This window comes from Micromonospora sp. DT228 (genome assembly GCF_049841595.1).
Lineage (GTDB): Bacteria > Actinomycetota > Actinomycetes > Mycobacteriales > Micromonosporaceae > Micromonospora.
In genome coordinates, this window is record NZ_JBNCKO010000016.1 from 116,914 (window position 1) to 174,385 (window position 57,472).

Annotated in this window: 53 protein-coding genes (2 of these 53 running past the window's edge); 40 read left to right on the top strand and 13 right to left on the bottom strand. The window is 72.3% G+C overall.

The window, feature by feature from the left end:
* The 6 genes from ACLQ29_RS27145 to ACLQ29_RS27170 all read left to right on the top strand — a co-directional run.
* Positions 1–1,403, top strand: partial view of a [protein-PII] uridylyltransferase gene (locus ACLQ29_RS27145; RefSeq protein ID WP_425774271.1) — the 3' portion only. Its footprint begins 874 nt before the window's first position; 1,403 of the gene's 2,277 nt are visible here — the last part of the coding sequence; the start codon falls outside the window, past its left edge; it ends in the stop codon at positions 1,401–1,403.
* A 173-nt stretch (positions 1,404–1,576) separates the two neighbouring features.
* Positions 1,577–2,734 carry a sensor histidine kinase gene (locus ACLQ29_RS27150; protein ID WP_425774272.1) on the top strand — a complete coding sequence of 386 codons (1,158 nt, stop codon included), beginning with the start codon at positions 1,577–1,579 and terminating at the stop codon, positions 2,732–2,734.
* A complete protein-coding gene (locus tag ACLQ29_RS27155) occupies positions 2,731–3,387 on the top strand; it encodes a response regulator transcription factor (RefSeq protein ID WP_425774273.1) in 657 nt (218 codons plus the stop codon). Before ACLQ29_RS27150 ends, ACLQ29_RS27155 begins: the two co-directional genes overlap by 4 nt.
* Before the next feature lie 114 nt (positions 3,388–3,501).
* A complete protein-coding gene (gene ffh / locus ACLQ29_RS27160) occupies positions 3,502–5,061 on the top strand; it encodes a signal recognition particle protein (protein WP_425774274.1) in 1,560 nt (519 codons plus the stop codon).
* A 48-nt stretch (positions 5,062–5,109) separates the two neighbouring features.
* Complete coding sequence (locus ACLQ29_RS27165; protein ID WP_425774275.1) at positions 5,110–5,688, top strand: Uma2 family endonuclease; 579 nt, start codon at positions 5,110–5,112, stop codon at positions 5,686–5,688.
* Between the two features lie 18 nt (positions 5,689–5,706).
* Positions 5,707–6,786: an amidohydrolase family protein gene (locus ACLQ29_RS27170; protein ID WP_425774276.1), complete on the top strand. Its 1,080-nt coding sequence runs from the start codon at positions 5,707–5,709 to the stop codon at positions 6,784–6,786.
* Positions 6,787–6,840: 54 nt separating this feature from the next.
* Here ACLQ29_RS27170 and ACLQ29_RS27175 read toward each other — a convergent pair whose 3' ends face one another.
* Positions 6,841–7,437 carry a TetR family transcriptional regulator gene (locus tag ACLQ29_RS27175; protein WP_425774277.1) on the bottom strand — a complete coding sequence of 199 codons (597 nt, stop codon included), beginning with the start codon at positions 7,435–7,437 and terminating at the stop codon, positions 6,841–6,843.
* A 139-nt stretch (positions 7,438–7,576) separates the two neighbouring features.
* On the opposite strand from ACLQ29_RS27175, the gene proS reads away from it, so the two are divergent.
* From proS to ACLQ29_RS27265, 18 genes are all read left to right on the top strand, one after another.
* Positions 7,577–8,983, top strand: a complete 1,407-nt coding sequence (proS, locus tag ACLQ29_RS27180; protein WP_425774278.1) for a proline--tRNA ligase — start codon at positions 7,577–7,579, stop codon at positions 8,981–8,983.
* Position 8,984: 1 nt separating this feature from the next.
* On the top strand, positions 8,985–9,641 hold the full coding sequence (locus ACLQ29_RS27185; protein WP_425774279.1) for a DUF402 domain-containing protein: 657 nt from the start codon (positions 8,985–8,987) through the stop codon (positions 9,639–9,641).
* A 103-nt stretch (positions 9,642–9,744) separates the two neighbouring features.
* Positions 9,745–10,323, top strand: a complete 579-nt coding sequence (locus ACLQ29_RS27190; protein WP_425774280.1) for a hypothetical protein — start codon at positions 9,745–9,747, stop codon at positions 10,321–10,323.
* 113 nt (positions 10,324–10,436) lie between these two features.
* The gene (locus ACLQ29_RS27195) at positions 10,437–14,198 is read left to right on the top strand and encodes a PKD domain-containing protein (RefSeq protein ID WP_425774281.1); all 3,762 of its coding nucleotides are present in this window, start codon (positions 10,437–10,439) and stop codon (positions 14,196–14,198) included.
* On the top strand, positions 14,191–14,427 hold the full coding sequence (locus ACLQ29_RS27200) for a hypothetical protein (protein WP_425774282.1): 237 nt from the start codon (positions 14,191–14,193) through the stop codon (positions 14,425–14,427). The genes ACLQ29_RS27195 and ACLQ29_RS27200 overlap by 8 nt, the downstream gene beginning before the upstream one ends.
* A gap of 33 nt (positions 14,428–14,460) precedes the next feature.
* Positions 14,461–16,050, top strand: coding sequence for a hypothetical protein (locus ACLQ29_RS27205; RefSeq protein WP_425774283.1), 1,590 nt, complete (start codon positions 14,461–14,463; stop codon positions 16,048–16,050).
* A complete protein-coding gene (locus ACLQ29_RS27210; RefSeq protein ID WP_425774284.1) occupies positions 16,047–17,036 on the top strand; it encodes a polyprenyl synthetase family protein in 990 nt (329 codons plus the stop codon). The genes ACLQ29_RS27205 and ACLQ29_RS27210 overlap by 4 nt, the downstream gene beginning before the upstream one ends.
* Position 17,037: 1 nt before the next feature.
* Positions 17,038–19,125, top strand: coding sequence for a geranylgeranyl reductase family protein (locus ACLQ29_RS27215; protein ID WP_425774285.1), 2,088 nt, complete (start codon positions 17,038–17,040; stop codon positions 19,123–19,125).
* 219 nt (positions 19,126–19,344) lie between these two features.
* Entirely contained in the window at positions 19,345–19,860 is a 516-nt protein-coding gene (gene rpsP, locus ACLQ29_RS27220) for a 30S ribosomal protein S16 (protein ID WP_425774286.1), read from the top strand.
* On the top strand, positions 19,835–20,095 hold the full coding sequence (locus ACLQ29_RS27225) for an RNA-binding protein (protein WP_425774327.1): 261 nt from the start codon (positions 19,835–19,837) through the stop codon (positions 20,093–20,095). The genes rpsP and ACLQ29_RS27225 overlap by 26 nt, the downstream gene beginning before the upstream one ends.
* Entirely contained in the window at positions 20,095–20,652 is a 558-nt protein-coding gene (rimM, locus tag ACLQ29_RS27230) for a ribosome maturation factor RimM (RefSeq protein ID WP_425761287.1), read from the top strand. The genes ACLQ29_RS27225 and rimM overlap by 1 nt, the downstream gene beginning before the upstream one ends.
* Positions 20,653–20,661: 9 nt before the next feature.
* Positions 20,662–21,435: a tRNA (guanosine(37)-N1)-methyltransferase TrmD gene (gene trmD / locus ACLQ29_RS27235; protein WP_393372960.1), complete on the top strand. Its 774-nt coding sequence runs from the start codon at positions 20,662–20,664 to the stop codon at positions 21,433–21,435.
* A gap of 144 nt (positions 21,436–21,579) precedes the next feature.
* Positions 21,580–21,936 (top strand): 50S ribosomal protein L19, encoded by a 357-nt coding sequence (gene rplS / locus ACLQ29_RS27240; protein ID WP_425774287.1) that lies wholly within the window; start codon positions 21,580–21,582, stop codon positions 21,934–21,936.
* Positions 21,937–22,119: 183 nt separating this feature from the next.
* On the top strand, positions 22,120–22,989 hold the full coding sequence (lepB, locus tag ACLQ29_RS27245; protein ID WP_425774288.1) for a signal peptidase I: 870 nt from the start codon (positions 22,120–22,122) through the stop codon (positions 22,987–22,989).
* A 10-nt stretch (positions 22,990–22,999) separates the two neighbouring features.
* Positions 23,000–23,635 (top strand): signal peptidase I, encoded by a 636-nt coding sequence (gene lepB / locus ACLQ29_RS27250; RefSeq protein ID WP_425774289.1) that lies wholly within the window; start codon positions 23,000–23,002, stop codon positions 23,633–23,635.
* A 47-nt stretch (positions 23,636–23,682) separates the two neighbouring features.
* On the top strand, positions 23,683–24,168 hold the full coding sequence (locus ACLQ29_RS27255) for an NUDIX hydrolase (protein ID WP_425774290.1): 486 nt from the start codon (positions 23,683–23,685) through the stop codon (positions 24,166–24,168).
* Positions 24,162–24,974, top strand: a complete 813-nt coding sequence (locus ACLQ29_RS27260) for a ribonuclease HII (RefSeq protein ID WP_425774291.1) — start codon at positions 24,162–24,164, stop codon at positions 24,972–24,974. The genes ACLQ29_RS27255 and ACLQ29_RS27260 overlap by 7 nt, the downstream gene beginning before the upstream one ends.
* Positions 24,971–25,294, top strand: a complete 324-nt coding sequence (locus ACLQ29_RS27265) for a DUF2469 domain-containing protein (protein WP_007075222.1) — start codon at positions 24,971–24,973, stop codon at positions 25,292–25,294. The genes ACLQ29_RS27260 and ACLQ29_RS27265 overlap by 4 nt, the downstream gene beginning before the upstream one ends.
* Positions 25,295–25,379: 85 nt before the next feature.
* On the opposite strand, the gene ACLQ29_RS27270 is transcribed toward ACLQ29_RS27265, so the two are convergent.
* Complete coding sequence (locus ACLQ29_RS27270) at positions 25,380–26,522, bottom strand: sulfite oxidase (RefSeq protein WP_425774292.1); 1,143 nt, start codon at positions 26,520–26,522, stop codon at positions 25,380–25,382.
* A 421-nt stretch (positions 26,523–26,943) separates the two neighbouring features.
* Between ACLQ29_RS27270 and ACLQ29_RS27275 the strand changes: the two genes are divergently transcribed.
* Positions 26,944–27,672, top strand: a complete 729-nt coding sequence (locus ACLQ29_RS27275; RefSeq protein WP_425774293.1) for a murein hydrolase activator EnvC family protein — start codon at positions 26,944–26,946, stop codon at positions 27,670–27,672.
* On the opposite strand, the gene ACLQ29_RS27280 is transcribed toward ACLQ29_RS27275, so the two are convergent.
* From ACLQ29_RS27280 to ACLQ29_RS27300, 5 genes are all read right to left on the bottom strand, one after another.
* The gene (locus tag ACLQ29_RS27280; protein WP_425774294.1) at positions 27,593–28,774 is read right to left on the bottom strand and encodes an aminotransferase class V-fold PLP-dependent enzyme; all 1,182 of its coding nucleotides are present in this window, start codon (positions 28,772–28,774) and stop codon (positions 27,593–27,595) included. The genes ACLQ29_RS27275 and ACLQ29_RS27280 overlap by 80 nt on opposite strands.
* 76 nt (positions 28,775–28,850) lie before the next feature.
* Positions 28,851–30,032: a tyrosine-type recombinase/integrase gene (locus ACLQ29_RS27285; RefSeq protein WP_425774295.1), complete on the bottom strand. Its 1,182-nt coding sequence runs from the start codon at positions 30,030–30,032 to the stop codon at positions 28,851–28,853.
* Positions 30,033–30,252: 220 nt separating this feature from the next.
* Positions 30,253–31,428 carry a DNA-processing protein DprA gene (dprA, locus tag ACLQ29_RS27290; protein ID WP_425774328.1) on the bottom strand — a complete coding sequence of 392 codons (1,176 nt, stop codon included), beginning with the start codon at positions 31,426–31,428 and terminating at the stop codon, positions 30,253–30,255.
* Between the two features lie 20 nt (positions 31,429–31,448).
* Positions 31,449–32,969, bottom strand: a complete 1,521-nt coding sequence (locus ACLQ29_RS27295) for a YifB family Mg chelatase-like AAA ATPase (RefSeq protein ID WP_425774296.1) — start codon at positions 32,967–32,969, stop codon at positions 31,449–31,451.
* 32 nt (positions 32,970–33,001) lie between these two features.
* Positions 33,002–33,361, bottom strand: a complete 360-nt coding sequence (locus ACLQ29_RS27300) for a YraN family protein (protein ID WP_393237946.1) — start codon at positions 33,359–33,361, stop codon at positions 33,002–33,004.
* A gap of 359 nt (positions 33,362–33,720) precedes the next feature.
* On the opposite strand from ACLQ29_RS27300, the gene ACLQ29_RS27305 reads away from it, so the two are divergent.
* From ACLQ29_RS27305 to frr, 5 genes are all read left to right on the top strand, one after another.
* Positions 33,721–34,788 carry a hypothetical protein gene (locus ACLQ29_RS27305; RefSeq protein ID WP_425774297.1) on the top strand — a complete coding sequence of 356 codons (1,068 nt, stop codon included), beginning with the start codon at positions 33,721–33,723 and terminating at the stop codon, positions 34,786–34,788.
* Between the two features lie 499 nt (positions 34,789–35,287).
* A complete protein-coding gene (gene rpsB / locus ACLQ29_RS27310; RefSeq protein WP_425774298.1) occupies positions 35,288–36,214 on the top strand; it encodes a 30S ribosomal protein S2 in 927 nt (308 codons plus the stop codon).
* Between the two features lie 135 nt (positions 36,215–36,349).
* A complete protein-coding gene (gene tsf / locus ACLQ29_RS27315; RefSeq protein ID WP_425774299.1) occupies positions 36,350–37,177 on the top strand; it encodes a translation elongation factor Ts in 828 nt (275 codons plus the stop codon).
* Between the two features lie 161 nt (positions 37,178–37,338).
* On the top strand, positions 37,339–38,106 hold the full coding sequence (gene pyrH, locus ACLQ29_RS27320) for a UMP kinase (RefSeq protein ID WP_088946657.1): 768 nt from the start codon (positions 37,339–37,341) through the stop codon (positions 38,104–38,106).
* Between the two features lie 83 nt (positions 38,107–38,189).
* Positions 38,190–38,747: a ribosome recycling factor gene (frr, locus tag ACLQ29_RS27325; RefSeq protein ID WP_425774300.1), complete on the top strand. Its 558-nt coding sequence runs from the start codon at positions 38,190–38,192 to the stop codon at positions 38,745–38,747.
* 52 nt (positions 38,748–38,799) lie between these two features.
* On the opposite strand, the gene ACLQ29_RS27330 is transcribed toward frr, so the two are convergent.
* Entirely contained in the window at positions 38,800–39,243 is a 444-nt protein-coding gene (locus ACLQ29_RS27330) for a hypothetical protein (protein ID WP_425774301.1), read from the bottom strand.
* Positions 39,244–39,612: 369 nt separating this feature from the next.
* Between ACLQ29_RS27330 and ACLQ29_RS27335 the strand changes: the two genes are divergently transcribed.
* The 3 genes from ACLQ29_RS27335 (at position 39,613) to ACLQ29_RS27345 (ending at position 43,605) form a co-directional block, all read left to right on the top strand.
* Positions 39,613–41,028, top strand: a complete 1,416-nt coding sequence (locus ACLQ29_RS27335) for a phosphatidate cytidylyltransferase (protein WP_425774302.1) — start codon at positions 39,613–39,615, stop codon at positions 41,026–41,028.
* 104 nt (positions 41,029–41,132) lie between these two features.
* Positions 41,133–42,290: a 23S rRNA (adenine(2503)-C(2))-methyltransferase RlmN gene (rlmN, locus tag ACLQ29_RS27340; RefSeq protein ID WP_425774303.1), complete on the top strand. Its 1,158-nt coding sequence runs from the start codon at positions 41,133–41,135 to the stop codon at positions 42,288–42,290.
* Between the two features lie 31 nt (positions 42,291–42,321).
* Positions 42,322–43,605: a DivIVA domain-containing protein gene (locus ACLQ29_RS27345; protein ID WP_425774304.1), complete on the top strand. Its 1,284-nt coding sequence runs from the start codon at positions 42,322–42,324 to the stop codon at positions 43,603–43,605.
* Between the two features lie 76 nt (positions 43,606–43,681).
* Here the strand turns inward: ACLQ29_RS27345 and ACLQ29_RS27350 are convergent, their stop codons facing one another.
* Positions 43,682–43,903 (bottom strand): DUF2631 domain-containing protein, encoded by a 222-nt coding sequence (locus tag ACLQ29_RS27350; protein WP_272616168.1) that lies wholly within the window; start codon positions 43,901–43,903, stop codon positions 43,682–43,684.
* A gap of 290 nt (positions 43,904–44,193) precedes the next feature.
* On the opposite strand from ACLQ29_RS27350, the gene ACLQ29_RS27355 reads away from it, so the two are divergent.
* Positions 44,194–45,774, top strand: a complete 1,581-nt coding sequence (locus ACLQ29_RS27355; RefSeq protein WP_425774305.1) for a Rieske 2Fe-2S domain-containing protein — start codon at positions 44,194–44,196, stop codon at positions 45,772–45,774.
* A gap of 159 nt (positions 45,775–45,933) precedes the next feature.
* On the opposite strand, the gene ACLQ29_RS27360 is transcribed toward ACLQ29_RS27355, so the two are convergent.
* Genes ACLQ29_RS27360 through ACLQ29_RS27370 form a run of 3 tightly spaced genes read right to left on the bottom strand, consistent with a single transcriptional unit; the run spans position 45,934 to position 50,100 of the window.
* Positions 45,934–47,529, bottom strand: a complete 1,596-nt coding sequence (locus ACLQ29_RS27360) for a phytoene desaturase family protein (protein ID WP_425774306.1) — start codon at positions 47,527–47,529, stop codon at positions 45,934–45,936.
* 11 nt (positions 47,530–47,540) lie between these two features.
* Complete coding sequence (locus ACLQ29_RS27365) at positions 47,541–49,409, bottom strand: HAMP domain-containing sensor histidine kinase (RefSeq protein WP_425774307.1); 1,869 nt, start codon at positions 49,407–49,409, stop codon at positions 47,541–47,543.
* The gene (locus ACLQ29_RS27370; RefSeq protein WP_425774308.1) at positions 49,399–50,100 is read right to left on the bottom strand and encodes a response regulator transcription factor; all 702 of its coding nucleotides are present in this window, start codon (positions 50,098–50,100) and stop codon (positions 49,399–49,401) included. Before ACLQ29_RS27370 ends, ACLQ29_RS27365 begins: the two co-directional genes overlap by 11 nt.
* Positions 50,101–50,213: 113 nt before the next feature.
* Here ACLQ29_RS27370 and ACLQ29_RS27375 point away from each other — a divergent pair, with 113 nt between their 5' ends.
* The 4 genes from ACLQ29_RS27375 to ACLQ29_RS27390 are packed head-to-tail and all read left to right on the top strand — an operon-like array spanning position 50,214 to position 53,836.
* Positions 50,214–50,825, top strand: coding sequence for a hypothetical protein (locus tag ACLQ29_RS27375; RefSeq protein WP_425774309.1), 612 nt, complete (start codon positions 50,214–50,216; stop codon positions 50,823–50,825).
* Positions 50,812–51,939: an efflux RND transporter periplasmic adaptor subunit gene (locus tag ACLQ29_RS27380; RefSeq protein ID WP_425774310.1), complete on the top strand. Its 1,128-nt coding sequence runs from the start codon at positions 50,812–50,814 to the stop codon at positions 51,937–51,939. Before ACLQ29_RS27375 ends, ACLQ29_RS27380 begins: the two co-directional genes overlap by 14 nt.
* Positions 51,936–52,628 carry an ABC transporter ATP-binding protein gene (locus ACLQ29_RS27385; protein WP_425774311.1) on the top strand — a complete coding sequence of 231 codons (693 nt, stop codon included), beginning with the start codon at positions 51,936–51,938 and terminating at the stop codon, positions 52,626–52,628. Before ACLQ29_RS27380 ends, ACLQ29_RS27385 begins: the two co-directional genes overlap by 4 nt.
* Positions 52,625–53,836, top strand: coding sequence for an ABC transporter permease (locus tag ACLQ29_RS27390; RefSeq protein WP_425774312.1), 1,212 nt, complete (start codon positions 52,625–52,627; stop codon positions 53,834–53,836). Before ACLQ29_RS27385 ends, ACLQ29_RS27390 begins: the two co-directional genes overlap by 4 nt.
* On the opposite strand, the gene ACLQ29_RS27395 is transcribed toward ACLQ29_RS27390, so the two are convergent.
* Positions 53,833–54,663: a YhjD/YihY/BrkB family envelope integrity protein gene (locus tag ACLQ29_RS27395; RefSeq protein WP_425774313.1), complete on the bottom strand. Its 831-nt coding sequence runs from the start codon at positions 54,661–54,663 to the stop codon at positions 53,833–53,835. The two genes, ACLQ29_RS27390 and ACLQ29_RS27395, sit on opposite strands and share 4 nt — an antisense overlap.
* Before the next feature lie 50 nt (positions 54,664–54,713).
* Here ACLQ29_RS27395 and ACLQ29_RS27400 point away from each other — a divergent pair, with 50 nt between their 5' ends.
* Both ACLQ29_RS27400 and ACLQ29_RS27405 read left to right on the top strand, forming a co-directional pair.
* Positions 54,714–55,265 carry a GNAT family N-acetyltransferase gene (locus ACLQ29_RS27400; RefSeq protein WP_425774314.1) on the top strand — a complete coding sequence of 184 codons (552 nt, stop codon included), beginning with the start codon at positions 54,714–54,716 and terminating at the stop codon, positions 55,263–55,265.
* A 423-nt stretch (positions 55,266–55,688) separates the two neighbouring features.
* Positions 55,689–57,472 carry the beginning of a CARDB domain-containing protein gene (locus tag ACLQ29_RS27405; protein WP_425774315.1) on the top strand. 2,182 nt of this gene lie beyond the right edge of the window, so only the first 1,784 of its 3,966 coding nucleotides appear in the window; the start codon lies at positions 55,689–55,691; its stop codon lies off the right edge, out of view.

Consider the following 57,472-nt stretch of genomic DNA (forward strand, 5'->3'; position numbering starts at 1 on the left):
CCCGAGGCGGCAACGGCCGCTCGGCGCGTCGCCCGGTGGCCCGTGACGTGGTCGAGCACGACGGTGAGTTGGTGCTGGCCCGGACGGCGATCGGGGCACGCCCCGACCCGAGCCTCTCGCTGCGGATGGCTGCCGCGGCGGCCACGACCCGCCTGCCGATCGCACGGGCCACCTGTGAGTGGCTGGCGGCCTACTGCCCGCCGCTGCCCGCGCCCTGGCCGGCCGAGGCCCGAGCCGCGCTGACCACACTGCTCGGCGCCGGGCCCGGCCTGGTGCCCGCCTGGGAGACCTGCGACAGGTACGGGCTGGTCGACGGCTGGCTGCCCGAGTGGACCCGACTGCGCAGCCTGCCCCAGCACAACCCGGTGCACCGCTACACCCTCGACCGGCACCTCGTGCAGACCGCGCACGAGGCCAGCCGGCACGCCCGCGAGGTGGAACGCCCCGACCTGCTGCTCCTCGGTGCTCTCCTGCACGACATCGGCAAGGGCCTTCCCGGTGATCACAGCACCGTCGGGGTGCCGGTGGCCCAGGCGGCGGCGGCCCGGATCGGTCTGCCACCCGGCGAGGTCGAGCTGATCGGCACGCTTGTCCGTCTGCACCTGCTGCTGCCGGACGTGGCCACCCGCCGGGATCTGTCCGACCCGGTCACCATCGCCTCGGTGGCCGAGGCGGTCGGTGACACCGGCACCCTCGACCTGCTGCACGCGCTGGTCCGGGCCGACGCGGCGGCGACCGGGCCGGCGGCCTGGTCGGACTGGAAGGGACGACTCGTCGCCGAGTTGGTCGCCCGGGTCCGCACCGCGCTCGACACCGGCGTGCTGCCCGAGCCGCCGGCACCGGACCCGGCACTGCTGGCCGGCCCGCTGCCGGTCGTCCACCTCACCGGGGACCGGGTGTCGGTCGCCGCGGCCGACCGGCGGGGCCTGCTCGCCACGGTCGCCGGCTGCCTGGCCCTGCACCGGCTGGAAGTGATCTCCGCGGACGCCTCAGTGGTCGACGGCCGAGCACTTGTCGAGTGCCGGGTGCAACCCCGCTACGGCCTGCCGCCGGACCCGGTGCCGCTGCGCGCCGACCTGCGCCGGGCGGTCGGCGGCGACGTGTCGGTCACCCAGCGACTGCGCGGCCGGGCGCTGGCCGCCCGTGGCAGCGGTGCCGCTCCCCGGGTGGTCTGGCACCGCGAGGCGGCCACCGACGCCGTGCTGCTGGAGCTGCGCGCGGCCGACGCGGCCGGCCTGCTCTACCGGGTCACCTGCGCCCTCGACGAGGCGGGCGCCCTGGTCCGCGCGGCGCGCATCTCCACTCTCGGCGCCGATGTGGTGGACGCCTTCTACCTGGTCGGCGGTTGGCCGGACGACGAGGCCCGGGCACGCCTGGAGCAAGCGGTCCTCGCCGCGGTTTAGGGCCTGTGTCGATCTTGCACTTCCTGTCCCCGTATACCTCGCAAAAAAGCGCATTACGGCGACACAAAGTGCAAGATCGCGGGGCTAGGTGGGCTGGGTACGTTCGGGGGCGTAGGGGCGGTGTCGCTCTTGGGCGCAGGTCGGGGGGCGTCGGCGCGGGCAGAATGACGGCCATGCGACGAGGCGGGCAGTGGGCGAGGCGAGGCGAGGTGGCGGATGCCGCGCTCGCCTTGGCGCTGCTCGGGTTCGGGCAACTCGCCACCGATCTGGCCGCAGACAACCAGCCCGGGTCGAGGCCTCTGGACGCGGTCTGCCGGGTGCTGATCGCGGTCGCCGCGCTCGCCCTGCTGGCCCGGCGGCGCGCCCCGGTCGCCACCCTCGCCCTGGTCAGCGCGGCAACCGCGACGTACCTGGTGCTCGGCTATCCGTACGGCCCGATCCTGCTCATGTTCCTGGTGGCGGTGTACACCGTGACCGTGCGACTGCCGGTGCGCCCGGCGGCGATCGCCACCGGTGGGGCGTTCGTGGCGTTGTTGGCGCACGTCTTCTTCACCCGGGGGCCCGCGCCGGGCTGGACCGGAGTGCTGCCCGCGTCGGCCTGGGTGGCCGTACCGTTCGCGGTGGGGGTCGTGGTGCGGGTCAACCGCGAGGTGGCGGCGCGCAGCCGGGCCGAGGAGGCCCGCGGTCGCGCCGAGGAGGCCCGGCGGCGGGCTGACGAGGAGCGGTTGCGGATCGCGCAGGAGGTGCACGACGTGGTGGGACACGGGCTGGCCGCGATCAGCATGCAGGCGGAGATCGCCCTGCACCTGCTGCCGAAACGACCCGAGCAGGCCGAGACCGCGTTGACCGCGATCAGCCGGACCAGCCGTGAGGCGCTGGACGAGCTCCGGGTCACGCTGGGCGCGGTGCGCCAAGGTGCGGAGCGCGAGCCGATACCTGGCCTGGCCCGCCTACCGGCACTGCGTGACCGGCTCGCCGGAGCCGGGCTCACCGTCGACGTACGGGTGGTCGGCGCCCCCCGGGAACTGCCGGCCGCGCTGGATCTGGCCGCGTACCGGGTGGCGCAGGAGGCGTTGACGAACGTGCTGCGCCATGCGGGCGTGGCGAACGCGCGGGTGACCGTGGACTACCGCGCCGACGAGGTGACGGTGGAGGTCACCGACCGGGGTGCCGGGGCCGCCGAACCCGACCCGCCCGACGAGGAACGCGGGCACGGTCTGGCCGGGATGCGGGAGCGGGTCGCGGCGCTGGGCGGATGGTTGAGCGCCGGGCCGCACGCCGGCGGCGGCTTCCGGGTGTACGCGCGGCTGCCCACGGAGCCGGCGCCGTGATCCGGGTGCTGATCGCCGACGACCAGGACCTCGTCCGCCTCGGTCTGTGCGCGCTCGTGGAGAGCGAGGACGACCTGGCGCTGGCCGGCGAGGCGGCCGACGGGCTGCGGGCGGTCGAGCTGGCGCGCCGGGAGCGACCCGACGTGGTGCTGATGGACGTCCGGATGCCTGGCATCGACGGCATCGAGGCGACCCGGCGGATCGTCGCGGACCCCGAACTGACAGGTACGCGGGTGGTGGTGCTGACCACCTTCGAGCTCGACGAATACGTCTTCGACGCGCTGCGGCACGGCGCGAGCGGGTTCCTCACCAAGGACACCCGACCGACCGAGCTGCTGCGCGCGATCCGGTTGGTCGCCGAGGGGGAGGCGCTGCTGTCGCCGTCGGTGACCCGTCGGGTGGTGCGGGAGTTCGCCACCCGGCCGTCCCGGGTGCCCCGCCCGCACCCTCGGCTGGACACGCTTACCGACCGGGAGCGCCAGGTGGTCGGCCTGGTCGGCGAGGGGTTGAACAACGAGGAGATCGCCGCCCGGCTGGTGCTCAGCCCGGCGACCGCGCGCACGCACGTCAGCCGGGCGATGGGCAAGCTGGGAGCCCGGGACCGGGCCCAGCTCGTCGTGTTCGCGTACCAGTCGGGGTTGGTGTCGGGGTGAGGCCCGGGCCGGGCGACAGCGGCCTTGCGGCCGGGCGGCTACCCTAGCGGTGGCCGGACTCCGCAGTGCCGGCCGCGTTGTGCCCGCCGGAACACTGACAAACGGGATGTTCGCGTGTTTGACACCTTGAGTGACCGCCTGTCCGGGATCTTCACCAAGCTCCGCGGCAAGGGACGGCTCACCGACGCCGACATCGACGCCACCGCGCGCGAGATCCGCCTCGCGCTGCTGGAGGCGGACGTCGCGCTGCCGGTCGTCAAGGGCTTCATCGCGGCCGTCAAGGAGCGGGCCCGCAGCTCCGAGGTCTCCCAGGCGCTCAACCCGGCCCAACAGATCATCAAGATCGTCAACGAAGAGCTGATCACCGTGCTCGGCGGCGAGGGCCGGCGGCTCCAGTTCGCCAAGCAGCCGCCGACCGTGATCATGCTGGCCGGCCTGCAGGGTTCCGGTAAGACCACCCTGGCCGGCAAGCTGGCCCGCTGGCTCAAGGCCCAGGGCCACCAGCCGCTGCTCGTCGCCGCCGACCTCCAGCGCCCCAACGCCGTCGGGCAGCTCCAGGTGCTCGGTGGTCGGGCCGGCGTCGAGGTGTACGCCCCGGAGCCCGGCAACGGCACCGGTGACCCGGTGCAGGTGGCGCGCGCGTCGATCGAGCACGCGAAGCGTGCCGCCCGCGACATCGTCATCGTCGACACCGCCGGCCGGCTCGGCATCGACGCCGAGATGATGCAGCAGGCCGCCGACATCCGCGACGCCGTCTCGCCGGACGAGGTCATCTTCGTCATCGACGCGATGGTCGGTCAGGACGCCGTCCGCACCGCCGAGGCGTTCCGCGACGGCGTCGGCATCACCGGCGTGGTGCTCTCCAAGCTCGACGGTGACGCCCGTGGTGGCGCCGCCCTGTCGGTGCGCGAGGTGACCGGGCAGCCGATCCTGTTCGCGTCCACCGGTGAAAAGTTGGAGGACTTCGACGTCTTCCACCCCGACCGGATGGCCAGCCGGATCCTCGGCATGGGCGACGTCCTCACTCTGATCGAGCAGGCCGAGCAGGCCTTCGACTCCGATCAGAAGGAGAAGATGACCGCCAAGCTGATGGGCGGCGAGCAGTTCACCCTGGACGACTTCCTCGACCAGCTCATCGCGGTGCGGCGGATGGGCCCGATCGCCAACGTGCTGGCCATGATGCCGGGCATGGGGCAGATGAAGGACCAGCTCTCCGAGCTGGACGACAGCCACTTCGACCGGGTCACCGCGATCATCCGGTCGATGACCCCGGGCGAGCGCACCAACCCGAAGATCATCAACGGTTCCCGCCGGGCGCGCATCGCCAACGGCTCCGGGGTCACCGTGATGGACGTCAACCAGCTGCTCAACCGCTTCGCCGACGCGCAGAAGATGATGAAGCAGATGGGCGGCATGATGGGCCTGCCCGGCGGCGGCCGGCGCAAGGCGACCAAGAGCCCGAAGAACAAGCGCAAGGGCACCAAGGGCGGCGGTCGTCCGCGTACCGGAGCCGGCGCCGGGATGCCGGCCGGCTTCCCGGGTGGCATGCCGCAGCTCCCGCCGGGAATGGACCCGAACGATCTCGCCGGTGGCCAGGGCCTTCCGCCCGGCTTCAAGCTCCCGAAGATCGACTTCAACAAGCTCGGCAAGGGCGGCGACAAGGGCCCGCGCTGACGCGTGTCGGTGACGGCGGGCGACGTCATCCTTTCTTAGGGTGATGTCATGGTCGCAGCCCCGATCCTGCCGGAGCGGCACGAGTGGACGGTCGACGATCTCGGCGAGCTGCCGAAGGACCTTCCGTACGAACTGATCAACGGAAGGTTGATCCTGCCGTCGCCAACTGCCGTGCACCAGGATCTCTGCGTCCGACTGTTGCTCACGCTTCGCCTCAACTGTCCGCCGGAATACCTGGTCAGCTTCGACCTGTCGATGGGGGTCGACCGGCGCAACGAGCCACGCCCCGACGTGGTCGTGATCCGGCGTCAGCACGCTGGCCAGTCACCCGTACCGGTCGAGGACGCCCTGCTCGCCGTGGAGGTCGTCTCGCCAACCTCCACCCTCCGCGACATGTACGACAAGGCGAAGGTCTACGCGCACGCCGGCATCCGGTCCTACTGGGTGGTGGACCCGCTCCAGGAACGCGTCACGCTCACCGAGTACACCCTCGGCGCCAACCGCGAGTATGAGCAGGTCGCCCACACCGAGGACCTGTTCGTCACCGAGCGGCCGTGGAAGGTCTCCGTGGACCTGCCGGCGCTGACCTCCCGGAAGAACGACCTGCTCGCCCCCGACCAGGAGTGATCGGGTAGGACTGTGCGCATGGCTCTTCATGTGCGCGGTGTGCTGCTCCCCGACGACGAGGTCCGGGATCTCTGGCTGGTCGGCGACCGGGTGACCTTCACCCCGGTGCCCGGCGCGGAGACGGTCGTCGACGGCGGTTTCGTGCTGCCGGGGCTTGTCGACGCGCACTGCCACATCGGCATCGCCCGCGGTGGCGCCCCGATCACCTCGCTCGACCAGGCCCGCGAGCTGGCCCACATCGACCGCGACGCCGGTGTGCTGGCGATCCGCGACGCCGGCTCGCCGTACCCGTACCCCGAACTGGACGACGAGCCGGGCCTGCCGCGACTGGCCCGCGCCGGCCGGCACGTCGCCCCGCCGAAGCGCTACCTGCGCGACATCGGCGTGGAGGTCGACGCCACCGACGTGGCCGCCGCGGTCGCCGCCCAGGCGCGGGCCGGCAACGGCTGGGTCAAGCTGGTCGGCGACTGGATCGACCGGGGCGTGGGCGACCTCGCGCCGGCCTGGGACGCGGACACCCTCACCGCCGCCGTGCGGGCCGCACACGACGCCGGGGTACGCGCCGCCGTGCACACCTTCTCCGAATCGGCCGTCGAGATCATGGTGCGGGCCGGGGTCGACTCCGTGGAGCACGGCACCGGCCTGAGCCTCGACCTGATCGACGAGATGGCCCGCCAGGGCACCGCGCTGATCCCCACAATGATCAACATCGCCACCTTCGGGGGCATCGCCGAGCAGGCGCGGGGCAAGTTCCCCGGGTACGCCGAACACATGCTCGCGCTGCGCGACAGCTTCCCCGAGGTGGTACGTGCCGCGCACGAGGCCGGAGTGCCGATCTACGTGGGCACCGACGCCGGGGGTGGCATCGACCACGGGCTGGCCGCCGAGGAGATGCTGCTGCTGCACGAGCAGGCCGGCCTGGCACCCATCGACGTACTCGCCGCCGCCTCCTGGGGCGCCCGGGAGTGGCTCGGCTTCCCCGGCCTGGTCGAGGGCGGCCTCGCCGACCTGACGGTCTACCCCGAAGACCCCCGCCGCGACCTTCGGGTGGTCCGCGCCCCGTCCCGCACGATCCTCCGCGGCCGCGTCATCCGCTGACCCCACAAGCGTCGCCGGGCCGGGTCGCGTCGGTCAGTGGGCGGGTGCGCGACGTCAGGGGGCTGGGCGGGCGGCGGCGCTGAAGAGGGTTACGGCGAGGTCGGCGAGGGCCGTGGCGGTCTGCTCGATCGGTTCGCGGGGAAGCACGATGTGACTGACCACCAGGCGGACGGTGGTGTCGGCGGCGAAGGCCAGCGGGGCCGGGTCGGCTCCGGGCAGGTGGTCGCCGGCCCAGTCGACAAGCGCGCCGGACGCCTCGGTGAGCACCACCTCGGCCCGGGTGGTGAGGTACGGCAGTAGCTCGTCCGAGCCGCCTCGGGCGCTGGCCAGGATGGCCTTGACCAGGGGGTTTTCCGCCGCCGTGGTGAGGGTGTGCGCGATGGCCGCGTACGCGCCGGCCCGTACGTCGGTGCCGTGGGCGAGCAGGGCGGTCCGGACGGCGCCGACGAACCGGTCCACCTCGGCGCGGGCGAGCGCCTCGGCCAGCCCTGCCTTGCTGCCGAACTCGTTGTACACGGTCTGCCGGCTCACCCCGGCGGCGTCCGCGACGGTACCCATCCGGACGCCGTCCCATCCGGTCGCGACGGTGAGCGCGCGGGCCGCGTCGACGATGCCGGTCCGTACCGGGGTGGGGTCCCTCTGCTCAATCATTCTGGTCGAAGTGTAGGTCGGCTCGGTGCGCCTCGATCTGGGCTCCGCGGTGCGGATTGAGGAAGGTCGTGAGGGCAGATGCTGACGATGCCGCGCCCGAGCGCACTGCCCCGACGAGCGGCGCATAGGATGTGCGGTCATGGCACGCGTGCTCACTCCCCGTGCGGAGGATTTCCCCCGCTGGTACCAGGACCTGATCGCCAAGGCGAAGCTGGCCGACAACGGCCCGGTTCGCGGCACCATGGTCATCCGACCAGCCGGCTACGCCATCTGGGAGCGTATGCAGGCCGAGATGGACGCCCGGATCAAGGCGGCGGGTGCGGAGAACGCGTACTTCCCGCTCTTCATCCCGGAGAGCTACCTCAAGCGGGAGGCCCAGCACGTCGAGGGCTTCTCGCCGGAGCTGGCGGTCGTCACGCACGGTGGCGGCAAGCCCCTCGCCGAGCCGGTGGTGGTACGTCCCACCAGCGAGACGGTGATCGGCGAGTTCATGGCCAAGTGGATCGACTCGTACCGGGACCTGCCTCTGCTGCTCAACCAGTGGGCGAACGTGGTCCGGTGGGAGCTGCGCCCGCGGATCTTCCTGCGTACCAGCGAGTTCCTCTGGCAGGAGGGGCACACCGCGCACGCCACCCGCGAGGACGCCCGGGCGTACGCGCGGCGGATCCTGCACGAGGCGTACGAGGACCTGATGGTCAACGTGATCGGCATCCCGGTCGTGGTGGGCCTGAAGACGACGCGGGAGCGGTTCGCCGGCGCGACGGCCACGTACACCTGCGAAGGCATGATGGGTGACGGCAAGGCGCTGCAGTTGGGCACCAGCCACGAGCTGGGCCAGAACTTCGCCAAGGCGTTCGACATCAGCTACTCCTCGAAGGAGGGTGGCCGGGAGCACGCCTGGACCACCTCCTGGGGCACGTCCACCCGGATGCTCGGCGGCCTGATCATGGCCCACGGCGACGACAACGGTCTGCGCGTGCCGCCGAGGCTGGCGCCGATCCAGGCGTACGTCATGGTCGTCAAGGACGGCGACGGTGTGGGCGAGGCGGCGGCCAAGCTGCGCGACGGCCTGCGCGACGCAGGTGTCCGGGTCGCGCTCGACGACCGCACCGACACCCCGTTCGGCCGCCGGGCCGTCGACGCAGAACTGCGTGGTTATCCGGTACGCGTCGAGGTCGGCCCGCGTGATCTGGCCGTCGGCAACGCGACCGTCGTGCGCCGGACCGACGGGTCGAAGACCCCGACGCCGGTGGCGGACGTGGTCGCCGCGGTGCTGGCCGCGCTGGAGACCGACCAGCAGGTGCTGCACGACCAGGCTCTGGCCAACCGCGAGTCGCGCACGGTGGAGGTGGCGACCCTGGCCGAGGCGATCGAGGCCGCCGCGACCGGCTGGGCCCGGGTGCCGTGGTCGGCGGTCGGCGTGGCCGGCGAGGCCGAGGCGAACGGCCAGGGCGTCACGGTGCGCTGCCTGCTGCGCGCCGACGGCTCGGTGCCGGACTCCGAGGACGAGCCCGACCTGATCGCCATCCTCGCCCGCGCCTACTGAGGTGACTGTCGACCGCTTCGAGTCAGGTCGGCTGATCCTGCACCGGAACGTGCGACGGGGGCGGATCGGGTGGGTCCGGCCGGCGCGGGTCGTCCTCGACGACGAGCGAGGGCTGCTGCTCTGGATCGCGGAGGGCTCGCCGGTGGCGCACGAGGTCAACGGGGTCGGCCTGACCATGCGGGGGCTGCCGTTCGCCGACTGGGTCACGCCGACGTACCAGCTCGCAGAGGGGCGCTGGAACGGGCCGCCGTTGTTGAAGTTTCTGCCCACCGGGGCGGCGCACTCCGTCTGGTGGTTCCGCGACGCGGCGGGCCGGTTCAGCCACTGGTACGTCAATCTGGAGGAGCCCGGCGTCCGCTGGGACGACGGTCCGACGGCTGGCGTCGACGTGATCGACCAGGACCTGGACGTGCTCGTCGCCTCGGATCGGACCTGGCAGTGGAAGGACGAGGACGAGTTCGTCGAGCGGCTCGCCTTTCCGGAGGACTACTGGGTGACCGACGAGAAGGCGGTCCGCGCCGAGGGGGAGCGGGTGATCGGCCTCGCCGAGGCGGGCGCGTTCCCGTTCGACGGCACCTGGTGTGACTACGCCCCGCCGCCGAACTGGGGCGTACCGGCTGGGCTGCCGGCCGGCTGGGATCGCCCGCCAGTGCGCTGACCTGCGTCGATTACCCTGTGTCATCCTGCGGACATAGAGTGTGGTGGGAGCGGTGTGGCGGCCTAGGGTTCAGGCAACGTCACCACCAGTAATGGGAGGCCCGATGGCCGACCAGATCAACACCTTCGCTGACCTACAGGCTCGCGCCGGCGTGATCCTCGCCCGGCTGAATGCCGCTCCCGCCGTCGCGATCGCGGCAGCCACGAATCCGCTGCTGGCTGTCGAGCACCTCGGCTACGAGTTCAACCCCGACACCCGTACCGGCATCGGTGACCGCATCCGGCTCGGGCCGACCGCCGCCGAGAAGCTCGCCGAGCTGCGTACGACGATCGCCCGGCTGGTCGATCGCCAGATCGACCCCGACGATGGCCCGGCGGTCCGCCAGCTCCTGACCGACCTGGGCGTGCTTCCGTGCCCCGATGGTGATCAACCGGACACCGACCCGCCGCGTTGGCAGCCCGGCGGCGCCGGCCCCGACCCGCTGGAACCGCTCCGGGACCGGCACCCCGTGCTGGAACCGCTGCTGGAGTACCGGCGGATCTCCGCCCGCCGGCCGAGGTTCGCACCCCCGCACGCCTTCGCTGCGATCCTCAGCGGTGCGGTGACCACGCCGTTGACCGCCGTGCGCGGCCGGCTCCAGTCGCCAGCGCCGGATCCGGAACCCGACACCCACCCCCGCTGACCAACGGGCGGCCCGTCGCCCGGCGACGGCCCCGAGCAGCTTTTGACGTCCGGCCCGGCATCCGGCCGTCCACACCCTCCGGCCTCCACCACACCGGCCCCGAAGGGGGACCAATGGCCGACACCCATGGCTTCGAGGTCGTCATCGAGGCGACCGCACCCGTTCTCCGCAAGGCCCTCCAGGGTGCCTGGAAGTCGGCCGAATGCGGCGACACCAGCACCGACGAGGGACGTATCCCGCAGTACCTGCCGGTCCCCGCCGGCCTCGGTATCGGCGGGTTCACCACGGCCGGCGGCCAGGTGGAGATCCCCCGGGACCAACTCGACGCCACTCCACGACCCGACATCGACGGGTGCGACCTCACCTTCGGACTGATCATCCAGGTGATCGTCTCCGACCCGCCGGTGCCATCCGCGCACCTGCTGGACCTCACCGCCACCGCGCATGCCGTCGCGCCGATCGGGGTGCTGCCCGGTTCGAAGAACGTGGGGCTGCGTTTCGACGGCCTGCCCCGCAGTGCGGTCACCGCGACCCTGACCAGCGGCGATCCTCTCGCCCCGAAGCTCGTCCAGATCCTCGGCGAGTACGTCCACTTCGCCTACGAGAACGGCGGCCTCGGGGGCGTGCTGCACCCCGGTATCCCGGCGATACCGCACGAGCAGGACGACACCGGGCTGGTGCTGGGCCTGGGCGTCGGCAGTTACACCCTCGACACCCACCTGGAGATCTACGACGACCAGGCCGACCCGGCCCACCGGATCGACGTCAGTCAACCCGATCCGGGACATGTCCTCATCAGCATGCCGATCTACCTGCGAATGTTCCACATCGTCGGTGCTGGCGCGGCGCCTTCGCTGGCCGACCCGATGGCTGTGGAAACCCGGCTCGCCATCACGGTGCCGTTGGAGACCCCGCCGGGGGCGTACACGTTGCGGTTCGACACGGCGACCGTGGTCGCGGGACCGATCAGCCCGGCACCCGGCATCGAGGGCACCCACTTCACCACCAACAACGCCACCCTCTTCGGGTTCCTCGACAACGCGCTGCAAGCCCAGCTCAACCAGCAGGGGGCGGCGCTGGTGCACGGCTTCGGGGCGCAGAGCATCGTGGTGCCGACCGTGGCGCAGATCGAGACGGCCATCGGCGACCTGCTGTTCGACAACCTGGCCGGGCGGGGCTTCCTGGCACTGTGGACCCCGGAGGTCGGGGGCGAGGTGTTCGAGGCCGACAACGTCGCCACCCGGGTCTTCGCCGACCTACTGGTGATCGCGATCAACGCCGGCGGGGGCGCCGACATCGGGGCGATGACGAACGTCGTACCGGCCGGGCGGGACTTCGCCATCCTGCTCGACGGGACGATCGTGCAGCAGAACATCGACTCCGCCCGGGTCACCAACGGTTGGGCGGACAGCGACCTGCCGCGCCGCGTCGACCAGGGCGACGACAAGGCGGACGTCCGTGAGTTGGACGTCGTACTGCGCGACGGGTCGATCCGGATGACCGGGGAGTTGACGGTCATCGACGCGATCCTGGGCAGCATCGACGTCGACGCCAGCTTCCGGGCCGACGTGGGCCTGCACTGGACCCCGAACGGCGACCTCAACCCCGACGGCGTCCAGCGGATGGACAACCACCTGATCGGCGAACCGGACGTCGACCCCGAGGAGTCGGTCCTGTTCTGGGTCATCGCCATCATCCTGGCGATCATCAGCTTCGGCGCCGGGAGCATCCTGATCGGGATCATCATCATCGTGGTCGCCGCGGTGATCACGGCCGTGGTCAACAACATCGGCGGTTCGCGCCTCGTCGACCCGATCACCGGGGCGGTCAGCGGCATCACCGGCTGGCCGCCCGAGCTGGCCCGGATCGGGCGGGTCAGGGCCGTCTTCTTCGACCCGGTCGTGATCAACGCAGACGGGCTCCTCCTCAGCGGTGACCTGGAGGTGCTCAGCTCCTGCGAGAGCACCGAGGTGCTCGCCGCCCGCAGCAGCGGACCGTACACCGGGACGGCCCAGTCGGCCCTGCTGTTGGCCGCGGGGCACACCAGCGCCGCGGCCGGCTACACCTGGCTGACCGGCGATGGCGCGGCACCGGCGGCCACCGCGGACGTCAACCACGTCTACGCGGCCAGCGGCACCTACCTGGCGGCGCACTCGTTGACGATCAACCAGCCCGGCGGCGCCACCAGCCGCCACTTCGCGCTGGTGTACGTCGCAAACGTGCCGCCCACGGTCGACGCCGGCCCGGACCTCACCGTCGACGAGGGTGAGATGGTCACCCTCGTCGGCCGTTTCAGCGACGTCGAGTACGTCGACACCCACGAGACCACCTGGAACTTCGGCGACGCCCAACCCACCGAGCCGGGCACGGTCGTGGAGACCAACACCCCGCCCCGGGCCGAGGGCACCAGCACCGTCCAGCACGCCTGGTGCGACAACGGTGTGTACGAGGTGACCCTGCGGGTCCGGGACCAGAACGGTGGGATGGCCACCGACACCCGGACCGTGACGGTGCGCAACGTCCCGCCCGTGGTCGACGCCGGCCCCGATCTGTTCACCTATCCCTGCACGGTCCTCACCCTCACCGCCCGGTTCACCGATCCCGGTTGGTGCGACACGCACACCGCCGTCTGGGATTTCGGCGACTGCACCCCGCCGCTGCCGGCCGTGGTCACCGAGACGCACGAGCCGCCGGCCGGCCGGGGGACCGCGGTGCTGTCCCACCGCTACCCGGACTGCGGGACGTTCCTGACCCGGTGCACCGTGACCGACGACGACGGCGGAACAGGTGTCGACGAGGTGGTGGTCCGTGCCGTCGACGTGGTCAACCGGCATTTCGAGGACGGGTTCGCCCAGCGCACCACCGGACAGGTCGCCAACGGCTGGGAGCCGTACGTGCTGGCCGGCTCGGCGGCCGGCGGCACCGGCCAGCACGCCGCGAGCAACTTCGTGGTGCACGGTGGTCGCCGGGCACAGGGGCTGGTGCCCGGTCCGCAGCAGCGGATCGGCGTCCGGCAGCAGATCGGGGCCAACCCGGGCTGGGCCTACCAGCTCACCGCCTGGTACGACCTCGACCAGGCCGACCCCTCGACCGCGCGGCTGGGCGTCGACCCCACCGGCGGCACCGACCCGACCTCCGCCGCCGTCGTCTGGAGCGCCGGCACGAGCGCCCAGCGGTGGAGCCCGCTGACGGTACGCGTCACCGCCCAGGCTGCCGCGCTGACCGTGTTCCTGGAGGCGGCGGCCGACGGGCGTGAACCCCGAAGGGGCGGCGGGCGGGTGTGGTTCGACGACGTGGACCTGCTGGCCGTGCAGCCGTACTGCCCGACGGAGCCGCCGCCGCCACGGCCGCGCGACTGCCTCGACTTCGCCGACCGTCAGCCCGGTACGCAGTTCCCGGCGGAGTGGACGGACCACGAGTTCCTCGTCCGTTCCGTGGACGGCGTCGGCCGGGTGGTCGTCGCGGTCGGGCCGCCCACCGGAGGTGCGGCCCTGCAACTCGGCGCCGGCGTCCAGGTCGCCCTGCCCCACCCGGCGGACCGGGTCATCGTCACCCTGGTCAACCAGGGCGGCAAACCGGTCGAGCTGACCGCGCTCGACGACGACGGTGCGTCACTCGACCGCGTCGACGTGCCGGCGAACTCACCACCGGGTGCGGCGACGGTGACTCTCACCGGTCCCGGCATCGTCTCCGTCCGGATCGTCGGGCGGTCGGCGGAAGGGCTGCTGGTCCGGCTCTGCGCCGAGTACGCCGACGACACCGGGTCGGACGACGAACATGGCGACCCCACGTCGCACCCGGTTCCGATCGACCCCGGTGCCACCGGCCCGACGCGCCGATCCGACCCGCCGTTTCGTGGTGGTTGCTGTGGCTGAGCCTGGCTCGCTCGACGCCGTCCGTGCCGTGCTGGCCGCGCACCGGGCCGACCTCACCCGGCGGTTCGCCGCCGTCGGCACCGGCATCGGCCGGCCCGACCCGGCCGGCCCGTATGTCATCACCGTCTACGTCACCGACCCCGGGTTGGTGGCCCTCACCAGCGAGCGCGTCGACGGTGTCGCGCTGCGCTTCGTGCTCACCGGGCCGTTCGAGGCCCGCCGAACCTGATCCACCACCGCGTTGCACCGGCAGGAGGCGGCCATGTCCAATCCGAACGACAGCTACGTCAAGGCCCGTGCGTTGGCTCGGGCGGCCCGTCAGGGACCACTTGCCGGGTTGCTCGGCGACCCGAACGTCAGCGGGCTCGCCTATGGGCGGCGGGAGGTCAGCGGGCGCCGCACGGACGAGCCGGCCCTGGTCGTGTACGTGGTGCGCAAGGTGCCGAGGCAGTTCCTCCCCACCACCCGGCTACTGCCGCGGCGGGTCTACTTCGGGTCCGACTTCGTCGAGGTCGACGTGGTGGAGACCGGCCCGTTCTTCGCCCAGGAGTTCACCGCTCGGGAACGGCCCGCGCCCAACGGGGTGAGCGTCGCGCACATCGACGTCACGGCCGGCACGCTCGGCGCGCTGGTCACCGACAACACCGACGGTTCGCTCTGCGTCCTGAGCAACAACCACGTGCTGGCGAACTCCAACGCCGGGGCGATCGGCGACGCGATCGTGCAGCCCGGCGCCTACGACGGCGGCACCGCGCCGGCCGACACCATCGCCACACTGAAGCGATTCGTGATGATCAACCCGGCCGGCAACCGGGTGGACTGCGCGATCGGCCAGGTCGCCCAGCCCAACGACGTGATCGACCAGGTCAAGGACAACATCTTCCCGGTGGCCAACAGCGACCATCCGGCGATCGGTTTGCTCTTCGCCGGCTCGTGCAACCGAACTCTGATCAACCCCATCGACGAGGTCCTGCGCCAACTCGACGTGACCTTCCTCAGCGGCGCGGGCGCCATCGCCGGCGTCGACATCGGCAGCAACGTGGAGAAGGTCGGCCGGACCACGGAGTACACCACCTCCACGGTGACCGAGCTGGATGTCAGCGCGAGCATCGACTACGGCCCCGGCGTCGGCGTGGCCACCTTCGAGGGCCAGATCGCCACCGCCCACCTGTCCGAGGGGGGCGACTCCGGGTCGGTGGTCTACCTGGGCGGCGAGGGTGGCAACGAGAGTGCCTGCGGCTGCGCCTCCAGCAGCACCGCCCGCCGGGTCCTGGACCGGGACGTCGACCTCGACGTGGCGGTCGAGAAGGAGTTCCGGCAGCGCTACCTGCAGCAGACCAGGGTCGGCCGGTTCGCTGTCGACACCTACTTCGCCAACGAGGACGGGCTGGTGGCCCGGGCCCGGGCGACGAAGCTCTCCGACGCCGACCGGCGGCACCTGCAGAAGCTCTACGACACCTACGCCGAGACGGCCCGTGCGGCGTTGCTCCAGCCGCACCGCTCCGAGGCGACGCTCACCACCGAGCACCTCGACGAGGCCCGCAAGACGCTGCGCCGCTTCGCGGACCGGTTGACCGCCGAGGAGATCTCCGCCGCCGAGGAGGTGCTGGCGCTGGCGAACGACGCTGTCGGTCGTACCCCGGTGGAGATCCTGCGGATGCTCGACGACGAGCAGCTGCTGCACAAGGCGCAGGAGTTGGTCGAGCGGGTGCCCACCCTGTGTGCTCCCGGCAGTGGGCGGCGCGGCGACGGTGGCTGTGGCTGCGGTGGCGGTGGGAGCGGCGGTGACGCTGCCCAGCCGGCTGCCGAGAAACCCACCAAGCCGAAGCCCAAGCCCAAGCGGAAGCGGTGACGGTGAGCAACGCCACCGACCCGGACTGGCTGGCCAGCGCCCGTGCCCGGGAGGCGCTGGCCGGCCTGGACCGGCGGATGCGGGAGGCCGTCGCCGCGTCCGACCCGGTGCTGTGGGCGATGGCGACGGCACTGCAACGCCGGGGCGGCAAGCGGATCCGTCCCGCGCTGCTGCTGGTCGCGGCCGAATTCGGCACCGTCCGACCGGCACACCTGCTCGACGCCGCCGCGGCGTTGGAGTTGCTGCACCTCGCCTCGCTCTACCACGACGACGTGATGGACCGGGCCGTCACCCGGCGGCACGGCCCCAGCGTCAACGCCGAATGGGGCGAGCCGGCGGCCGTGGTCGCCGGGACCTTCCTGGTCGCCCGGGCCATCGCCCTGCTCGCCACCTTCGACGACCGGTACGGCCGGGAGGCGGCCGCCGCGCTCGTCGCGCTCTGCACGGGCCAGCTCCGCGAGACGGAGAACGCGTTCCACACCGGCCTGACCGAGGCCGAGCACCTGGAGATCGTCGCTGGCAAGACGGCGACCCTGTTCGAGTTGCCCTGCCGGTTGGGCGCGCTGCTCGCCGGGGCGCCGCCGGCGGCCGTCGAGGCGCTGGCCGGGTACGGCCACGACCTCGGAGTCGCCTTCCAGCTCACCGACGACGCGCTCGATGTGCGCGGCAGCTACGCGGCTCTCGGCAAGCGGCCGCTGACGGACGTCCGGGAAGGGGTCTACACCATGTCGGTGCTGCGGTTGCTGGCCCGCGACACACCGGCGGCCGGCCGGGTGCGCGACCTCCTGGCGGTACGCGAGCCCACCCCGGCGGAGCTGGCCGAGGTGGCTGACCTGGTGATCGCCTCCGGTGCGGTGGACGAGGTCCTCGCCGAGGCCCGGCGCCGGGCCGCACAGGCCGCCCGGCGGCTGGATTCGCTACCGCCCGGCCCGGCCCGGGACTCGCTGGTCCGACTCGCCGACTACGCCGTCACCCGGGCGGGCTGAGGTGGCCACGCCGGCCCCGACGCTGGTTCCGGACCGGCTCGACGGCTTCGACGCGGTGGTGGTGGGCGCCGGCCCCGGCGGTGCGGCCGCGGCGTACCGGCTGGCGGTCCTGGGCCGCCGGGTTCTGCTGATCGACAGGCGCGAGTTCCCCCGCGACAAGTGCTGCGGCGACGGCCTGACCCGCAGCGCCGTGCGTCTGCTCGCCGAGATGGGGGTGCTCGACGAGCTGACGGGGGCCCAGCGGGTGGGCGGGGTGCGGATCCGGATGCGTGGGCGAGGCGGTCGCGACTTCCACTACGAGGAGCCCGACGGCACCGGGTACGGCATGGTGGTGCCCCGGCTGGAGCTGGACGCGGTGCTGTCCCGGCGGGCGGTGCGTGCCGGCGCGGTGCTCTGGACCGGAGCCCGCGCCACCCGACTGCTGGGCGGTGCCGCCGGGGTCCACGGTGTGCAGGTCGAGTACGAGGGCCGCCGGTTCGCGCTGCGCACCCCGGCTGTGGTCGCCGCAGACGGGGCCTCCTCGCGGCTGGCTCACCAGGCCGGGTTGCGTAGTCCGGACCGGGAGTGGACCGGGTTCGCCGCCCGGGGCTACTTCACCGAGGTGGCCGACCTCGACGAGTTGCTGGAGATCCACCTTCCGCTGGCGGACGTCACGGACCGGCGGGTGCTGCCCTCCTACGGCTGGGTGTTTCCGGTCGGCGACGGGACGGCGAACGTCGGCGTGGGCCTCTTCGACCCGACCCACCGGGAGAACGTGCGGTTGCTCTACGAGCGTTTCGTCACCGAGCTGACAACGACCGACCACCGATTCCGGGCGGCCCGTCCGGTCGGACCGATGACCGGGGCGCCGCTGCGGCTGGACTTCGACCCGTCCCGGTGCGGTGTGCCGGGGTTGCTGCTGGTCGGCGACGCGGCGGGGCTGGTGAGCCCGTTCACCGGCGAGGGCATCAGCTTCGCCCTGGAATCGGGCCTGCTCGCCGCCGACCGGATCGACACGGCACGTCGCCGCGCCGAGACGGGACCGGTGGATCCAGCCCCGTACGCCCGGCAGTTGGCCGCCCGGCAGTCCGGCTATTTCGAGACCGGCCGGTACTCGGTGCGCCGCTACCTGCTCGCCTGGCGGGTGCTCGACGCCACCTTCGACGACGACCGCCCACTGTTCGCCCTCTGCCGCCGGCTGGCGCTCTTCCCGGACGGGGCACGGGCGGGTGTCCTGCTGGACCCGCTGCCCCAGCCGGCGCCGGAGCTGGCCCGCGACCTGCGGCGGGATCTGATGGCGGTGGGCGAGCTGCTCGCCGGCTGCGTACGCGAGGACTGGCCGATGTTCGTCCGGCTCGGCGGGGTGGACGAGGACCTGTCGACCCTCTCGCTGCGTCCGGCGGTGCTGCTGCTGGTCGCCGCGGCGGTCGGGGGCCGTGAGCATCCGCTTCGACACGCCCTCGCCGCGGCGGTCGACCTGGGTCTGCTCGCCGGGCTGGCGGTGGACAGCGCCCGGGAGGAGCCCCGGTCGACCGGGCCACGACCGACGCCGTGGGGCAACCGGTTCGCGGTGCTGGTCGCGGACTTCCTGTTGGCCCGCGCGTACGAGTTCGCCGCGCAGGGCGGCGGCCCAGTGGTCGCCGAGTTCGCCGAGGCGTTGACCGTGGCCTGTGAGGGGCGGGCTCAGGAGTTGCGCGACGATCCGTCGTCGGGCGGCGGGGCCGGCGGTGCCGTCCTGGTCGGGCGCGCCGCCATCGCGTTCGAGTTGCCGTGTCGGCTCGGCGGCCGGCTCGGAGGCGCCCGGGTGCCGGTGGTGAACGCGCTGGCCACGTACGGTCGTGAGGTCGGCGTGGCGCATGCCCTCGGCGAACAGCTTCGGGAGCTGGCCGGGGCGTCCCGGTGGGGTGGGTCGACGCAGCCCGGGGCTGTCGCGCCCGACGACCCACGGGTGTCTGCTCTGCTCGGCCTGATCGCCGAGCACGCCCAACGGGCGCGAGAGGCGTTGCGGATCGTGCCCGCCGGCCCGGCCCGCGAGCTGCTGGCTCGGCTGGCCACCCCCGGGTTGCCGGGCGCCGTGGATCCCGACGGCAGGGTGATGTCGGTCACGTAGCGGTGACGGGCGGGCGGGTCCGGGGCTCCGGTGTGAGTGATCGGCGCTTCATCTGGCAGAATGGGTCGCTGGTATCCGGCGCGCGTCCGGCGCCCTCTAACCCGGGCACGTCGCTAGTCCACCGAGTAGTCTCCGGCCCAACCCCACGGGTCCGGTCGGCGCTCACCCATGCACACCGCCCACACGGGCCGGTGAGATCGCAACAGGAGCGAAACAACTGTGGCCGTAAAGATCCGGCTCCTGCGGATGGGCAAGATCCGCAACCCGCAGTACCGCATCGTCATCGCTGACTCGCGCACCAAGCGTGACGGTCGGGCGATCGAGTTCGTCGGGATTTACCAGCCCAAGGAAGACCCCTCGATCATCGAGGTCAAGTCGGAGCGGGTCCAGTACTGGCTGTCCGTCGGCGCTCAGCCGAGCGAGGCGGTGCAGCGTCTGCTGGAGCTGACCGGTGACTGGCAGAAGTACAAGGGCCTGCCGGCCCCGCCGCCGCTCCTGGTCGCCCCCGAGCGGGCCGACCGCAAGGCGGCGTACGAGGTTGAGGCGAAGGCCGCCGCCGGGCTGGCCCCGGAGACCCCGGCCAAGCCGGCCAAGAAGGCCGCCAAGGCTGCCGAGGCCCCGAAGACCGAGGCTGCGGCCGAGGCCCCGAAGACTGAGGCCCCGGCCGAGGCGCCGAAGACCGAGGCCCCGGCCGAGGCTCCCGCCGCCACTGCCGACGCCGGTGAGCAGGCCTGACATGCCTCTGCGTCCGGCGTTGGAGCACCTGGTCAAGGGCATCGTCGACAACCCGGACGACGTCCGGGTGCGGATGGTCGATTCCCGTCGGGGCAAGCGGCTCGAAGTCCGCGTGCACCCCGAGGACCTCGGCACGGTGATCGGGCGGTCCGGTCGGACCGCGAAGGCGCTGCGCCAGGTGATCGGCTCCATCGGCGGGCGCGGGGTACGCGTCGACATCGTCGACTCGTACTGATGCAGCTCGTCATCGGAAGGATCGGCAAGCCGCACGGCGTCCGCGGTGAGGTCACCGTGGAAGTGCGGACCGACGAGCCTGAAGCACGGTTCGTCCCGGGTTCGGTGCTGCGCACCGAACCCGGGGCGGTTCCGCCGCCCGCGCCGGCGACCGGTCCGGGCGTGCCGTTCCGCGTTCCGGCGGAGCTGACCATCGAGGAAGCCCGCTTCCACCAGGGGCGGGTGCTCATCGCGTTCGAGGGCATCCCGGACCGCAACACCGCCGAGGCGCTGCGCGGGACGCTGCTCGTGGTGGACAGCGCCGACGTGGACCCGCCGGACGACCCGGAGGAGTTCCACGACCACCAGCTGGTCGGGTTGGCCGTGGTGAACCCGGCCGGCGAACCGCTGGGCGAGGTCGTCCGCATCGACCACGCGCCCTCCTCGGACCTGCTGGTGCTGCGACGCCCCGAGGGGCGTACCGCGTTGATCCCGTTCGTCCGGGCGATCGTTCCGGAGGTCGACCTGGCCGGTGGACGTGTGATCGTCGACCCGCCGGCCGGACTGCTCGATCTTTAGGACCACCCCATGCGCGTCGACGTCGTGTCGATCTTTCCGGAGTACTTCGCCCCGCTGGACCTGTCGCTGATCGGGCGGGCGCGGGCCAACGGCGTACTCCAGCTCGCCGTGCACGACCTGCGGACCTGGACCCACGACGTGCACCGCACGGTCGACGACACCCCCTACGGCGGCGGGCCGGGGATGGTGATGCGCCCGGAGCCGTGGGGGGAGGCGCTGGACGCGCTCGCGCCGGCCGAGGCCCCGCCGCCCCGGCTGCTGGTGCCGTCGCCGGCCGGTGCCCCGTTCACGCAGGCCATGGCGTACGAGCTGGCGGCCGAGTCGCACCTGCTCTTCGCCTGCGGCCGGTACGAGGGGATCGACCAGCGGGTGTTGGCGCACGCCGCCACCCGGATGCCGGTCACCGAGGTGTCGCTCGGTGACTACGTGCTCTTCGGCGGCGAGGTCGCGGTCCTGGTGATGCTGGAGGCGGTGACCCGGCTGCTGCCGGGAGTGCTGGGCAACGCGGGCTCGCTGGACGAGGAGTCGCACGCGCACGGGCTGCTGGAGGCGCCGATCTACACCAAGCCGCCGAGTTGGCGCGGGCACGACGTGCCGGAGGTGCTCCGCTCCGGTGACCACGGCAAGATCGCCCGCTGGCGTCGCGAGGAGGGCCTGCTGCGAACCGCGGCCCGCCGCCCGGATCTGCTGGCCGCGCTGCCGGGGGATCGGCTCGACAAACGGGACATCGCGGCCCTGGACCGGGCCGGATTTCAGCTGCCACCGGGGGATGTGGCAAAGTAGGGGGGTTGCCGCATCCGTCCGCTCCCGCGGGCGGCTGCGAGGATCACCGACCGGGGGTCGGCCCGCCGACCACCACCCGGGGATCAGAATCACCCACCCGCGCACCGAGTGACGGTGCGCCGTGAGCCTTACGAGGACGCAGCGATGAACATCCTGGACGCCCTTGACGCCCAGTCGAAGCGGACCGACCTTCCCGTCTTCCGGGCCGGTGACACCGTCAAGGTGCACGCCCGCGTCGTCGAGGGCAACCGGTCCCGTGTCCAGATCTTCCAGGGCGTCGTGATCCGCCGCCAGGGTGACGGTCTGCGCGAGACCTTCTCGGTCCGCAAGGTCAGCTTCGGCGTCGGCGTCGAGCGGACCTACCCGATCAACGGCCCGGGCATCGACCGGATCGAGATCGTGACCCGCGGTGACGTGCGTCGCGCCAAGCTGTACTACCTGCGCGAGCTGCGCGGCAAGAAGGCCAAGATCAAGGAGAAGCGGGAGAAGCAGCCCAGCTGACTTCCCGCTCGCCACGCCGCCCGAGCTGCGCGTATGCCGTAACGACCAGACCGCACTACCCTGGTCGTCACGGGCGCAGCACGGCGGCGGGCCCGCCCACGTGGGCGGGTAGCTGTCCACTGCCGCCCGTGGAGCCTCGACGAGGCTCCCGGGCGGTGGTGTTTCTGCGGACCGGGGAGTGGCGTGGTGCAGACGCTTGACGAGGACGGCACCGTCGATCCGTGGCGCCGGCGCGCGCGGCGTGGCCGCCGGCAGATGCCGCTGTGGCAGGAGCTTCCGCTGCTGCTGGTGGTGGCGTTCTGCCTCGCGGTGCTGATCCGCACCTTCCTGCTCCAGGCGTTCTACATCCCGTCCGGCTCGATGGAGGACACGCTTCTCGTCGATGACCGGGTGCTGGTCAACAAGGTCGTCTACGACGTCCGTGACCCGGTCCGCGGCGAGGTGGTGGTCTTCCGGGGCACCGACCGCTGGGCGCCGCAGGTCGACGACCAGCCGGAGCCGGGCTTCGTCGGCAAGCTGACCCGGACCGTCGGCGACCTGATCGGCGTGAGCCGTCCCGGTGAGAAGGACTTCATCAAGCGGGTGATCGGCGTCCCCGGCGACCGGGTCAAGTGCTGCGACAGTCAGGGGCGGGTGACGGTCAACGGCACGCCGCTCGACGAGCCGTACGTCCTGCGCGACTCCCCGCTGGACCTGCCGCCCAACCCGTCGGAGTGCCGCTCCCGGCGCTTCGACGAGGTCGTCGTACCGCCCGGTCAGATCTTCGTGATGGGCGACCACCGTGAGGTCTCCCAGGACGCGCGCTGCCAGGGCCCCGTGCCGATCGACAACGTGGTCGGCAGGGCCTTCATGGTGGTCTGGCCCTCGTCGCGGTGGAACCCGCTGCCGGTGCCGGCGACGTTCGACGACGTGTCCGGGCCGGGCGCGGCATCCTCGGGCGCGCCCCCGGCGCGACCGAGCCCGCAGGGCGGTGTGCTGCTGATTCTCCCGTTGGCGGCCGCTCTACGTGCTTCCCGCGCGTTCCGGTCGGTGACGTCCAGTTCGGCAACGTAGGCTCCTTGGCGTGATTGACGAGCAGACCGACAAGCCGCGCAGCTCCTTCTGGAAGGAGCTGCCGATCCTGCTGGGTGTGGCGATCCTGGTCGCGGTGCTGGTCCGCGCCTTCGTGCTGCAGACCTTCTTCATCCCCTCCCCGTCCATGGAGAACACTCTCAAGATCGATGACCGGGTGCTGGTCAACAAGCTGGTCTACGACTTCCGGTCGCCGCACCGCGGTGAGGTGATCGTTTTCAAGGCGCCGATCGAGTGGAGCGGCAACCCCGACGGTGAGGACTTCATCAAGCGGGTGATCGGCATCCCCGGTGACCACGTGGTCTGCTGCGACCCGCAGGAACGGCTGATGATCAACGGCAAGTCATTGGACGAGCCGTACATCTTCTCCCTGGACGGCGTCCGCGACAAGGCGGCCGACCAGGAGTTCGACATCACCGTGCCGAAGGGCCGGCTGTGGGTCATGGGTGACCACCGCTCGGCGTCCGGTGACTCGCTGGAGCACTGGCAGCAGTCCGGGCAGAACATCACCGAGGCCACCATCCGCGAGGACGACGTGGTCGGGCGGGCATTCACCGTCTTCTGGCCGGTCAACCGGGCCACCTGGCTGACGGTGCCCGACGGGTTCGACGGCATTCCCAAGCCGTAGGCCGACGGGGCGTGGGCGATCCGCCGTCGGTCTGGCAGGCTGGTGCGGTGACCGTCTACACCCCTCGACGCGCGGCCCGCGTGCTGCTCGTCGACGCGGCCGGCCGGGTCCTGCTGTTCGAGGGCTTCGACCCGGCCCGACCAGGGCACCGCTACTGGTTCACCCCGGGCGGTGGGCTCGATCCGGGGGAGTCGCCGGCAGTGGGCGCGGCCCGCGAGTTGGCCGAGGAGACCGGGCTGCGGCTCGACCCGGCCGAGCTGGGCGAGCCGGTCTGGTCCGACGCGACCGAGTTCACGTTCGACGGGGTGTGGTACCGCCAGGCGCAGGATTTCTTCCTCCTCCGGGTGGCGTCCTGGCAGGTGGACACCGCCGGCTTCAACGACATCGAGCAGCGCAGCATCGCCGGCCACCGCTGGTGGCTCCCCGACGAGCTGGCCGCCAGCGGTGAACGCTTCTACCCCGCCGAGCTGCCCGCCCTGCTGAGCCGGTTGGCGCAGTCGACCGCCACCGACCGGAACGAGGCGTCGTGCTGACCCCACCGCGCACCGTCGTGCGCCGCGAGGCCGGCCTGTACGCCCTGGAACGGGCGCTGCAACGGCGCGGCTTCCGACACGTCGCCGGCGCCGACGAGGCGGGCCGGGGCGCCTGTGCCGGTCCGCTCGTCGCCGCCGCCGCCGTCTTGCCCGAAGGCCGGCGCGGCGAGATCGAGGGCCTGGCCGACTCGAAGTTGCTCACCCCGGCCAGCCGGGAACGGGTGTACGCCGAGGTGGTGGACCGGGCGCTCGCGTACGCCGTGGTCGTCATCCCCGCCGAGGAGGTCGACGCCCGGGGCTTGCACGTGTGCAACCTGGCCGCCATGCGCCGGGCGCTCGCCTCGCTCAGCACCCGGCCGGAGTACGTGCTGACCGACGGCTTCGGCGTGGACGGCCTGGGCGTGCCGGGGCTTGCGGTGTGGAAGGGTGACCGGGTGGCGGCATGCGTCGCGGCGGCAAGCGTCCTCGCCAAGGTCACCCGGGACCGGATGATGGTGGAGCTGGACGGGGTGTTCCCGGCGTACGGCTTCGCCGAGCACAAGGGTTACATCACCCCGGAGCACTCGGCGGCGCTGCGCGAGCACGGTCCGTGCCGGGAGCACCGGTTCTCGTACGTCAATGTCGCCACGGTCTCCGGCCGCGACGGACGGCCGCCGCGCGCCAGACGTCCCGGCGGTCCGGGCCGGCAAGAGCCGATGGAGCGCTCCGGGGCGTCAGGGGGTACCGTCGGCGTGGCGTTGGGCGAGCAGCCTCGGCCTCAGACGCCGGTGGGGGAAGATGTGGCCATGGAAGGCGGAGTGCGATGAGCGCGGAAGATCTCGAGAAGTACGAGACCGAGATGGAGCTGCAGCTCTACCGGGAGTACCGCGACATTGTCCGCCAGTTCTCGTACGTGGTGGAGACGGAGCGTCGGTTCTACCTGGCCAACCAGGTCGACCTGCACGTGCGCAACTCCGACGGCGAGGTCTACTTCGAGGTGGAGATGCACGACGCCTGGGTGTGGGACATGTACCGTCCGGCCCGCTTCGTCAAGAACGTCCGGGTGATGACCTTCAAGGACGTCAACGTCGAAGAGCTGGAGAAGCCCGACATCTCGTTGCCCGCCGACTCCGGCTTCGGCGGCTGACCGCAGCCCTGTCCCTCGGCGGCTGACCACAGCCCCGCCGCTCGGCCGCGCCGCGGGCCCCCACCCGTGGCGTGACTCCTGCCGGTCACTCGGCCGGCACCACGACCTCGACCCGCTGCACCAGATTGTTGGCGAAGCCGCCACGGTTCCACGGCTGCTCGACCGGCTGGGTCCGCCCGGACGCGTCCGTCGCCCGCGCGCCGAGCACGTACCGGCCCGGAGTCGCCGTCCACTCGTACCGCCAGCGCCGCCAGGCGAAGTCGCCCCCGTCCGCCGGGTCCAGCTCGGCCGACTCCCAGCTCTGCCCACCGTCGGTGGTGACCTCCACGGCGACCACCGGCGCGTGCCCCGACCAGGCCCGACCGTCCACCGTGCACGGCCCGGCCCGCAGCACCCGGCGACGGGACATGAAGTCGGGGAAGCCGGGCGGACGGACCAGCGCACGCGGTTCGATCCGGGTCACCGGCACGCCCGGGTCGTCGGCGTCGGTACGCACCCGGTAGGCGACCGCGTTCTGATAACCCTCGAACGGCTCGGTCCGGATCTCGACGGAGTGGACCCACTTCACGTGCGCCATGCCGTACCAGCCCGGCACGATCAGCCGCAGCGGCGCGCCGTGCTGCGGCAGCAGGGGAGCGCCGTTCATCTCGTACGCCAGCAGCACCTCCTCCCGCAGCGCGTCGGCGACCGGCAGCGCCCGCTGGTAGTCCTGCTCGATCCCGCGCTCGACACCGTGGTCGGCGCCGGTGAAGACCACGTCCACCGCGTCCGGCCTGAGCCCCGCCTCCCGCAGCAGCGGAGCGAGGGGGGTGCCGGTCCACTCGGCGTTGCCGACCGCCTCGACCAGCCACGGCTGGCTGACCGGCCGAGGGTGTAGCAGGGCTCGGCCATTGCCGGCGCACTCGAGCGTCACCTGGTGGGTGACCCGCGGTCGCTCGCGCAGCTCGGCGAGCGTGACCGTCAGCGGCCGGTCCACCGCGCCGCCGATGGTCAGCGTGTGCGTCGCCGGGTCCAGCTCCGGAATGTCGTAGTGGATCAGCAGGTAGTGCAGCCCGGCAGGGGTGACGTCGTAGCGCAGCGCCTCCAACGGGATGCCGTGGTTGCGGGCGGCGAGCTGCAACTCCTCGGCACTGATCGCCTCGTCCGGCGCCGCGAGCCGGGACGGACCGCTCACGTCGGCCACCGTCGGCCCGGCTGGTGGTGGCGTCCGGTCATCGACAGTGGTCATGCCTGGGCCTCCCCGGTCCACACGGCGTCACCCGCCGTACGCGGCCCAGCCTAGGGCGTGTGTCAAAGTCCTCGGTCGAGCCGAGGCGGAGTCCAGGCGACGGTCCGGCAAGGCGGAGATCGGCCCGGATACCGGTGTTGTATCCGGGCCAATCTCCAACGCGGCCGGTCGTTGTCTGGGCCCGCCGCAGGCCGGCCAGGGGCTTTGACACACGCCCTGTGCCCTCGGTCAGCACAGGAGAACGGCCCCGCCGCGCTGGCCGATGCCGCGACGTTCGAGTGCCTCAGCAGCGAAGAGGCGCACTCGCCCGGGCATAGCAGATCATCGAGGGCGGTGGGTGGTCGTCCACAGCACGCCCGGTTGTCCACAGCCGCGTCGGCCGGGCTGGCGGACCGTCCCGCCTCGGCCGGAGGCTGCCAGCATGCGACAGCCATCCGCCTCCCGCCGCGCCCTGCCGCTTCACGGCGCGCCTGCCCTGGCGCTTCAGGCCGCGCCTGCCCTGGCGCTGATCCTCCAGCTCTGCGGGCTGGTCGTGCTCGTCACGGCGGAGCCCCGCCGTGCACCGCTGCCGGTCGCGGCCCTGGCGACCGTCACGGCGTCCGCCCCAGCGCCCGCCGAGCGGTTCCGCTGGCCGATCGACGGGTCGCCCCGTCCGGTGCGCCGATTCGACCCGCCGCCCCGACCGTGGCTGCCCGGCCACCGGGGCGTCGACCTGGCCGCCCCGGCCGGCGCGGTGGTCCGCAGCGCCGGTTCCGGCACCGTGCTCTTCGCCGGCCTGGTGGCCGGGCGACAGGTGCTCACCGTGGGGCACGCCGACGGGCTCCGCACCACCCACGAGCCGGTGCGACCGGCGGTACGCCCCGGCCAACAGGTCACCGCCGGCACGCCACTGGGTGAGCTGCTGCCCGGCCATCCGGGTTGCCCGGCCGAAGCCTGCCTGCACTGGGGCCTGCGCCGGGGCGAGGAATACCTCGACCCGCTGGCCCTGCTCGGCCTCGGCCCGGTGCGCCTGCTGCCGGTCAACGAGGCCGGCCCCCCGCTGCCGGTCCGTGGAGCGGGCCTCCGCAAGGTCAGCGCTGGGCGAGCAGCGCCGGCAGCCGCACGGCCAGCCGCTCGTACTCGTCGGCGGCGTTGTAGACCTGACCCGTGAGCCGCAACCACCCACGGCCGTTCCAGCTCATCACCGCGACCTCGGTGGCGAGCCGCTCGCCGACCCGCGTCTGCAACGCCCGCGCCGCGTCGATGGTGGCGGCCATGCCGGCCGGCAACGGAATGAGGCGCAGGGACACCCCCGGCCCGCCGGGGCCGGGCAGGTCGGCGGGAGCCACCCCGAGCGCGTCCCCGACCACCCGCTGGCCGTACGCGGCCAGCGCGGCGTTGTGCGCCCGCACCCGGTCGACACCGAGACTGCGCAACGTGAACAGTCCCGCCGGGGCGGCCAGCCAGGACGTGTAGTCGAGAGTCGCCTGCCACTCGATCCGGGCCGGGAAACCCGACTCCTGCTCCCAGGAGACCACAAGCGGTTCGATCCGGTCCCGCCAGCGCGGCGCCACCGTCAGCAGGGCGGTCCCGCGCGGGGCGTACGCCCATTTGTGCAGGTTGCCCACCCAGAAGTCAGCGCCGATGTCGCTCACCGGGGTCGCCAGCATCCCGGGGGCGTGCGCGGCGTCGACCAACACCGGTACGCCGTGTTCGCGGGCCACCCCGACGATGGCGGCGGTCGGGAACAGCCTGGCCGTTGCCGAGGTGAGCTGGTCGACGACGAGCAGCCGGGTCCGTCCGGGGCGCAGGCCGGCGCGGATGATCTGCACGATCTGCTCGTCGGTGGCGGCCAGCGGGATTGGCAGGACCCGGCCGACCGCCCCGGTACGGCGACACTCGCGCTGGATGGCCAGGCTCACCGCCCCGTAACCGTGGTCGGTGCTGAGCACCTCGTCGCCGGGTTGCAGGCCCAGCGACTGGAGGACCACGGCGACGCCTGTGGTGGTGTTGCCGACCAGGGCGCTGCCGTCCGGGTCGGCGCCGAGGAACCCGGCGAGGTGCCGGCGGGTGTGCGCGATCCGGTCGACCAACCCCTGGGTGAAGAAGCGCAGCGGGTTGGCCTCCATCTCGTCGCGCAGCCGTTGCTGGGCTCGTTGCACGGCGATCGGGACCGCGCCGAACGAGCCGTGGTTGAGGTGGCTGACCGCCGGGTCCAGCGAGAAGAGCAGGCGGGCGCCCGGGATCGGCTCAGGGGGCTGCGGGACGCTCACTCGATGATCGTAACCGTCCGGCGTTCTCGGACCCGGTGCTTGATCGGGTGCGCCTGCCGGTACGCGGCGCTGGACGTCAGGCGCGTGGGTGTGCCTGCCGGTACGCGGCGCGCAGGCGCTCCACCGAGACGTGCGTGTAGATCTGCGTGCTGGCCAGCGACGAGTGGCCCAGCAACTCCTGCACGGCGCGGAGGTCGGCACCACCCTCCAGCAGGTGGGTGGCCGCGGAGTGGCGCAAACCGTGCGGGCTGGTCCGGGGCAGGCCGGCGGCCTCGGCGTAGCCGCCGACGATCTGACGCGCGGTCGTCGGGTTGAGCCGACCGCCCCGCGCGCCGAGCAGCAGCGCGTCGCCGGAGCGGGCAACCACAAGCGCCGGGCGGCCCCGGCGCAGCCAGTCGTCAAGCGCCCGTTGGGCGGGCACCCCGTACGGCACCGAGCGCTCCCGCCCACCCTTGCCGAACACCCGGATCACCCGCCTGCCATGGTCGACGTCGCCGACGTCCAACCCGCAGACCTCGCTGACCCGTACCCCGGTCGCGTAGAGCAACTCCAGGAGCACCCGGTCGCGCAGCGACACCGCCTCGGCCTCGGCCGCCGCGCCCGATTGCGGCACGGCCACGAGCGGGATACCAGGTCGGGCCGGCGCCTCGCCCGATCTTGGCAGGGCCGGTGCCGCCCCCTTTTGCCGCGTGGCCGGTGGCGCGGTGGCGAGCGGGGCCTGCTGGGCCGGTGCCGTGCCCGATCGCGGGGTGGCTGGTGGGGTGGTCGCGGGCGGGGCGTGCTGGGCCGGTGTCTCGCCCGACCGCGGCGCGGTCGTGCGCGGTGCCTGCCGGGCCGGTGCCTCGACCAGGGTGGCGGCCTGGTCGGTGCGCAGCACGGCTGGCAGCTCCCGGTGCGCCCGCGGGCTGGCCAGCGCGGCCCCCACGTCGGCGGGGAGCAGCCCGGCCCGGTGCGCCCAGGCGCTGAACGCCCGTGCCGACGCGGCCCGCCGGGCCAACGACGTGCGGGCCGCACCTGTGGTGCGCTGCTTCGCCAACCAACTGCGCAGCACCGACAGGTCCAGCTCGGCCAGGTCGACGCAGCCCATCCGGGCCGCGTGGTCGAGCAGCGAGACGAGATCGGTGACGTACGCGCGGACGGTGTGCGCCGAGCGGTTACGCACCCGGGACAGGTGCTCGGCGAAGTCGTCGACGGCGTTGCGCAGCTCGGGTGGCAGCGCCTGGTGCATGGACCGGGTGCCTCGGTCGGGCCGGCTCATCGTGGCCGCGCCGGTCTGCGGACCGGTCCACCGGCCCAGGCTCCTGCACGGACAGCTGGCACGGCACCAGCCTACGGCCGAGCGACGAGGGGCACCGACCACCACGGTGGCGGTGTTCGTCGGACCTGGCCGCGTACCGCCGTCGGGCATTTCCTTGCCCTGATCCGCCGCAAAGCCGCGGCAGACCTGGCGGTCTGGCGGAGCCACGTGCTTACCCATCTCAGGTCCGAGCCTCTCGCCTCTTGACGGAGGGCCGGGGGGCGAGGGCGTAGCCGTCGTCCCGACGGACCACCATGGACAGCTCCTCCAACAGGGACAGCTTGCGCAACGCGGTCCGTACGTCGACACCGGCGCGGGCCGCGAGCCGGTCCACCCCCATCGCGCCTCGGCGGGGTAGCGCCTCCAGCAGCGACCGCGTGTCGTCGTCCAGCGCGTCGGTGGCCCGCTGTGGTCCCCGCGCAAGCGGGGCCAGGTCGGCGCCGATCCGGCCCACCTCCTCCAGCACGTGTGCCACCCCGGTGACCAGCCGGGCCTTGTCGGGGTACTCGCGGAGCAACTCGTGCGCGCCGACGGACATCGCCGAGGTCACCGGCCCCGGCACCACCATTGCCACCCGACCGGTGTGGATGGCCCGCCGAGCGGTCTGCGTCGCGCCACTGCGCGCCGACGCCTCCACCACGACGGTGCCGAGAGTGCCGGCGGCGATCACCCGGTTGCGGATCAGAAACCGGGGCCGCAGCGGTTCGGCGCCCGGCGGCCACTCACTGACCAGCAGCCCGGTGTCGGCGATCCGGTCGAAGAGGGCGGCGTTGCCCATCGGGTACGGCCTGTCCAGCCCGCACGCGAGCACCGCGACGGTCAGACCGTCCGCCGTGAGGGCGCCCCGGTGGGCGGCGGCGTCGATGCCGAACGCGCCACCGGAGACGACAGTCCAGTCCCGTTCGGCGAGTCTGTATCCCAGCTCTGTCGCGACGTGCTGGCCGTAGCCGGTGGCCGCTCGCGCCCCGACCACTGCCACCGAGCGGTCCAGCGCCTCACCCAGCGGCCAGGCCCCGCGTACCCAGAAGCAGAGCGGTGGGGCGGTCTCGCCGTCCACCCGGCGGGCGACGTCCGGCAGGCGCAGCGCGGACAGGCCGGCCACCCGCGCCGGCCACTCCTCGTCGTCGGGTGTGACCAGGCGGGCACCGAGCCGGTCCGCCCGCTCCAGCGCCTCGGCCGCCACCGCCCGGGCGTCGCCGGCCGCCGATCGGGCGGCCACCGCGGTCTGTAGCCGGCTGTCCGGGCTGCCGCCGTCGAGCAGCAGGTCCAGGGTCGCCGCCGGGCCGAGCCGTTCGACAAGTTGGTGCACCACGCGGGTGCCCGGCTCGGCCAGCCAGGTCAGTGCGACCCGGGCCATCCTGCCTTCGTCATCGGCGCTCACGTCGCCTCTCCCGTCCGTAGTTGAAGCGCCTCCCGGACGTCGTCCAGGTCTGGTCGGTCCCGGCCGTCCAGGTCGGCGATGGTCCAGGACATCCGGATCACCCGGTCGAAGCCGCGGGCCGACAGCGAGCCGGAGTCGAGCCGGCCACGCAACTCGGCGGTGACCCGGGCGGGCAGCCGCCACGGCGGTCGGCGCAGGTGCGGGCCCTCCACCTCGGCGTTGAGCCGCCGGCCGAGGCCGGCCCAGCGGGTGGCCGCCGCCTGCCGGGCCGCCGCTACCCGCGCGGCGACCGTCGCCGAGGACTCGACGCCGCCGTCGGCTGCCAGCAACTCCGCCGCCCGCACCGGCCGTAACTGCACCTGTACGTCGATCCGGTCGAGCAGTGGCCCGGAGAGCCGGCCAAGGTAGCGACGGCGGGCCAGCGGGCTGCACTCACAGTGCGCGTCGCCTGCTGGTTTGGCACACGGGCACGGGTTGGCGGCCAGCACCAACTGGGTTCGGGCCGGATAGATCGTGCCGCCCCCGCTGCGGGTGAGCCGAACGCGGCCGTCTTCGAGCGGTTGACGCAGCGCCTCCAACGCGCCCTTGCTGAACTCGGGGGCCTCGTCGAGGAAGAGCACGCCGCGATGTGCCAGCGACACCGCGCCGGGTCGGGCCAGCCCCGAGCCACCACCGACAAGCGACGGCACGGACGCGGTGTGGTGCGGCGCCTGGAACGGTGGGCGACGCAACAGCCGACCACCCGGCGGCAGCAGCCCGGCGACCGAGTGCAGGGCGGTGACCTCCAGTGCCGCGTCGTCGTCCAGCTCGGGCAGGATCGACGGCAGCCGCTCGGCGAGCATCGTCTTGCCGGCGCCCGGCGGCCCGAGCAGCGCCACGTGATGCCCGCCGGCCGCGGCGACCTCCAGTGCGCGGCGGCCGAACTGCTGCCCGGCGACCTCGGCGAGATCCGGCCCGTCGACGGCCGGCGCCGAGGTGGCCTCCGGCGGCTCGATCAGCGGGGCGCCGTCGCGAACGAAGGCCACCAGCCGGTGCAGGGAGTCCACCGCTCGCACCCGTACCCCCGGGATGACCGCGGCCTCGGCGGCGTTGCCGACCGGGACGATGACCCGCGCGATGCCGGCCTGGGCCGCGGCGGCGACCATCGGGAGTACGCCGCGCACCGGCCGGACCGTGCCGTCCAACCCCAACTCGCCGAGGACCACCACCCCCTCCAGTGGCAGCAGCGGCAGCTCACCCGAGCCGCCCAGGAGAGCCGCGGCGATGGCCAGATCGAAGGCTGAGCCGGATTTCGGCAGCGTCGCGGGCAGCAGATTGAGAGTGATCCGCCGGTTGGGCCAGCGCTGGCCGGAGTTGACCACGGCCGCGCGGACGCGGTCACGGGCCTCGTGCAGGGCGGTGTCCGGCAGACCGGAGATCACCACCGCGGGCAGGCCGGCGGCCAGGTCGGCCTCCACCTCGACCAGGTGGCCGGTGACCCCGACCAGCCCGACGCAGAGCACCTTCGCGTAGCTCACGGCCGCGTCACCGATCCTTCGGGTCGCGCATCTCAGAACGCGCCCTTGAGGTGGTCCACCTGCGCCGGACCGGCGTCGGGCAGCCGCACCGACAGCACGTCGAAACGCACCTCGTCGGCGGTCGTGCCGGTCTCGGTGAGCCAGCGCGCGGCGAGCCCGCGCAGCCGGCGGGCCTTGGCCGGCACGACCGCCTCGGCCGGGGTGCCGAAGTCGTCGCCCCGGCGGGTCTTCACCTCGCAGAAGGCGAGCACCGGCCCGTCCCACGCGATGATGTCGATCTCCCCGGCCGGACAGCGCCAGTTTCGGGCGATCGGGCGCAGTCCCGCCTCGGTCAGGTGCTGGGCGGCGCACCGCTCGCCGTACGCGCCGACCGCCTGGTTCCGCTTCGTCATGGCCGGAACCGTGCCCGCCCCGGCGCCCCCGCGGCTACTCCAACGGTTGCCCAACTGTGGACAACGGAGTCGCTGTGGACAGTCGACCGATCATGCCCACGGTGTGCTAGCGGCGTTGGGCCTCCCCAACCGAGGCCGGCGCGGCCAGCCGCGCTCATGGGCGGGGCCGCCGTGATCAGGTGATGAGAAGTAGGTGTCAGGACCGCCGCAGACCTACTTTTCATCACCTGATCACGGTGCCGGCCCGCGTCGGCGCCGCCTCGACGCGACTCCATGCCCCGCGCTGGCGGGGACCGGTGGCGCGTGGCCTGACGGGGCTGAAATGGCGCGGGCGTGGCCGGTCGCATACGGTGCCTGACGTGGACGGACGACGGAGCTTTCCGGAAGATCAGGAGTCGCGCTGGTACCCCGACGAGCGGGGTCGCGGTTACGACGAGTCGGAGTGGCGCGGCGCGGGCGAATCGCGGTACCGGGACAGCGAGATCCCCGAGCAGCATGGCGCCGAAGACGCCCGCTCCGTCGAGGACACCGGCGTTCGCCGCCGCCGCGAGCCGGATTCGGGACGCTTCGGCGCCGTCGACGCGAGCCGCTTCGGCGCTACGCCGGAGTCCGACTCGGGTCGGTTGAGTGCGGTGGACTCGGGTCGCTTCGGTACCCCCGAGTCGGACTCGGGTCGCTTCGGCGCCCTGGACGATCAGACCGGTCGGTTCGGGGCGAGTGAGGCTGATTCGGGGCGTTTCGGCGCGATCGACCCGCTGGGTGCCGCACGGCCGGAGGCGGACGGTTACCGGGCCACCTGGTCGCGGCGGGCGGATCGGGACCCCTCGGAAACCTCGGGTGAGCTGCCCGGACGCCGGGCCGCCCGCGAGGCGACCCCAGCCGGGTCCCCGCTGACCGGCGCCGCGCCGGAGACCGCCCGCGACACCACGGCGGCTGTCGCGCCGGCCGGTGTGCTGGCTGATCAGGCTCGTCCCGCTCCGCTCGCTGGGTACCCGATCATCGAGCCGACCCGGGGCGGCGACGTGCCGCACCCGCTGGAGATGCCGACCGGTCCGATGCCGGGGATCGGTCCTCGACCGGACCTGCCCGTAGCCGACCCGCCGGTGTATCCGCCGGCCGCCGACGGTGTCTATCGGACCCGGCGACCGGTGCTGGCCGTACTCTTCGCGGTGTTGGTGTTGATCTTCGAGATCCCCGCGCTGCGGGTGCTGCTGGCCGGCGTGACCGGTGATCCGGTGGACGCCGGGAACGTGGTGGTGGGTATCGCCCTGGTCGCCGGACTGCCGATCTTCGCGACCGGGCTGTACGGGCTGCGAACCGGAGGTCTGGCGCTCGCCGACGGTGGTCGGGGCTGGCTGCGCCCACCCACGGCCTACCTGACCGTCGGTCTGGTGCTCTTCGTGGCCGCCGCGCTCGCCGCCGGCTGACCCTGGCGCGCAGCCGGCTACCGTCTCCGCCACCACCGTCGCGGCCAGGCCTTCTCGCTGCGTCCCGCGCCGGGTGTGCCGCCCCAGCGCCACGATCGACTCGGTTTCCATGATGTCGCGGTGTCCGGATCGGTTGGACGCGCCGATTTCCAGGAATCCGAGTCGATCATGGCGGGATGCCGCGCCGAGCGGGTCGGTGCCGGACGTCGCGCTGGGTCGGAGGTCGCGCTGGGCCGGACGCAATCCTGAGGGTGCGCCCCGACGGGCCTGCGCGCACCCGCGTACCCCGGGGCGGCTGGACGGGTGAGGGGCGTACACTGGCCAACTGGCGACCGCCTCGTGCGGTCGACCTCGCGCGCCCTCTTCACGAATCGTCGTGGAGCGACGGCCTCCCTGGTCCCGATCTTGATCGGGTCCACCATGGGTCGGCGACCAGGCGCCAGGACGCCCGGCCACCGGCCGGGCGTGACAACCAGGGATCTTGAGGAGTACCCCAACCATGGCCGTCGTGACCATGCGCCAGCTGCTGGAGAGCGGTGTCCACTTCGGGCACCAGACCCGGCGCTGGAACCCGAAGATGAAGCGCTTCATCATGACCGAGCGCAACGGCATCTACATCATCGACCTGCGCCAGACCCTCGAGTACATCGAGAAGGCGTACGAGTTCGTGCGTGGGACCGTCGCCGAGGGCGGCAGCATCCTGTTCGTCGGCACCAAGAAGCAGGCCCAGGAAGCGATCGCCGAGCAGGCGACCCGGGTCGGCCAGCCGTACGTCAACCACCGCTGGCTCGGTGGCATGCTGACCAACTTCCAGACGGTGTACAAGCGGCTCCAGCGGATGAAGGAGCTGGAGGGCCTGGGTGACCTCAGCGGCACCGCCGCCGGTTACACCAAGAAGGAGACCCTGCAGCTCTCCCGCGAGAAGATCAAGCTGACCCGCACCCTCGGTGGTCTGCGGGACATGCAGAAGCTTCCCGCCGCGGTCTGGATCGTCGACACCAAGAAGGAGCACATCGCCGTCGACGAGGCCCGCAAGCTGGGCATCCCGGTGATCGCGGTGCTGGACACCAACTGTGACCCGGACGAGGTCGACTTCCCGATCCCGGGCAACGACGACGCGATCCGCTCGGCCGAGCTGCTGACCAAGGTCGTCGCCGCCGCCGTCGCGGATGGTCTGATCGCGCGTTCCGGCCGTCGCCGGGGCAACGACGAGAAGCCCGAGGGTGTCGCGAGCGACGAGCCGCTGACCGAGTGGGAGCGCGAGCTGCTCGAGCCGAAGAAGGCCGACGAGTCGGCCGCCCCGGCCGAGCAGCCGGCCGCCGCCGCGACCGAGCAGCCCGCCGCTGCCGCCGCCGAGCAGCCCGCCAGCTCGGAGCAGCCGGCGCAGGCCGCCACCGAGCAGCCGGCGGCCGCCACCGCGGAGTGATCGCACCGTCGCTGTCCCACCGTCCGTTTTCACAGACGGTGGGACAGCGGCGGTACGCCGGGCACGATCCGCCCGGATCCGGGTAACCGGCACCTCTGACCATCCACACGCCGTCTCAACACCGAAGAGAGAGCCATGTCCCAAATCACCGCCGCGGACGTCAAGAAGCTCCGCGACCTCACCGGCGCCGGCATGATGGACAGCAAGAAGGCGCTGACCGAGGCCGAGGGCGACTTCGACAAGGCCGTCGAGATCCTGCGCGTCAAGGGCGCCAAGGACGTCGGCAAGCGGGCCGGCCGTACGGCCGCCAACGGCCTGGTCGCCCACTCCGGCAAGGCGCTGCTCGAGGTCAACTGCGAGACCGACTTCGTCGCCAAGACCGAGTCGTTCATCGCGCTGGCCCAGCAGCTGGTCGAGCACGGCGAGCGCGCCGGCGTGAACAGCGCCGAGGAGCTGCTCGCCACCGAGCTCGACGGCAAGGTCGTCGCGGACCTGATCCAGGAGCAGTCCGCCAAGATCGGCGAGAAGCTGGTCCTCAACCGGTTCGCCCGGGTCGAGGGCACCACCGCCGTCTACCTGCACCGCAAGGCCCAGGACCTGCCGCCGGCCGTTGGTGTGCTGGTGTCGTACACCGGCAAGAGCGACGAGGCCGGCGACGCCGACGCCCGTGGGGTGGCCATGCAGATCGCCGCGATGCGGCCGAAGTACCTCACCCGGGACGAGGTTCCGGCCGAGGTCGTCGAGTCCGAGCGGCGCATCGCCGAGCAGACCGCCCGCGAGGAGAACAAGCCCGAGGCGGCCCTGCCGAAGATCATCGAGGGTCGGGTGAACTCCTTCTTCAAGGACTACGTCCTGATCGAGCAGGCGTCCGTCGCCGACAACAAGAAGTCGGTGAAGCAGCTGCTGGCCGAGGCCGGCATCGAGGTCACCCGCTTCGTGCGGTTCGAGGTCGGCCAGGCCTGAGCCGCCACCGGGCGCCGCGTGCGCCCGTGGGCAGAAGACGTCAACGAGGAGGCCGCCGGTGTACGTGACAGGCACCGCGGCCTCCTCGTCACATAGGGTCGGCAGCGGCAGGTTCGCGGTACGCGCCGCACGGGGCGTGCGCGTGGGGAAGGGCGGGGCGGATGACGCAGGTTGTGAGTGACCGGACGCTGGCGGTGGACGATCCGACGGCACCGCCGCCGGGGCGGGCCCGCCGGGTGGTGCTGAAGCTCTCCGGTGAGGTGTTCGGCGGCGGCGCGATCGGCGTCGACCCGGACGTCGTCCAGGCGATCGCCCGGCAGATCGCCACGGTGGTTCGCCGCGGCGTGCAGGTCTCCGTGGTGGTCGGCGGCGGCAACTTCTTCCGCGGCGCGGAGCTGCAGAAGCGCGGGATGGACCGGGCCCGCGCCGACTACATGGGCATGCTCGGCACCGTGATGAACTGCCTCGCCCTACAGGACTTCCTGGAGAAGGAAGGCATCGAGACCCGGGTCCAGAGCGCCATCACCATGGCCCAGGTCGCCGAGCCGTACATTCCGCTGCGGGCGATCCGGCACCTGGAGAAGGGCCGTGTGGTCATCTTCGGCGCGGGCGCGGGCATGCCGTACTTCTCCACCGACACGGTGGCCGCCCAGCGGGCTCTGGAGATCCGGGCCGACGTGGTGCTGATGAGCAAGAACGGCGTGGACGGCGTCTACACCGCCGATCCCCGGATCGATCCCACCGCCAGCAAGCTCGACTCGATCACCTTCTCCGAGGCTCTGCGCCGCAATCTGCGGGTGGCCGACGCGGCGGCGTTCAGCCTCTGCATGGAGAACGGCCTGCCGATGCTGGTCTTCGGCGCGCAGGGTGACGACACCATCATCCGCGCGGTGGGTGGCGACAAGATCGGCACCCTGATCACCGCCTGAGCCTCGCTGACAGCGACGGCAGCGGCGGGTCTGACGACTTTCAGCAGAGCCCACCACGAGCACAGAAGGAGGCGAGGAGACCGGTGATCGACGACACCCTCCTCGAGGCCGAGGAAAAGATGGAGCGTGCGGTTGAGCACGCCAAGGAGGAGTTCGGCGCCATCCGTACCGGTCGCGCCAACGCCGCCATGTTCTCCAAGGTCATCATCGACTACTACGGCACGCCCACGCCGCTGACCCAGATGGCGTCGATCGCGGTCCCCGAGCCGCGGATGGCCATCATCAAGCCGTACGACAACTCGCAGATCAATGCGATGGAGAAGGCGATCCGCGACTCGGACCTCGGGGTGAACCCGAACAACGAGGGCAACCAGTTGCGCATCCTGCTCCCGCAGATGACCGAGGAGCGCCGCCGCGACATGATCAAGGTGGCCCGGAACAAGGGCGAGGAGGCCAAGGTGGCCATCCGCAACGTCCGCCGCCGTGGCAAGGAGGAGCTGGACCGGATCGTCAAGGACGGCGAGGCCGGCGAGGACGACGGTCGCCGCGCCGAGAAGGAACTCGACGACCTGACCCAGCGCTACGTGGCCACCGTCGACGACCTGGTCAAGCACAAGGAAACCGAGCTGCTCGAGGTCTGAACCATGTTTCGAGGCCCGTTCCCGACACCGGGAACGGGCCTCGTGTCGTATCTCAGGAGGGGATCCGCACGGTCCGGGTGCTCGCGGCGAACTCCTCGCCGGTGTTCGCGTCGCGCAGCGAGAAGCGGGCGGTGGCCCGACCCGGGTGCACCGCCGGGGTGATCCGTGCGAAGGCCATCGTCAGTTCGACGGTGCCACCGTCGCAGAGGATCTCGCCGGCGCCGTGGCCCGCGGTCGCCCAGAGGGTCGGCAGGCCGTCCTGCACCAGCGAGGCCGACATGAGGACGATGCCGGCCGGGCAGTGCCGGGCCGTGGCGGTGACGCGGGTCGCGGGGTACGTCACCCCGGGCTCACCGACGGGCGGCTCGAACGGGAACAGTTCACTGGCCTGGCGATCGATGGTGATCCGGGTCGGTGCGGCGGCCGCAGCGGCTGGCGCCCCTGCTCCGAGGACGATGGCCGCAGCCGCCAGCACCGCCAGACTGATCTTGTACATGCGTGTGTCCTTCCCCCGTCGACACGCCGGCTGAGGCCGGCGCGCCACCAGCGGACCACGTCCGGCGTCCCCGGCTCAGTACCGGATCGTGCAGCAGACGAGTCGGATCGATGGCTGCGGATCCGCGTACCGGATGGGTCGGAATCGCCGCACGACGGCCCGCCGGCCAGGGGCGACGCCCGTCGCGTGCCTCGTCCGCCGTGCCGGTCCGGCCGGTGCAGTAGGCTCGGCAGGATTCCCGGCCACCGGGCGGTGAACACCGGGAATCGACCGACCGTCGGGGCGGTCAATCGGAGGAACATCGCGCGTGTAGGGGATGCTTGTGGTCTTGCGTCATGTGGTGGTTCTCGCGTCCCGTCGCGGTGCGTGATGTCCCACCCCGACCCCTACGGCAGCGAGCCTCGCGGCTGGGACCGCCCGGAGCACCCGGTGGCACTGCCCTGGCCCGAGCAGGACCTGGACGCCGGCCAGTGGCACCGCCGTCCCACCGCCGGCCCCGAGCTGTACGCCGACCCGCAGCCCCGGCCGCACGCCGACCCGCAACCGTCGGACCGGTACGACGAGCGTGGCCGCGCCCCCCGCCCGGACGACCGCTTCGACGACCGCGACCGCTACGAGGACGACCGGAACCAACCCGACCGGTACGACGATCGGGGCCGCACCGGCCGGTACGGTGATCGTCCGCCCGCGGCCCCGGAGGGCGTCCCGCCCCGCCCCGGTGGCCCGCAGCGGCACGACGAGCCCGGCCGTTACGACGGCCCGCAGCCGTTCGACGGCCCGCAGCCGTTCGACGGTCCGGTCCGCTACGACGACGACGCCGGTTACCCGACCGCGCAGCTCGCGCCCATCGGGGCCGAGGTGGCGCCGGACCTGCCGCCGGTGACCGAGCCGGAGCCGCCGGGCGGCCGACGGCCGAAGGGCCGACGCCGGGCCAGCGTCGACCGACCGGCCACCCAGCAGGTGGGCAACGGGCGGGCCGGTCGCAACCTGCCGGCGGCGATCGGCGTGGGGCTCGGCCTCGGCGCGCTGATCGTGGTGCCGCTGATCTTCTACCCGTTGGCGTTCCTGCCGGTGATCGCCGCCGCCGTCGCCGTCGGCAGCTGGGAGATGGCGCGGGCGGTCCGCCGCAGCGGCGCGCACCCGCCGCTGGTGCCGTTGCTCGCCGGTGGGGTGCTGACCGTGGGTCTGGCCTGGTTCGCCGGCCCGGACGCGCTCAGTCTGGGATTGCTGGTCACGGTGCTCGGCACCATGATCTGGCGGCTGGGTGACGGTCCGGCCGGCTTTCAGCGGGATGTCACCGCGGCCACGCTGATCGCCGTCTACGTGCCGTTCCTCGCCGGTTTCGCGGCGCTGCTCGCGGCGGCGCCCGACGACGGCTGGATGCGGATCCTGGCCACCCTGATCGCGGTGGTCCTCTCCGACACCGGCGGGTACGCGGCCGGCGTCTCGTTCGGTCGGCACCCGATGGCGCCGTCGATCAGCCCGAAGAAGTCCTGGGAGGGCTTCGCCGGTTCGGTCACCGCCGCGGCCGTGGGCAGCGCGTTGCTGCTGTGGCTGATGTTCGAGCTGGCGCCGTGGTGGGGTGCCCTGTTCGGGGTGGCCATCTCGTGCGCCGCGGTCCTCGGCGACCTGGCCGAGTCGATGATCAAGCGGGATCTCGGTGTCAAGGACATGAGCAACCTGCTGCCCGGCCACGGTGGCCTGATGGACCGACTGGACTCGATCCTGTTCGCGGTGCCGACCGCCTACCTGCTGCTGGCGGTCTTCGTGCCGGTGGTGAACTGAGGTATGAATCACGGCGTCCTGGTCATCCGGCTCCGGCTGCCACGGCCCGCCCGACACCTCCGCACCGGCGGCTGCCGCCGAGGGCGTGACACACTGGACCAGCCATGACGAGCCTGCCGTTGATCCCCGCCCTCTCGGACGCCCCCGCCGCGCGCCGGGCCTCCATGCCGCCCCGACACCTCGCCGATCTGGACCTGGCCGGCCGCCAGGCGCTGGTGACCGAGTTGGGTGAGCCGGCATTCCGCGCCAAGCAGATGTCGAACCACTATTTCGGGCGGCTGGTCCGCGACCCGCAGGCCATGACCGACCTGCCCGCGGCGACCCGGCAACGGTTGTCCGAGCAACTGCTGCCCACGCTGCTCAATCCGGTGCGCGAGTTGGCCTGCGACGACGGCGCGACCCGCAAGGCGCTCTGGAAGCTGCACGACGGCGCGCTCGTGGAGAGCGTGCTGATGGGCTATCCCGACCGGGTGACGGTCTGCATCTCCAGCCAGGCGGGCTGTGGCATGGCCTGTCCGTTCTGCGCGACCGGCCAGGCCGGGCTGACTCGCAATCTGTCCACCGCCGAGATCGTCGACCAGGCGGTCTATCTGGCCGGTGTGGCGGCCTCCGGCGCGGTGTCCGGCTCCCCGCCGCGGCTGTCCCACGTCGTGTTCATGGGCATGGGTGAGCCGCTGGCCAACTACAACCGGGTCATCGCGGCCATCCGTCGCCTGGTCAGCCCAGCTCCGGAGGGGCTCGGCCTGTCCCAGCGGCACATCACCGTTTCCACGGTGGGCCTGGTTCCGGCCATCCACCGACTGGCCAGCGAAGACCTCTCAGTGACCCTTGCGCTGTCGTTGCACGCCCCCGATGATGATCTGCGCGACGAACTCGTGCCGGTAAACCAGCGCTGGAAGGTAGCTGAGGTGCTGGACGCAGCGTGGGACTACGCCGCCCGGACGGGCCGTCGCGTGTCGATCGAGTACGCGATGATCAAGGACGTGAACGACCAGCCGTGGCGAGCCGACCTGCTCGGGCGGCTGCTGGCCGGCAAATTGGCCCACGTGAACCTCATCCCACTCAATCCGACGCCGGGCAGCCGCTGGGACGCGAGCCCGAAGCCGGTTGAGCGGGAGTTCGTCCGTCGGTTGCGCGACGCCGGGGTGTCCACCACCGTACGGGACACCCGAGGTCGCGAGATCGACGGCGCGTGTGGTCAGCTCGCCGCCGCCGAGGACAACGACACAAACACCGACCGCGCCGGAGAGGCACCGGCGTGACCGGGCGTGGCGAACGAGACCAGGAGACATAGTGGCGAGTCAGGGTCAGCGTTTCCGGCGCAAGGCGCTCCGCCGGGGATACAAGGTCGACGAGGTGGATGCCTTCCTCGACCGGGTCGAGGCGACGCTCGACGGCCGCCAGGTCGGCGCGCCGGTGGCCTCCCAGGAGGTCCACGACGTCGTCTTCCGGGTCCGCTTCAACGGCTACGACGAGTGGCAGGTCGACCTGCACCTGGACCGGGTCGAGCGGCAGTTGGCCGAGCTTGAGGAGCGCACCAGCGCCGGTCGCGGTGGCGACCCCCGGATGGGTGACCGGATGGGCCCACCGGACCGCATGGGGCCACCGATGCGCGATGACCGGGGCATGGTCCCGCAGCCGATGCCGCCCCGGCCGATGCCCGCGCAGGCCGGCCCGCCCGCCGATCGCTACGGCCGCTACGACGAGCCGACCGGTGCCTTCACCGGTGGGTACGACGCCCCCCGGGGCGGCTACGACGCGCCGCGAGGCCCGGCCGGCCCCGGCCCGATGGGCCCCGGCGGCCCGATGGGCCCCGGCCCGATGGCGGGCCACGGCGCTCCGCCGCGCGGCCTGCCCGCCGGCCCCAGCGGTTACGGCCTCGACGACCAGCGCGCTCCCGGTGGGTACGGCCCGGACGACCAGCGCGCTCCCGGTGGGTACGGCCCGGACGACCAGCGCGCCCCCGGCGGTTACGGCCTGGACGATCACCGCGCGCCCGGTGGCTACGGCCCGGACGACAAGCGCTCTCCCGGCGGGTACGGTCCGGACGACAAGCGTTCGCCCGGCGGCTACCCCCCGGAGGAGCCGCGCTTCGACGGCTTCGAGGCCGGCCGCCACGGCCGCAGCGACATGACCGCGGAGATCCGGATGCCGGAGCGGGACCTGCGCGACATGCGCCGTGGCCCCGCCGGCCCGCCCGCGCTGCCGCAGCAGGGCATCGGTGGGCCGCCGATGGCCGGTCCGCCCGCCGTCGCCGGTCCGCCCATGGGTGGCCCCCCGGTGGGCGGTCCGCCGATGGGTGGCCCTCCGATGGCTGGCCCGCCCGGCAGCGATCTCTACCGGGTCGACCAGATCCGCCGGAGCTTCCAGGTGCGCCGCTTCGGCAGCGGGTACGACCCCGACCAGGTGGACCGGTTCTTCGACACCCTGCTCGGCGGCATGCAGCGCCGCAACCCGATGCCTGTCGACCCGAAGGACCTGGACACGCTCCGGTTCGGCCTGGTGCCCGGTGGCTACTTCGAGGCTGAGGTCGACGCCGCGCTCAAGGACGTGCAGGACATCCTCTTCGGGCGCTGACCCCGACGCGTACGGACGAGGGCCCGTCCCCGGGTGGGGGCGGGCCCTCGGCGTTGTCGTCCGGGTGTGGGTCGGGTCAGGAGCGCAGACCGTTGCGCCGCAGCACGACGTCGCCGATCACGATGATCAGCAGCAGTGCGGCCAGGCCGATCAGCCAGATGTCCTCGACCTTGCCCTCGTGGTTGCCGCAGATCATCGCCAGCAGCGCCAGTGCGGAGAGCACGGCGCCGATCTGCCCGGCCTTGCGGTGCCCGGGCTTGTGCTGGTCTGGCGACGTTACCGGCTCGCTTCCTGCCACCGTTGGTCCTTCCCTCGCGATCGGATCTTTGGTTAGTCTGGCACGCCTCGTGCCGGCCCCGGCGCAGGGTCCGACCAGAAGAACCCCCCGCTCCTGCACGGGTGGTGCGCGGCCCCCGCCGGCAGGGCGGGGTAGGACGTCGTCGGCCGTGCCCGGACGGGCGGTGCGCCTGCTGTCTCCGCCTCTTCCTGGCTGGTCGAACGGCACTACCGGCGTCGCGGGGTGGCGGTCAGACCCACTCCGGTAGCGTTTGGCGTACACCTGATTGTCTGTTTGAGGGGGACTGTGCGGTGCGAGTGACCGGAACCGGGCACGCCAGCATGCGGATCGACACGGCCGCGGGCAGCATCCTGTGCGACCCGTGGGTCAATCCGGCCTACTTCGCGTCGTGGTTCCCCTTCCCGGACAATTCCCTGCTCGACTGGGGCGCCCTGGGCCAGGTCGACTACCTGTACGTCTCCCACCTGCACCGGGACCACTTCGACGCGAAGCACCTGCGAGATTTCGTCTCCAAGGACGCCACCGTCCTGCTCCCGGAGTTCCCCACCTCCGAGATGGAGGACGAGTTCCGGGCGCTGGGCTTCACGAAGTTCCTGAAGACCCCCAACGAGCAGGTGGTGGAGCTGCCCGGCGGTCTGAAGATCATGATTCAGGCGTTGACCAGCCCGACCGACGGGCCGATCGGTGACTCGTCGCTCTGGGTCGAGTACGACGGGGTGCGGCTGCTCAACCAGAACGACGCCCGCCCGACGGACCTGAGCGTCTTCGCCGAGTTGGGGCACGTGCACGCGCACCTGCTCCAGTTCTCCGGTGCGATCTGGTACCCGATGGTCTACGAGTTGCCGCAGGCGGCGAAGACCGCGTTCGGCAAGCAGAAGCGCGACCGGCAGTTCGACCGGACCTGGCGCTACATCGACGATCTGAAGGCCGACCACGTCTTCCCGATCGCCGGCCCGCCGTGCTTCCTCGACGACGCGCTGTGGCAGTTCAACGACATCCACGGCGACGAGGGCAACATCTTCCCCGACCAGTCCGTCTTCCTGTCCGAGTACGCGAAGGTCGGCGGCACCAACGGCATCGTGCTGCTGCCGGGCAGCGTCGCCGAGGTCACGACCGAGGGCGCGAGCACCACGCACCCGGTGCCGGTCGAGGAGTTCTTCGCGAACAAGGTTGCCCACCTGGAGGAGATGCGGGAGCGCAAGCGCCCGATCATCGAGGCGGAGAAGGCGTCCTGGCGGCACCCCGAGGTGGACGTCCTGGGTGAGATGAAGCGTCGGATCGAGCCGCTGCTCGACGAGTCGATCTACCTGGCCAAGGGCGTGGGCGGTCCGGTTCGCTTCGACCTGGTCGGCTACGACGGCGAGAGCGTCGAGTCGATCGTGGTGGACTTCCCGGGCAAGGAGGTCCGGCCGTACGCCGAGGAGAAGGTCCGCTACCGGTTCCGTACCGAGCGGTCGCTGATCGAGCATCTGCTCTTCATCGACGAGGTGGACTGGGTCAACTCGCTCTTCCTGTCCTGCCGGTTCTCGGCGGCCCGGATCGGCCAGTACAACGAGTTCGTCTACGCGTTCTTCAAGTGCCTCTCCGAGGAGCGACTCCAGTACGCCGAGGGCTGGTACGACGAGCACGAGCGCAGCACCGACGCCGAGGACATCACGCTCGGCGACTGGGTGGTGCAGCGGCGCTGCCCGCACCTGAAGGCGGACCTGACCCGCTTCGGCATCGTCGACGGTGACCAGCTGACGTGCCAGCTGCACGGCTGGAAGTTCGACCTGCCCTCCGGCCGCTGCCTGACAAGCGTCGGCCACAAGGTGCGCGCCCACCGCGTAGACGCGGAAACCCCAGCCCCCGCCGGCGAAGCGGCAATCTAACCCACCCACCCACCTGCCCACCCACCCTGCCCCACCCTGCCCTGCCCCGTTGATCATGAGGTTATAGCCGACCGCAGCGGCGTGTCGTGACAATAACCTCATGATCAACCGCCTCGGGCGGGGCGGGGGCGGGGCGGGGTGGGGGGCGGGGTGGGGGCGTTAGGGCGTTAGGTCGGAGAGGATTCGGCGGGCGGCGTTGTGGCCGGCTGCGCCGATGACGCTGCCGGCCGGGTGGCAGCCGGCGCTGCCCGCGTACACGCCGTCGATGCCTGTGGCGTAGGGCATCCGGTCGGTGAACGAGACGGTGTTGTCGACGTGGTGGATGTGGCCGCCGGTGATGCCGAAGTGCGCCTCGATGCCGGGCGGGGGGAGCGGCACCGCGTCGGCGATCAGGTCACCGGTGCCGGGGGCGTACCGTTCGACGATGCCGATGAGCCGGTCGACGTAGCCGGGCAGCGCCGCGTCCCAGGTGGTGTCGGCCAGCTCGTAGGGGACCGACTGGACGAAGAGCGCCGACGAGTGGTGCCCGGCGGGGTCGGAGAGCGACGGGTCGACTGTGGTGTGCAGGTACCACTCGATGGTCGGCTCCGCCGGCAGCCGCCCGGCCCGCACGTCCGCCCACATGTCGCGCAGCGCGGTCATCGGCGAGGTGGCGTCCCCGCCGACCAGCGAGGCCGAGCCGGGCAGCAGGTGGATGGTCGAGCCGAACGGGCTCGGCGCGCCGGCCGGCAGGCAGGAGAACCGCGGCAGCCCGGTGAGCGCCAGGTTGAGTTTCAGAGTGGTGCCGGGGCGGCGGACCGCCGCCATCCGCTGGCCGAGCGGCGCCGGGAGCGCGCCGTCGGGCAACAGGTCGATCAGCCGGTACGGGTCACACGCGCCGAGCACCACACGCGTGGCGACCTGCCGACCGTCGGCCAGCACCACTCCGCTGGCCGCGCCGCCGTCCAGGGTCACCGCGCTCACCGGCGTACCGGTCAGGATCGTTGCTCCGGCGGCGCGCGCGGCCTCGGCGAACGTCCGGGAGACGGTGCCCATCCCACCTTCGGCGATCATCCAGGTGCCGCCGGAGCCGGGCAGCCGGCACATGTTGTGCACGAGGAAGTTGTGGCCGGTGCCGCTGTCGTCCGGGCCGGCGTTGAGCCCGGACAGGCCGTCGGTGACCGCGTACATGCTGACCAGCAGCTCGGAGCGGAACTCGAACCGGGCCAGGTAGTCGGCGACCGAGCCCCGCACGAGGTCGACGAAGACCTGCCGCAGAGCCGGCCGGATGTGCCGCTCGGCCGTCTCCTCGACGCTGAGCGGTTCGGCCAGCCAGGCGGGGGCGAGGTCGTCGCGCAGCGCGGCCAACTCGGCCTGCATGGCGTCGTCGGCGGCCACGTCGGCGGGGGAGAAGAACTCGGCGAGCTGCGCCCGGGTGGCGGCGGTGTCACTTCCGAAGAGCAGGTACGGCGAGCCGAGGCCGCCCGGGGTGGGCAGGAAGTAGTGCGGGTCGCGGCGCAGCACCGGGATCCGGACGTCGAGCGTGGCGAGCAGCTCCGGGGGCATCAGCCCGAGCAGGTACGAGCCGGTGGAGTGCCGCAGCGCGGGCACCTTCGGGAACGGGTTCTCGGTGCGGGTCGCGCCGCCGATCACGTCGGCGGCCTCCACCACGAGCACGTCCAGGCCGGCGCGGGCCAGCAGCACGGCGGAGACCAGACCGTTGTGCCCGGCGCCGATGATCACCACGTCGGCGCGGGCCGGAATCGCACTGCTCATGCCGCCGCAGCCTAGTCCGGGCCACCGGTCCAGGTCACCCCAGGAGTGGGGAGGCGGAGGGTGAAGGTGGAGCCTCGGGTAGGGGCGCTGGCGGCAGTGATCGTGCCGCCGTGGGCCTCGACGAGTTTGCGCACGATGGCGAGGCCCAGGCCGCTGCCGCCGGTCTGCCGGCTCCGGGACTTCTCCGCCCGCCAGAAGCGGTCGAACACCCGGGGCAGGTCCTCGGCGCTGATTCCACTGCCGGTGTCGGTGACGGTGATGACGACCTCGGCGGCCGTCGCGTCGGCGCTCATCGTCACGCGTCCGCCCGGCGGGGTGTGTCGTACCGCGTTGCCGACCAGGTTGCCGACGGCCTGGCGCAGCCGCACCGGGTCGGCGTCCACCTGCGGGTCGGCGTCGGTCCGCAGCAGCAGGGTGACGCCGGCCCGGTCCGCCTGAACCCGGTACGCGTCGGCCACCTGGGCCAGCAGGTCGGCGAGGTAGACCTGCTCGCGGTGCAGCCGCAGCGCGCCGGCGTCGGCCTGGGCCAGGTCCTGAAGGTCGGTGATCACATGTTGGAGGAGGGTGGCCTCCTCCAGCAGTGAGGAGAGCAGTCGGCGGTCGGGGGCCGCGACGCCGTCCTCGACCGCTTCCAGCCAGCCGCGGATGTTGCTCACCGGGGTCCGCATCTCGTGGGCGATGTCGCTCACCATCGCCCGGCGTAGCTGCTCCAGCCGCTCGCGCCGTTCGGCCATGTCGTTGAAGACGTCGGCCAGCCGGGCGATCTCGTCGCGGCCGGTGACCCGGACCCGGGCGGAACCGTCGCCGTCGCGCATCCGCTGGGCCGCCCCGGTCAGGGCGTGCAGCGGCCGGGTCAACCGGATGCCGGCGAGGACTGTGCAGCCGACCGCCACCAGCAGGACCAGACCGGCGACCGCGACGATGCGGGCCTGGTTGGCCCGGGACAGGTCGAAGGTGGTCGACGGGGCGCCACCCGGGTTGGTGACGAAGAGGGTCGCCGCCGGGGCCACGTAGGGGAGCAACTGTTCCCGGCGACTGGTGCCGACACAGGCGCTGACCGCGAGGTTGTGCTCCTGGTCGACCTCGGCCGCGCCCCGGGAGTCGCCGGCGGCGCTGGCCGCCGGCTGCCTCGTCCAGGTCCAGTTCAGGTCCACCTGTACGGCGGGCAGGCGCCGCCGCGCCAGGCAGGTGTTGACAAGTGCGTTGAGCTGGGCGAGCGCCTTGCCCTCGGTGGCCGTACGGGTCGCGAGATCACCTCTCAACTGGCCGCAGGCCGCACTGTCGGCGAGGTCGGTGCCGGGGGTGTCGATGCGGGGGCGGCCGGTGGGCCCGTCCACGACGGTGGCGTCGATCTGCGCCCGCAGGCGCAGGCACTGGACCGCCTCGGCCGCCCTGGCGCGCAGCGCGGCGCGCTCCTCGGGCCGGAGCAGGTACGGCCCGGTGGTGCGCGGGTCGATCCGGCTGGTGCCGCCGTCCGCTCCGATCGCGGGGGTGGTGCCGGGCATCAGGGTGGTGTCGACGGCGAGCGCGTCGACGGTCGCGGAGGACGTCGTCGGGAGCGGGCCCGCCCCGGGCGCCGAGTCGGCGATCGGCGCGCCGGCCTCGGTGGTCAGGGCGATTCGCCGGTCGACGGACTGCGCGAGCGGTCGAAGGGTCTCCTCGACCCCGTCCCAGCTGGGGTGGGTCGCCGCGTACGCGAGCAGCGTGTCGTAGACGCGGGCGTCGTCGGCGAGGGCTTGGCCCTGCTCCTGGCGGATCGCCCCGGTGGTGGTGCGGACGGCCAGCCAGGCGGTGGCCGCGATCGACCCGACCGCGATGAGGACGGCCAGGGCCAGCAGTCGGAGCAGCAGGCTGCGGCGTAACGGCACCTCACGCGCCACGGTGTGGCTCCTCGACCAGCTTGTAGCCGATGCCGTACACGGTCACCAGGCGGGTCGGCTTGCGCGGATTGGGCTCGATCTTCCGGCGGAGGTTCATCACGTGCATGTCGACGGTCCGGTTGGTGATGTACCTGTCGAACCCGTGCAGGTAGCCCAGCAGCTGATCCCTGGTGAACGCCCGGGCGGGCTGGGCGGCCATCGCCTGGAGCAGTTGGAACTCGCCCGGGGTGCAGTCGACGACGTGTCCGTCGCTGCGTACCTCGTGGCGGACCGGGTCGACGTGCAGGGCGCCGACCCGCAGCACCGGGTCGGTCTGCCGCATCGTCCGCTGGGTCCGGCGCAGCAGGCTGCGGGCCCGCGCGACCAGCTCACGCGGGCTGTACGGCTTCGTCAGGTAGTCGTCGGCGCCCAGATCGAGGCCGAGCAGCAGGTCGTCCTCGGTCGATCGGGCGGTCACCATGAGCACCGGCAGGTCCGACTCCCGGCGCAGGATGCGACAGACGTCCAGCCCGTCGACCTTCGGCATCATCACGTCCAGGACCAGCAGTGCCGGCGGCCGCTGCCGGATCTCCTCCAGCGCGGCCCGCCCGTCGCCCACCACGAGCACCTCGTGCCCCTCGCGTTCCAGGTAGCGGCGAGCCAGCTCCGCCTGCTTCTGGTCGTCCTCGGCTACCAGCACGTACGCGCACACGGCAGCGACTGTACGTGACAGTGGCGGCCTCCTTCGGTGCCGCTGAGCTGGGACTACCGGATCACGACCGGATCTTGACAGGTCTCTGACAGGTACGCGTGAGGCTGCCTGTCATGACGAAGGCAACCAATCGAGTCGCGGCCGGGCTCGCCGCGGTGACCCTGCTCGCCGCCCTGGCCGGCTGCGGCGGGGCGTCCGACGCCGACCAGGGCACCGCCAGCGGTACGGGCGACGTGGCCTCCCTCACCACCCCGTCCGCCCCGACGGGCGGGACCCCCACCGGGGGTGCCGCCAACGGTCGGCCGCAGCTCCGCCTGGACACGACCGAGGAGGAGGAGGAGCAGTTCTGGATGACCTACAACATCTGTCTGCGAGACCACGGGGTGCAGGAGAACAAGGGGCGGTCGGCAGGTGCGGCGGGCGACGGCCCGGGGCTCTCCCTCGACCAGAGCGGGGAGCCGAAGGCGGCGTACGTGGCCTGCGCCAACAAGCTGCCACTTCAGCCGCCGGAGCTGGATCGGGACAAGAACCCGAACTACGTGAGCCAGTGGAACGACTACGTGCAGTGCCTGCGCGGGCGCGGGATGAAGATCCACTCGCTGCCGGACGGTTCCGGGTGGACCTACGACGACGGAGTCGCCAACCCGTCGAACGGTCTTGACGGTCCCGCGCTGACAAAGGTCGACAAGGAATGCACGATGGAGGTCTTCGGTGCCCACAGGTAGCCCGACCGACGAGCGCGGTCCGCGGACGACCAGGCGTACCGCGCTCGTCGTGGCGACGGTGACCCTCGTGGTCGCCGTCGGCGTCGGGGTGTTGGCCCTGCGCCGTGAACCTCGCGATGACGCCGCGACCGCCGCACCGACGCTGACGACGACGGCTGTGACCCGTGCCGACCTCTCGGACAGCCGCTCGCTCGGCGGGGCGCTCGGCTTCGGTCCCGAGCGGCTGGTGAAGGGGGCCGGGGAGGGCGTCGTCACCCGGCTGCCGAAGGTGGGCGACACGGTGGCGCGGGGCAGACCGCTCTACTGGGTCAACGACCGACCGGTGCCGGTGCTGTTCGGCGGGACTCCGCTGTTCCGCACGCTGGACAAGCCCGGCCTGGTGGGCAGCGACGTACGGATCGTCGGGGACAACCTGAAGGCGCTGGGCTTCCACACCGGCGCGCAGCCGTCGCGGGGTAAGGACGGCACGAAGATCGGCGCTGGTCAGGCCCTGCTCACGGAGAGCCTGGTCGCCTCGATCAAGAAGTGGCAGCAGTCGCTCGGTCTGGAACCGACAGGCACCATCGGGGTCGGGCAGGTGGCCGTGTTGACCGGGCCGGTCCGGGTCAGCGCGGTGCAGGCGCTGCCCGGTGACCCGGTCGCCGGCGCGCTGTTGTCGGTCACCGAGAAGGTCAAGCTGGTCACCGTGCCGGTCGGGGCCACCGAGGTGGGCGCCATCGCGGTGGGCGCGACGGTGGCTGTCGCCCTGCCCGACGGTTCCGAGATCCCGGCCAAGGTCGCCTCCGTCTCGCACACGGTGCGCGGCGGTGGGTCGGACGGTGGGACGGGACAGGACAGCCCGCCGACGGTGGACGTCCTCGTCGCGCCGGTCCGGGCGGCGGACGTGGCCAAGCTGGACGCTGCGGCGGTCCAGGTCCGGTTCACCACCACCGTCCACAAGAACGTGCTCGCGGTGCCGGTCGGCGCGCTTGTGGCGCTCCGCGAGGGGGGCCACGCGCTCCAACTGCCCGACGGTCGGCTGGTGGCCGTGGAGACCGGGATGTTCGCCCGGGGCCTGGTCGAGATCACCGGCGCGGGTGTGACCGAGGGCCTCGACGTGGTGACCGCGTCATGATCGCGGAGCCGGTGCTGAGCGTCGAGCGGGTGAGCCGGACGTACCCGGGCGGGGTGACAGCCCTGGACGAGGTCTCCCTGACCGTCCACGCCGGGGAGATGCTCGCCATCGTCGGGCCGTCCGGGTCCGGCAAGTCCACCCTGCTGAACATCATGGGCACCCTCGACCTGCCGAGCAGCGGTCGCGTCCGGATCGCCGGGCACGAGGTCACCGCGCTGTCCGACCGCCGGCTCTCCGCGCTGCGGGGTCGGTGGCTCGGCTTCGTCTTCCAGCAGTTCCACCTCACCGACGGGTTGGACGCCGCCGAGAACGTCGCCACCGGCCTGCTCTACGCCGGGGTGCCTCGCCGTCGCCGCCGTCGTACCGCCGTCGAGGCGTTGGGCCGGGTGGGCCTGGCGCACCGGGTCGGCCATCTGCCCAACCAGCTCTCCGGCGGCGAGCGGCAGCGGGTGGCGATAGCCCGCGCACTCGTCAACGAGCCGGCGCTGGTGCTGGCCGACGAGCCGACCGGCGCCCTCGACACGGTCAACGGGGAGGCGGTCCTGTCCCTACTCACGGACCTGAACGCGGAGGGAACCACAATCGCCGTGATCACCCACGATCGCGATCTCGCCGCCCGTACGCCTCGACAGGTGGAGATCCGCGACGGCCGGATCGTCGCCGACACCGGTGCCGGGAGCCGGGAGTGAGCGCCGACCCGGGCGGTGGCCGGCCGACCCGGCTCGCCCCTGTCGACGTACTCCGGCTTGGTCTGCTCGGGATCACCACCCGCCGGATGCGGGCGGTCCTCTCCGCCCTGGGCATCTCCATCGGCATCGCCACGCTCGTCGTCGTGGTGGGTATCCCTGCGTCCAGCCACCGTGACCTGATGAACCAGCTCTCCGCCCTCGGCACCAACCTGCTGCGCGCGGAGCCGGTGCCGGACCAGAACCCGCAGGTGCTGCTGCCCGGGGACGCCGACGCCATGGCGAAGCGGATCGGCCCGGTCCTGACCGCGAGCGCTGTCGCGAACACCCACACGGTGGTGCGCCGCAACGACCTGGTGGACAGGTACGACACCTCCGGGCTCAGCGTGCTCGCGTCCCGGCCCGGCCTGTTGGAGACGGTGAACGGCCGGGTCCGCAGCGGCCGGCCCCTCGACGCGGGAACGGCCGGGCTGCCGACGGCCGTCCTCGGGTACGTCGCGGCGAGCCGGCTCGGGTTCGACAGCGTGGACCCCCGGCAACCACCCCAGGTGTTCATCGGCGAGCGCTGGTTCACCGTGATCGGCATCCTGGACCCGTTGCCGCTCTCCCCGGATCTCGACCGCTCGGTGCTTGTCGGGTGGGACGCCGCCACGGCCATGCTCGGCTTCGACGGTCACCCCACTGTCGTCTACCTGCGGGCCCGGGAGGACGCGTTGGAGGACGTCCGCGCGGTACTGCCGGCCACCCTCAACCCGCAGCTTCCCGGGCTGGTGCAGGTCAGCCGCCCCTCCGACGCGCTCGCCGCGAAACGGGCCACGGAGAACAGCTTCTCCGCGCTGTTCCTCGGGTTGGCGGCGGTCGCCCTGCTGGTCGGCGGGATCGGCGTGGCCAACACGATGGTCATCTCGGTGCTGGAGCGCCGTCGGGAGATCGGCCTGCGCCGGGCGCTCGGCGCGAACCGAGGCCAGATCCGGGTGCAGTTCCTCACCGAGTCGGCGCTGCTCAGCGCGCTCGGCGGCACGGCCGGGGCGGCCCTCGGGCTGCTCGCGACAATCGGCTACGCCAGCTATCAGGGCTGGCCGCCCACGATCCCGGCGACCGCGGTGCTGGGCGGAATCGCCGGTGCGCTCCTGGTCGGCGTGGTCGCCGGCGTCTACCCGTCCATCCAAGCCGCCCGCCAAACCCCCACCAAAGCCCTCAACACCCCCTAACCCCCCGCCCTCCCCCGCCAGCGGGAGAGGGCCAGGGTGGCGGAGTAGCCGGCCAGGACGATCACGTGGAACAGGTAGAGCCAGAGGAGTACGGCCACGCCGGCGCCGATCTCGTCGAAGCCGCCGAACGGCACGCCCAGGTCCAGCGGGAGCGAGGCGAAGAGCACGAAGCCGTGCAGGAAACCGGAGAGGTTCGCCGCGGTGAACGACCCGACCGCGAGTGTGGAGAGCCAGTCCGGCGATGCCGGGCCGACCACCCGGAACACCCACACCAGCACCGGCGTGAGCACCAGCCAGACGGCCAGGAACGACAGCACCACGCCGAGTACGCCGAGCCAGCCGCCCTGGCGGACGAGACGGGTGGTCAGCGGCAGCGCGAGCAGGATCGACAGCAGCAGGGCGGGGGCCGGCGCGAGCAGGGGCAGCAGCAGCAGCCGGCCCCGCCAGCCGATCAGGTGTTCGTCGGAGCGGGGTGCGGCAACCGAGACGAACGCTCGGCGCAGACCCTCGCCGTACAGCGACGCGGGCAGGAGGGAGGCCAGTGCCAGCAGTGGGGTCAGCTCCACCCCGGCGTCGACGAGCGCGTCCACCGCCCGCGGCGCGCCGATCGCGGTGGGCAGGGCTTCCACGGCGTACGAGGTGAGCCGGCGTACCCGATCGGCCCCGGCCACGAGCGCGGTGAGCCAGATCGCCAGCAGGGCGACCGGCACCACCGCGATCGCGCCGTAGAAGGTGATCGCGGCGGCGTGCAGCGACAGGTCCCGTCCACGCATCGGACGGAACGCGGCGCTGGTGATCCGCTTCGCCCGCTGCCAACCGCTGCCCATCGTGATCCTTTTCCCTCTCGTCGGGTCCGCCACTCCTAAGATCGCCTGTCATGACTGTTCTCACCACCGACCGTCTCATCCTGCGCGACTGGACCGACGATCCGGCCGACCTGGCCCGGATCTACGACATCTACTCCCGTCCCGAGATCACCAAATGGCTGGCCGTGTCGCCGGGCCTGCCGATGACCGACCCGGCCCAGGCCGTCGAGCGGTTGCGGTTCTGGCGCGACCGGCACGCCGACGACGGCGGCCGGTACGGCACCTGGGCGATCGAGGTACGCGAGACTGGGCTGGTGGCGGGCACGGTGTTGCTCAAGCCGCTGCCGGGTACGCCCGAGACGGAGCTCACCGAGGACATCGAGATGGGCTGGCACCTGCACCCGGACTCGTGGGGTCACGGCTACGCCACCGAGGCGGCCCGGGCGCTCCTGGCGCGGGAGTTCGCCACCGGCACCGCGGAGATCTACGCGCTCGTGTCGCCGGGCAACGACCCGTCGATGGCTGTCGCGCGGAGGCTGGGCATGACACACGTGGGCGAGCGCTCCGACTGGTACGGCGGGGAGCTGCTGGAAACCTTCGTCCGGAGGTCTACAGACACCTGATCGTTCCCGTACGACCTGACGCAAGATCCGCGCAACCTAGGGGAAGGTGTGGCCTCCACTCGTCGGGAGGCGGCACCTTCCCCTAGGTGTGCGCAGGTCAGCGCGGGCAGCGGCCCGCAGGGCAGGCAAGCCCATCAATAGTCACGGTGGTCGAAGTGTTGACGCTCCAGTAGCACGTCAGTAACCTTTGGCCAAAGTAACGCAAGATTTCGACAAACGCGTGCACGGTTCTGTGCATGCTCTCGGAAGATTCAACGGGCCTCCATGGGGGGCCCGGTTTTGCAGGTCGAGCGGCACCCCCGTGCCGCCCGTGCCACCCCGTCTCTCTCGACACCGGCCTCGCATCGGCCGGCGCTGCACCGCCGCACCCCCACCCCGTGGTCCCGCCACCGCGGCAACCGTCCCCCGACGACAAGGACAGTGATGAGACGAACGAATCTGTTCAGGATGGTGGCGGCCACGGCCGCCGCCACGCTGATCGCCACGGCCGGAGCGACAGCCCTCGCGAACCCGGCCGCCGCCCGCCCGACCGCCACCGCGGCCGCACCGAGCAGCGGGTTCGCCGCGGCGGCCACAAACCTCGCCCAGGGCCGCCCCACCCAGGAGAGCGGCCACGCCGACGTCTACGACTCGTCGAAGGTCGTCGACGGCAACGCGGGCAGCTACTGGGAGAGCGTCAACAACGCCTTCCCGCAGTGGGTGCAGGTCGATCTCGGCTCGTCGCAGAGCGTCAACCAGGTCGTGCTGAAGCTGCCGACCTCCGGTTGGGGCACCCGGACGCAGACGCTGAGCGTGCGGGGCAGCACCAACGGTTCGTCCTTCACCGATCTGGTCGGGTCGCAGACGTACACCTTCAACCCGGCGAGCGGCAACACGGTCACGATCAACTTCGGTGCAACCTCCACCCGCTACGTCCGGATCACCATCACCGCCAACAGCGGCTGGCCGGCCGGGCAGCTCTCCGAGCTGGAGGTGTACGGCAGCGGCGGCACCACCCCGGACACCACCGCGCCGAGCGTCCCGGGCAACCTCTCCTACACCCAGTCGGGCACCACGATCGGCCTCACCTGGGTCGCCTCCACCGACAACGCGGGTGGCAGCGGCATCGCCGGCTACGACGTCTACCGCAACGGCGCGTTCCTCCAGTCCGTCGGCAACGTGACCACGTTCAACGACACCCAGCCGGCCACGGCGACCGTGTCGTACTACGTCCGGGCCCGCGACGCCGCCGGCAACCTCTCCGGCAACAGCAACACGGTGACCCGTACCGGCAGTGGTGACACCACCGCGCCGAGCACCCCGGGGACGCTGTCGCAGAGCACGTCGGGCAGCACCATCACGCTCACCTGGGGCGCCTCCACCGACTCCGGCGGCAGCGGGCTGGCCGGCTACAACGTCTACCGGGGCGGCAACCTGATCGCGACGCTGGGCACCGTCCTCACGTACCAGGACACCCAGCCGGCGACGGCGACCGTGTCGTACCACGTCCGGGCCCGTGACGGCGCGGGCAACCTGTCCGGCAACAGCAACACCGTCACCCGGACCGGCAGCAACCCGCCCGCCTGCACAAACGTGGCATCGGGCAAGGCCATGACGGCGAGTGGCTCCACCTTCAGCTTCACCCCGGACAAGGCGAACGACGGGCAGCTCGCCACCTACTGGGAGGGCGCGGCGAGCTACCCGCAGAACCTGACTGTGGCGCTCGGTGCCAACCACTCGATCTCCGGCGTCACCGTGCGGCTCAACCCGGACTCGGCCTGGGGCACTCGTACCCAGACCATCCAGGTCCTCGGCCGCGACCAGGCGTCGTCGACGTACACAAGTCTGGTGTCGGCGGCGGCCTACCAGTTCGTCCAGGGCACCAACCTGGTGACCATCCCGGTCAGCGCCACCACGGCGGACGTGCAGTTGCGGTTCACCGGCAACACCGGCGCCCCGTCCGGCCAGGTGGCCGAGTTCGAGGTGTGCGGCACGCCGGCACCCAACCCGGACCTGGTGGTCAGCTCGGTGACCTGGTCGCCGACGTCGCCCAGCGAGGTCAGCGCGGTCACGCTCTCGGCAGTGGTGCAGAACATCGGGTCGGCGTCCGCCGGCGCGACCACAGTCAACTTCAGTCTGGCCGGCGCGGTCGTCGGCAGTGCCACGGTGGGCGCGCTCGCCGCCGGAGCCTCGACCACCGTGTCGGTGAACGCGGGCACCCGCCCGAT

Excerpts from the sequence above, each read along its gene's own strand:
- ACLQ29_RS27150 (WP_425774272.1), top strand. The coding sequence starts at position 1,577 with ATGCGACGAGGCGGGCAGTGGGCGAGGCGAGGCGAGGTGGCGGATGCC.
- rlmN (WP_425774303.1), top strand. The coding sequence starts at position 41,133 with ATGACGAGCCTGCCGTTGATCCCCGCCCTCTCGGACGCCCCCGCCGCG.
- ACLQ29_RS27165 (WP_425774275.1), top strand. The coding sequence starts at position 5,110 with ATGGTCGCAGCCCCGATCCTGCCGGAGCGGCACGAGTGGACGGTCGAC.
- ACLQ29_RS27400 (WP_425774314.1), top strand. The coding sequence starts at position 54,714 with ATGACTGTTCTCACCACCGACCGTCTCATCCTGCGCGACTGGACCGAC.
- ACLQ29_RS27175 (WP_425774277.1), bottom strand. The coding sequence starts at position 7,437 with ATGATTGAGCAGAGGGACCCCACCCCGGTACGGACCGGCATCGTCGAC.
- dprA (WP_425774328.1), bottom strand. The coding sequence starts at position 31,428 with ATGGCCCGGGTCGCACTGACCTGGCTGGCCGAGCCGGGCACCCGCGTG.
- ACLQ29_RS27375 (WP_425774309.1), top strand. The coding sequence starts at position 50,214 with ATGACGAAGGCAACCAATCGAGTCGCGGCCGGGCTCGCCGCGGTGACC.
- ACLQ29_RS27285 (WP_425774295.1), bottom strand. The coding sequence starts at position 30,032 with ATGAGCCGGCCCGACCGAGGCACCCGGTCCATGCACCAGGCGCTGCCA.
- ACLQ29_RS27360 (WP_425774306.1), bottom strand. The coding sequence starts at position 47,529 with ATGAGCAGTGCGATTCCGGCCCGCGCCGACGTGGTGATCATCGGCGCC.
- ACLQ29_RS27170 (WP_425774276.1), top strand. The coding sequence starts at position 5,707 with ATGGCTCTTCATGTGCGCGGTGTGCTGCTCCCCGACGACGAGGTCCGG.
- ACLQ29_RS27270 (WP_425774292.1), bottom strand. The coding sequence starts at position 26,522 with ATGACCACTGTCGATGACCGGACGCCACCACCAGCCGGGCCGACGGTG.
- ACLQ29_RS27330 (WP_425774301.1), bottom strand. The coding sequence starts at position 39,243 with ATGTACAAGATCAGTCTGGCGGTGCTGGCGGCTGCGGCCATCGTCCTC.
- ACLQ29_RS27300 (WP_393237946.1), bottom strand. The coding sequence starts at position 33,361 with ATGACGAAGCGGAACCAGGCGGTCGGCGCGTACGGCGAGCGGTGCGCC.
- trmD (WP_393372960.1), top strand. The coding sequence starts at position 20,662 with ATGCGCGTCGACGTCGTGTCGATCTTTCCGGAGTACTTCGCCCCGCTG.
- rpsB (WP_425774298.1), top strand. The coding sequence starts at position 35,288 with ATGGCCGTCGTGACCATGCGCCAGCTGCTGGAGAGCGGTGTCCACTTC.
- rplS (WP_425774287.1), top strand. The coding sequence starts at position 21,580 with ATGAACATCCTGGACGCCCTTGACGCCCAGTCGAAGCGGACCGACCTT.
- ACLQ29_RS27265 (WP_007075222.1), top strand. The coding sequence starts at position 24,971 with ATGAGCGCGGAAGATCTCGAGAAGTACGAGACCGAGATGGAGCTGCAG.
- rimM (WP_425761287.1), top strand. The coding sequence starts at position 20,095 with ATGCAGCTCGTCATCGGAAGGATCGGCAAGCCGCACGGCGTCCGCGGT.
- ACLQ29_RS27195 (WP_425774281.1), top strand. The coding sequence starts at position 10,437 with ATGGCCGACACCCATGGCTTCGAGGTCGTCATCGAGGCGACCGCACCC.
- ACLQ29_RS27275 (WP_425774293.1), top strand. The coding sequence starts at position 26,944 with ATGCGACAGCCATCCGCCTCCCGCCGCGCCCTGCCGCTTCACGGCGCG.
- tsf (WP_425774299.1), top strand. The coding sequence starts at position 36,350 with ATGTCCCAAATCACCGCCGCGGACGTCAAGAAGCTCCGCGACCTCACC.
- ACLQ29_RS27205 (WP_425774283.1), top strand. The coding sequence starts at position 14,461 with ATGTCCAATCCGAACGACAGCTACGTCAAGGCCCGTGCGTTGGCTCGG.
- ACLQ29_RS27335 (WP_425774302.1), top strand. The coding sequence starts at position 39,613 with ATGTCCCACCCCGACCCCTACGGCAGCGAGCCTCGCGGCTGGGACCGC.
- ACLQ29_RS27385 (WP_425774311.1), top strand. The coding sequence starts at position 51,936 with ATGATCGCGGAGCCGGTGCTGAGCGTCGAGCGGGTGAGCCGGACGTAC.
- ACLQ29_RS27190 (WP_425774280.1), top strand. The coding sequence starts at position 9,745 with ATGGCCGACCAGATCAACACCTTCGCTGACCTACAGGCTCGCGCCGGC.
- proS (WP_425774278.1), top strand. The coding sequence starts at position 7,577 with ATGGCACGCGTGCTCACTCCCCGTGCGGAGGATTTCCCCCGCTGGTAC.
- ACLQ29_RS27395 (WP_425774313.1), bottom strand. The coding sequence starts at position 54,663 with ATGGGCAGCGGTTGGCAGCGGGCGAAGCGGATCACCAGCGCCGCGTTC.
- pyrH (WP_088946657.1), top strand. The coding sequence starts at position 37,339 with ATGACGCAGGTTGTGAGTGACCGGACGCTGGCGGTGGACGATCCGACG.